Origin of the sequence: Synechocystis sp. FACHB-908, assembly GCF_014698595.1 — a bacterium.
Taxonomy (GTDB): Bacteria; Cyanobacteriota; Cyanobacteriia; order Cyanobacteriales; family Microcystaceae; genus Synechocystis.
Map to the genome: position 1 here is coordinate 112,898 of NZ_JACJTH010000023.1, position 57,671 is coordinate 170,568.

Here is a 57,671-nt window from a genome sequence, read left to right on the forward strand (position 1 = left end):
AACTGAAAACCGGGGAGCTAGACATTGTTTGTGATACTGCTTTTACCTGGGAGCGGGACCGTTACGTGGACTTCACAGTTAGCTATGCGGTGGCTGGCATTCAATTATTGGTGCCCAATGATACTCCCATCAATTCCCGCGAAACGTTAATGGGACGCCGGGTAGCCATGGTACCCAACACTATTGTGGAAGATGCGGTGAAAATTGTTCAAAATGAGATCGAAGTGGTGCCTGTTACCAGTGTGCGGGCGGGGATGGAAGCTTTGAAAAAAGGAACTGTAGACGCAGTGGCCGGAGATGGTATTCAATTGGCAGGTCTACGACAAGTATTGGATATGCCTGACACAAAAGTTATTCCCCAACCAGCAGAAACTAGGTATGGGGTCGGTTGTATGGTGCGGGAGGACAATCCCGGCTTTTTGCGTTTGGCAAATCGGGCCCTGGTACGGCTAGCGGAGGGTTATGTCCAAGGGGATCCGGAAGATGTGGCCATCGTTGACAAATGGATCGGCACCGAAGGTATTGTGCCCGTGGACAATGACAATCTCCGTCAATTTTTTAATTACCTAGTAATTACCCATGAGCAGGTGATGGAACCCAAAAATGGCCAGTAAACGAAGTTGACTTTAATTGGTAGTAATTTGGTTGGCACGTTTTGGGGACTGTTCCAACCTTGGCTAATCCCTACCCCCATTGTTGTTGTCCATTTTTAGGTATTTGTCATGAACTCTAACCAACTTAGCTGGACCGCTTTCCTGGTGGCGATCGCCGGGGTAACGTCCGCTTCAGCTCAGGCTGCCACTGTTGACCATCATGGCCCAGATCAAGGCACCACCATTGAATCCCGCATTGCTCGCATTAATTCCAGCCTTAAAAACACTGCTGATAAAGCTAATTCCCCAGAAAATGCTTCCCAATCTCCAGAAACCCCTATGCAGGTGGCGATCGGTTGGGGTAATGGGCGAGGTGGCGGTACATTTGTTAACCTAGGTAGAGGTGGCTGGGGCAATGGCCGAGGGGGCGGTGGCTTCGGCAATATCAATCCTTGGCGTAACGGCTGGGGCGATCGGGGCGGTTTCTATAACCGTCGTTGGCCTGATGGGGGCGGCTTCATCAACCGTTGGTAAGGCTTATCATTGAGATCCATCCATCTGTTCTTTCCCCATCACCTCATTAATCTGGGAGCAATATCCATGGCTATCAATAACCGCTCTAGCTGGACAGCATTTGTAATTGCCCTAACGGCGATCGGAACAGTGGCAGAACCGGGCAATGCCCTGGCAACTAATTCTCAGAATGCCCTTTCCACTCGGTTAAACAATATCAGCTCAGCTCTACAGCAAAGGGCTAATCAAATGTCCCCAGAGGAAACTCCCATCAATCGAGCTAATCTACAAGCTGGTTTTGCCAATGGTGGCGGTGGTGGTGGTTTTGGTAATGCCCGGCGGGGAGGATGGGGTGATGGTGCCGGGGGCGGTGGCTTTGCTAATGTCGGGCGCGGCGGCTGGGCCGATGGCAGTGGGGGCGGCGGCTTTGCCAATGTTAATAATCCCTGGGGCAATGGTTGGGGAGACGGGGGAGGCTTTGTTAACCGGGGCGGCGGCGGTGGTTTTGTTAATCGTTGGTAGTTTACTAACATTTCACAGCCAACACTGAAACCTAGGGAACAAAATTGCTGTTTTCTTTCTCATCTGTTTCTGCTTATCGGGTAGTGATAGTCTCCCTGGCAATTGTTGGTTACCAACTATTACCATCCCAACCCCTTCTTGCCGAGCCGGCGAAAGTCATTACCGATAACTTTGCCAGTGATTTTGAGGACATGATGCGGAGCTTTCCTGAATGTAAATTTGAAGGAGTTTATCTTGCTCCCTGGGAAGGGATTGATCGGCCAAAACATCGATTTTTTCAGCGTCTTGTGCCAGATAAAATCGAGGATGACTTTGCTTACTATCAAATTAAGGAAAGTTATTACGGTCTTCCTGTTTCAGCAGTTATGATTCCGGCGGGCACCTGGGGAGTTTATGCTGTCACCTTTGAGGTTCCTGTGGAGATTGCCCGTGAACCACTTCAAGCAGTATTTGGTTCTAACTTTGAAGAAACAAGGGAATCTAATTTAGGGTTAGCGCCACAACTGATTATGGATCCAGTTAATGAACAAAAGTCAATCTGGGTATGTACTTCTCCCCTTTAATTGTAATAACAAATCATTTGCCTCAATTGGTGATCACTTATGCAAGCTTTAGTCAACCAAACCCAACCCATTAATGAAAGTATAAGGGATGTGGACATAACTAATTTTGGCCCCACCAATTTAATTATTATTCAACCCACTTCCTATTGCAATTTAGATTGTGATTATTGTTACTTACCCGATCGCCATTTAAAAAATCATCTGCCCCTGGATTTGTTGGAACCAATTATGCAGGCGATTTTTGCTAGCCCTTTTACCACTAGCAACTTTAGTCTGTGTTGGCATGCGGGGGAACCATTGGCCGCTGGGCTAGAATTTTACCGTCAGGCTTTTGCCAAGATCGAAACCTACGGGGAAAAATACAATCACCGCCAACTGTGGTTTGACCATTCCTTTCAAAGTAATGGCATTTTAATTAACCAAGCTTGGTGTGACCTCTTTAAACAATATCCTGTCCATGTGGGTATTAGTTTAGACGGCCCCGCTTTTCTCCACGATAAACACCGTAAAACCAGAACTGGCCGGGGTAGCCATGCCGCCACCATGCGAGGCATTGAATGGTTACAAAAAAATGATATTTGTCACAGTGTTATTGCAGTTTTAACTGAAGAATCTTTAGATTATCCCGACGAAATTTTTCACTTTTTCCGGGATCATAACCTACTGGATGTGGGTTTTAATATGGAAGAAACAGAGGGAATTAACACAGAATCTTCCCTGAATAAACAGGGCACTTTACAAAAATATCGACAATTTTTGGAACGATTTTGGCAATTAACCAGCACCAGTGAACCAGAATTTCGAGTGCGGGAATTTGAATGTTTATGCAATTTGATTTACACCGAAGACCGTCTCGATCACACGGATATGAATCGTCCCTTTGCCATTGTTAGCATCGACCACCAGGGTAACTTTTCCACCTTTGACCCAGAATTATTAGCCATTAAAACGCCCCAGTATGGTGATTTTATTTTTGGTAATGTGTTAACGGATTCTTTTGCATCTATTTGTCAAACGGAAAAATTCCAGCGCATTTACCACGATATGACCCAGGGGGTGGAAAAATGTCGCCAAACCTGTGATTATTTCGGTTTGTGTGGTGGTGGCGCTGGCAGTAATAAATTTTGGGAAAATGGCAGTTTTAATTCCACTGAAACCCTGGCCTGTCGTTTTCGCATTCAACAGGTGGCGGAAGTCGTAATTGGTGCGTTGGAAGAATCCCTGGGGCTAGCTTGAAATCTCCGTAAATCTGTAAATTTCCAATTATTTCAGAGTAAACTATCCATTAATTCCAATATTTGTCGGCTAGCTGGACTGAGCGCCTTCGATTCAGAACTTGCTTGCCTTTGGCGATGGGTGGCCCACAAATCTCGCAGGGCGATCAACTTGAGGCTATTTTCTGCAAAGGCTTTGGCGATCGCCTGGGCGCCGGGCAAGTAGCCAGTGGCTCCCAAATCCATCATGGCGGAACGGCGTAATTGTAAGTCTGTCCCCCCCAGAGCAGTAATGAGAAGGTCGCCGTAACGGTTATCCCCAGTTAACTGAAATAGGGCCCTGGCGGCGGCGTATTGGACTTTCGGGGAAAAATGCTCTAGAAACGGTTCAATTAAACCAATGGACTCCACAGCTTGGAGAGTACCCAGGGCTTCAATAATCGCTTCGTAGGGTTGGGCTAAATGGGGTTTACCCTCCACAAGCTGGGCCGCTGCTAATCCCCCCGTTAACTTGGCCATTAGAGGTGCCATCGCTCTAGCATCCCCCAAACCTTCCAGCGCCTGGGCCGCTGACTCTCGCACATAGTAATCTTCACATTCCAAGGCTTTGATTAGGGCCGGCACCACTTGGCGATCGCCTAATTTTCCCAACGCTTTAGCCGCATTACGCCGCAGGGGATAACCACCGTCCGGGGAGCGATCAGTTTCATCTTCCAAGGCGACCAACAAAGCAGCAATGGTTTCCGGTTGAGCAGCGCGAAAACGACCAATCCACCAGGCCGCATAGTAACGGGCACTGGCATCTTCTGTTTGTTGCAAATTGGCGATCGCCTGGTCGAGGGTATAGGCGGGGTTGAGGTTAGGTTCACTCATGGGCAAGGGAAAAATCTCGGTCAATAAGGCACAGCAGAGGCGGAAATTAAGATCAATTATCTGCTTCGACTTCCAACTCCACCGTTTCCGCTAACTCCGGGGCCGTTAGGGGAGGCGCGATGATTGTATTAGTTAAATTACCAATGCCTTCAATTTCCACCTCCACTTTGTCTCCCACTTGGAGGGCACTAATGCCTTCCGGAGTACCAGTCAAAATTACATCGCCAGGGTAGAGGGTCATCACTCGGGAAATGTAGCTCACTAATACCGGGGGAGTAAAAACCATATCGCTGATGGCCGTGGCTTGCCGGGGAGTTTCCTCATCATTAACGGTGGTTTCCAAATGGGCCTCTGGGTCGATGTGACGTACTACCCAGGGCCCCAGGGGACAAAAACCGTCAAAGCCCTTGGCCCGCGTCCATTGGGAATCCTGCCGCTGCAAATCCCTAGCCGTAATATCGTTGGCAATGGTGTAGCCCCAAATGGCGCTGGCCGCTTCTTCTTCAGTAATATCTTTTACTTGTTTGCCAATAATGACTGCCAATTCCCCTTCGTAGTCCACCCGTTGGGACTGGGACGGATAAACAATTTCTTCCTGGTCAGCGGCGATCGCCGAAGGAGGTTTAAAAAATAAGAGGGGTTCCGCCGGCACATCGTTACCCAATTCCGCCGCATGGGCCCGGTAATTGCGTCCCACCGCCACGATTTTAGAAGGTTCACAGGGAGCTAGTAACCGATAATCCCCTTCACTAACGGCAACATCTAGGGCTTGGCCCCCCAACCAAGGCGCCGCACTTAGCAAAATCACACTGTGATCCAATTGGAACAAACCATAATGGACGGTGCCAGAGTCAGCCTGGATACGAACGTAACGTTGGACCATGGTGGTGTTAAAGAAAGTGATCAAGGGGACGGTAACCCATCCAACATTGCCCAAAGTTTAGAGTCAGAGGGGTATTGCAGTCCATGGACAGGCTTTTGGTAAAGGTTCGACTATGGGATTAACCCCTAGCTCCCCGGCCACCCTAACGAGTATGATAAAAGATCCTTGCTTTTACTCAAACTTTGGTGTCAGCTAGTCATGGTTTTAGCGAATAACAGTGTCTTCCATGGCAACTGAACTAGCCCAGACGATGATGGTTGCTGCGCCTGCCTGAGTTTAAGCCCTAAAGTCCATAAGGAGTCATGTGCTTGTGAATAGTTACGAACTGATGGTAATTCTCCGTCCCGACCTGAATGAAGAACGGGTTAGCCAAGAAGTTACCAAATACCAAGAATTTTTGACCAACAATGCCGCCGAAGAAGTATCGGTGAAGGTTTGGGGTAAACGCCGTCTAGCTTACCAAATCCGTCGCTTTAACGATGGCATTTATGTTTTGTTCAACTTCAACGGTGAAGGCCAGCAGATTGCTTTAATTGAACGGGATATGCGTCTTAACGATAATGTGATGCGCTTTTTGAGCATTAAGCTCACCCCCGAAAAGCCTGAAAAAGAGAAAAAAGCTAAAGCTGTGGCCGTAGAAGCCTAACTTTTCAATTTTGAGTTTCCCTTGGCTTTATCTCTCCCCCAATACCAAGGGGCGGATCTGGGCTAAGGCTTCGGCTTGGGCCCGGGCGGTCAGGGGAGACAATTTCTCTCCATAATCAAAGGTGAAGGCCGGAATCAACACCCACCAAGCCTTTACCTCAACGCCGTAGAGAATTTTAGCCAGGGTCAAGAGTTCCCTGGGATTACCCCGGTGCCCCAAATCCCCTGACAGTTCGTTGGGTTCCAGGGTTTTTAAGGCCACAACTTCCACCGATGGTTCGTTTGCTGATTCCTGCAGTTGGGCATCAATGAAAATTACCCGGTCCACAGCGGCGATCGCCTCGGCCAATTCTGGGGTGAGTTGATGGGTGGAAATAACTCCACAATGGGGCCAGTTTTGCTGAGCAATTTCTTCCGCTAGGTAACGCCCCACGCCGTCGTCCCCCCGCAGGGTATTGCCGTAACCGATGATTAAAGTGGACTTGGTGGATTGGCCTGGCATTCAATTTTCGTTAACCAGCTGGGGTAATTTAGGGGAAACCTACTAAAACTCGATTAGGGTATCGGGATAAAATTTGGCTATAGTCTTCAAGCAACCGGATTACTGTCGTGATTAGCAACGCCGCCACCAGCACCCCCGATCGCCTAACTAGCACAGTCCGCAAAACCTATCCCAACTTTAAAGTAATTGTCCTCAACGACGATTTCAACACGTTTCAGCATGTGTCCGATTGCTTGCTTAAATACATCCCCGGCATGACCGGCGATCGGGCTTGGGAATTAACTAATCAAGTCCACTTCGACGGCTTAGCCATTGTTTGGGTGGGGCCCCAGGAGCAGGCGGAATTGTACCATCAACAACTACGGCGGGAAGGTTTGACCATGGCTCCCCTAGAAAAGGCTTAAAACGTATCTGGAAAATAGGCTTAGCCAGTAAAACCCGCAAGAGTTTACCCGGTTTACTAAAGGTTTGGACAACAACTCTTTTGAAGCAAGACTAGACAAAAAACTCTCAGATTAAGGATTTAAGCCCCGCCAAACTGGACTTTGAGCCAATCTTTAAGAATGTCAATGATGGTAATACCGCCGTTGAAGAAAACGTAAATCACAGAAACCATCAGGACGCCAATTAAAACGGAAAAAATCATCCCTGCTCCGGTAATTAAGCCATCATCCTCCTGGAGACCAAAACCAGTGATGAAAATACTCATGGCCGGCAGGGTGTTGGTGCCAGGAATGGGAATCATCATGGAAATGGCCATGGAGCCAACGGTAATACCCATGAGAATTTTGCCCAGGCGACTTTGACAAACGAGGGGGAAGCGGGGGTGGGCGATCGCCTCTAGTCTTTTCAACCAGGGTAAACCAGCTTTGACAATGCCTTGGGCCTTGCTGGTTTTAATGGTTTTGCTTTGCCAGGAGAGGGGTAACCAGAGCTCCTGACGACCAGCCATCAATTGAATTGCCACCAGAAAAATTAGTACGCCAAAGGGGGTGGAATAACCGGGGGCCGGGATCGGTAAAGCCGAAGGGAGGGAAAGAATTACTAGAACAATGCCAAAAATTTTCTCCTTGGCGATCGCCAAAACCTGGGCCAGGTTCACCGTCGGGCCACGGTCTTCCTTAAAGAAATAATCCTGCAATTCCTGGGACAAACGGGCCATATGGATAGGGAATAAAGCCTTGGGAGTGAAAAATTTAGCGTTTCAGCGGAGATTATCGGTGATTCCGATGGATCACCAGCAAGCACTTATTGGTGACCGGGACGGCCATGGTAGTCCAATGCCAACTGTAATAATCGATCCACTAAGCTAGGAAATTCTACCCCAGAAGCTCGCCACAGTTCGGGATACATACTAAAGGCGGTGAAACCAGGCAGGGTGTTAATTTCGTTGATGACAATCTGCCCCGTAGTCGGTTGATAGAAAAAGTCCAATCGTCCTAAGCCCGCCGCATCCACAGCTTTAAAAGCTTGAATGGCCATGGTCTGGATCTGGTTCACCACAGCTTTAGGTAAGTTGGCGGGGATATGCATTTGGGAGCGGCCATCGGTGTATTTGGTTTCGTAATCGTAAAAGTCGCTGTCGTAGGTGATTTCCCCCACCACGGAAGCTTGGGGATTTTCGTTGCCCAGCACCGCACATTCCACTTCCCTAATATCCGTTAAACCCGCTTCGACAATGATGCGGCGATCGTAACTGGCGGCGTTGTCTAGGGCTGCTTCCAATTCACTACGGTTCCGCACTTTGGCAATGCCCACGGAGGAGCCTAAGTTGGCCGGTTTAACGAAACAGGGATAGCCCACCTGGGCTTCAATTTTTTCGCACAAAGCCGGAAAAACACAGGGATTAGACCAAATTTCCCCCCGTTCTACCCCCATGTAATTGACCTGGGGCAACCCTGCCCGTTCAAAGACCATTTTCATCGCCAATTTATCCATGCCCACACAGGAACCCAGCACGCCACTGCCCACATAGGGCACTTGCATCAAACTAAATAACCCCTGCACTGTGCCATCTTCACCGTTGGGGCCGTGCAAAATGGGAAACCACACCTCCATTCGGGCCGCTTCGGGGGGAAACTGCCACCGTTGTCCGGCCGTAACGGGCTGATCCCCCCAGGGAACTCCCTGGTCCAAAACCTGTTGAGAAACGTCTGGCCCCAGCCAAACGCCATTTTTTTGAATATAAAAAGGGCTTACTTGATATTTGGTTTGGTTATCGTCGCTGGCCAATGCTTTGGCGATCGCCTGGGCGGATTTGATCGAGACTTCATGCTCCCCAGAACACCCACCAAATAACAGCCCCACACGCATGGCAATCCCCTGAAAAATTAAGCTTAGATCGGTTTATCTCGCATAGCCTATCACAAAAGTTTAAGCTGTCAGTTACAGAAAAAATTCCCCTTTTTGTGCTTAATTGCCTTGGTGCGTCCCACTGTTATCTATGCCCATGTCCCCCTTGCCCCCTGCCGTTGGCCTGATCTGTAAACGTTTGGCGATCGCCGTCATCACCTTGTTGGGCATTAGTTTAGTGATTTTTAGTTTGTTAGCCCTCGCCCCGGGCAATCCTTTGGGGGAATTGGCCACTAACCCCTCCATTTCCCAGGAAGTGCGGGACAATTTGCGCCGCAGTTTGGGGCTGGACCAAGCGTTACCCATCCGTTACCTAAAATGGTTATGGAGTCTTTTGCAGGGGGATTTGGGTTATTCCTTCACCAGCCGTAGTCCCGTAATTGATTTGATTGGTCAAAGGCTACCGACAACGTTGTGGTTAATGGGCACGGCCTACCTGATCAGTTTGGCGATCGCCATTCCTTTGGGAGTGACAGCGGCATTGTACCGGGGACGGTGGTGGGAACCGTTAATCAGTGGCATCAGTTTAATGGGCTTTTCCCTGCCCACTTTTTTGACCGGGTTACTGTTCATCCTAATTTTTAGTGTGCAGTTGAGGTGGTTACCCTTCATTTACGACAGCACTCTGACGGTGGATAGCATGGCTAGTTTGGGAACCCAAATCCGTCAACTATTGATGCCAGTGGGGGTGTTAGTGTTCTATCAATCGGCGGTAATTCTACGCTTTGTCCGTTCCGCCGCGTTGGAAGAGTTGCCCCAAAATTACATTCGCACCGCCTATGCCAAAGGTTTAGGCACCTGGGGAATGTTGAAAAACCATCTTTTAAAAAATGCTTCTTTGCCCCTAATCACCCTTATTGCCCTGGATGTACCCACCATTTTCACCGGAGCTTTAGTAACTGAGCAGGTTTTCCGAGTACCAGGCATTGGAGCTTTGTTAATTGAATCCATTTATCGCAGTGACACCCCCGTGGTGATGGCGGTCACTTTTCTTTATGCCGTTTTAATTGTCTTTTTCAGTAGTTTGGCGGATTTGATTTACCAACTGGTGGACCCCCGCATTCGTTGGTAATGGAGAAGCGTTGCCATGATTAGAAATTCCCATTATGTCTACCGAAGAGGCCCTTGGTGATGGTCAGACATTCGATGGACTGAGTCTTCGAGTCCATTAATTTGCCTTCTTGATGGCCAAACTCCCGGTTAAGCAAACCCTTAAAATTTTGCTGGCGTTGTAGATTGTGCCATTGTTAGCCCGGCTGAAAAGGGCTATAACTCAAAAGTGAACTCCTAATTTTCCTTAATCACCATGCTGGATAAAACCACGTTGCAAGAACGCATCCTGACCATCAAACAAAAGCGTAAATTCCTCGAAGACCTGGCGGAGCAACCTAACCTGGGCATCCTTTCCCTGGACGTTTCCCAAGCTCTGGCGGAATTAGACGACTTGATCGAAGATTTTGAAAATACCTTCCCCGATGCCTAGGCTGGCCTTTTATTCTACAGTTAGCAAACAGTTAACTTCATACGTATGCGCATTTTAGCTCCCCATCCCCTGGGACAAACTCTTGTGTTCACAGCGGGCATTATGTTGGCGGCGGGCATGGGCTTTGGCATGGCTCTACGGTCGGCTCCCCCCAGGGTAGTGGCAGACCCGTCGGTGCCCACGGAGCCCCAGGACAGTGGTGGTCTGTTCCGTTCTGAGCAAAGTTTCCCTCCCCAAGCCGGCTGGAATTTAGATTCCCAGGGGGAGGATGAGAATCATGGTGGGGCACGTTATAATTCTTTACAAATGCAACCATAAAAAAAGTCCATGCAAAACCAAGTCCTCCAGGCCTTTTTTCTCGGCCGCGCCTTTGCCGAAGTCCTCAGCGAAAAGGTAGAAGACGGCGTAACCAATGCCCTGAGTGAGTTGGGCAAGTTTGATGCGGAACAACGGGAAAACCTACGTCAATTCATTGCCGAGGTGCAATCCCGCGCGGCCAATGATGTCACCCAGGAGGGGGCGGCGATCGCCACGGTGGATGGCCCGGTTAGTGCGGATGAGTTGCAGGAAACATTGGATAAACTGCGGGCAGAAATTGCTAGCCTCAAATCCGAGTTGAAAAACTACCGGGATAACCAGGGTTAACCGAACTTTCATGGCTGAAACTGTTTACCTAAAAACCAGTATTTTTGAATATCTAACTGCTAGACCTAGTCAGAGTTTGATTTTGGATTCAAATTACCGATACTGTTTACGCCCTATGAACTTTTAGGAGACTAGCCATGTTTAAGGATGAAATCGTTGAAAAAATTCATAAACTTCGTCGTGCTTACTCTAAGTCTTTTAACCACGATTTACAGGCAATGTACGAAGACACAAAAAGAAGAGAGGCTATCAGCGGTCGCACCTATGTAATCCCTAATGTCCATCCTGAAAAAAAACACGAAGAAACCCCTACTTCATAAATTTAATTCCCTATCTTCCCATTCCGTATTATTTCCTTTAGTCCTTTCTTTGTATCAGTGTGTCTGCCCTATCCACTAAGCTTGAGCCCACAAATTCCTATTCTGAATCTCTGCCCCCCCAACGGCGATCGCCCCTAGAAGCGGAGGGTCGGTATCGCTGGAATCGGGGTAACTATTCCATCACCCGGCGGCGCATCGATATTTGGGGCTTTGTGTTGACATTGCTGTACCAATTCTGGTTAAACGGCAAAAAGTGGAGCTATGCCGGAGGTTACACGGAAGAAAAACTCCAGCAACGGCGGCGGCGTCAAGCCAAATGGATTCGAGAAAATTTGCTTAGCCTTGGTCCTACCTTCATTAAAGTGGGACAGTTATTTTCCACCCGTTCCGATTTGTTTCCAGCGGAATATGTGGAGGAACTGTCCAAGCTTCAAGATGAGGTGCCCGCCTTTAGCTACGAACAGGCCGCCGGCATCATTGAAGAGGAATTAGGTAAACCGATCGCCAAACTGTATCGTAGTTTTGACCCCGTCCCTTTAGCAGCAGCTAGCTTGGGCCAAGTGCACAAAGCTCAGTTGCACACCGGCGAAGATGTGGTGGTGAAAGTGCAACGGCCAGGGTTAAAAAAACTGTTTACCATTGACCTGGCCATCCTGAAAAAAATTGCCCAATATTTCCAAAACCATCCCAAATGGGGCCGGGGCCGGGACTGGAACGGCATTTACGAGGAATGTTGCAAAATCCTCTGGCAGGAAACGGATTATCTCCGGGAAGGACGCAGTGCCGATACCTTTCGGCGTAACTTCCGGGGGGAAGATTGGGTTAAGGTGCCCCGGGTTTATTGGCGCTACACCTCCACCCAAATTTTGACGTTGGAATATTTGCCCGGCATTAAAATCAGCCACTACGATGCCCTAGAAGCGGCGGGGTTAGAACGAAAAGAGTTGGCCCAACTGGGGGCCCGAGCATACTTGTTCCAACTGCTGAACCATGGCTTTTTCCATGCCGATCCCCACCCTGGTAATTTGGCCGTCAGCCCGGAAGCAGGGGAATTAATTTTCTATGACTTTGGCATGATGGGGGAAATTACCCCGGACACGAAAAATAAACTCATGGATACCCTATTCGGGGTAGCGGAAAAAAATGCCGAGCGCATTGTCAATTCCCTGGTGGCCCTGGGAGCCCTGAAGGAAACGGAAGATATGGGCCCTATCCGGCGATCGGTGCAATTTTTGTTGGATAACTTCATGGATAAACCCTTTGAAGAACAGTCCATTACCAAAATTAGTGACGACCTTTACGAGATTGCCTACGATCAACCTTTCCGTTTTCCGGCAACTTTTACCTTTGTGATGCGGGCTTTTTCGACCCTGGAGGGGGTGGGAAAAGGGTTAGATCCGGATTTCAATTTCATGGCTGTGGCCCAACCCTTCGCTTTACAAATTATGAACAATTCCAATGGTTTTAACCCCGCCGGTAACATTATGGATGAACTAGGTCGCCAGGCGGTGCAGGTGGGTAATAGTGCCTTGGGGCTACCCCGGCGCATTGAAGACAGCCTTGACCGTTTAGACCGGGGAGATATCCGAGTTCGGGTTAGATCAACGGAAACTGATCGACTTTTGCGACGGATGGGTACTATGCAAATGGGCACCAACTATGTTTTATTTACCTGTGCTTTGGTCCTATCAGCCACGCTATTGTTTGTAAATAATTATTTTATGGCGGCGGCGGTTGTATTATTAATGTCATTGGTGCCAGCCTTTGCCCTCTGGCGATTATTAAAACGTTTGGAAAGACAGGACCGGATGTTTTAAAAGACAAGCACTCTCTCTCTGCCCACTAAAAACTAACCCAATTTTCTAAGGCCTGTGACAGAAGTGAATTTATCAGTTGTTAGTTGTAGTTCCACGGGAAAGACGGATCCCGGTCTAGTTCGTCAGTACAATCAGGATAGTTTTTACCTTGATCCAGAGGGACGATTTTACATTGTCGCCGATGGTATGGGGGGGCACGCCGGAGGAGAAGAGGCCAGTCGGATTGCAGTGGAAAGGGTACGGGATTACCTGGACACCTACTGGCAATCGGAGATTACCTCGGAACAATTGCTGAGGGATGCACTAATGGATGCCAATGAAGGTATTCTTGAGGATCAAAAAATTAACCTGGAACGGCGGGATATGGGTACCACCGCAGTGTTAATCGCCTTTCGGGAAGATGGTGCTTGGCGGGCCCATGTGGGGGATTCTCGCCTATATCGTTTACGAAATCAGCAATTGGAGCGGGTGACGGAGGACCATACCTGGGTGGCCAGGGCCTTGAAAATGGGGGACATTGACCCGGCCCAGGCTAAGGTCCACCCCTGGCGCCATGTGCTGTTTCAATGTTTGGGGCGGCAGGATTTGAATTTTATCGAGGTGGAAGCTCTAGATGCCCAACCGGGAGACACCTTTATGATGTGTAGCGATGGCTTAACGGAGGAAGTGCCCGATAATTTAATTGAAAAAATCCTCACTGGTCAGGGGAATTGTGATGATCAGGCTGTCCAATTAATTGAAGAAGCCAAAAATGCCGGCGGCTCGGACAACATCACCATAGTGCTTGTGGATTTTTCTGAGGATAACCAGGACAGTTAATAGATTTAGTATGCGCGAAGACATAAAGAGTGAGTGATTCCACCAATTTAACCATTGCGGAAGAGACCTTGGCCCTGTTGGAGTGGCCCAGGCTTTGTCAGCATTTGTCCACTTTTACCCAAACTCCCTTAGGGGCGATCGCCGCCCGCTACTTATTGCCCCCTTCCCAGTGGGAAGAAAGTCGGGAATTGCTAGCCCAAACCCAGGCGGTGGAATCGATTGAAAATTCTCCGGAAAGTAATTGGCATTTTAAAGGTATTGCCGACATTACTGAACCTTTGGCCCGGGTAGAACGGGGCGGTTTGGTTACGGGGCTGGAACTGTTGGCGATCGCCGGCACGTTAGCAGGGGTAAGGAGATTGCGGCGGGTCATCGAAGAACGGGATGACCTGGAAATTTTGCAAACCTTGGTGGCGGAAGTAAGAACCCTACCGGAATTGGAACAGGCCATCCACCATTGCCTAGGGGAAGATGGCAAAGTGGCCGAGCGGGCTAGCCCCAAATTGGGGGAAATTCGCCAAAAATTAAAGGCTGTACGGGAGCAAATCCAGCAAAAGCTACAAAAAATCATTCAACGCCAAAGCAATGCCCTCCAGGAAGCAGTAATTACCCAACGGGGGGACAGATTTGTTTTACCCATCAAAGCGGGTTACAAAGAACAGATGCCCGGCATTGTCCATGATAGTTCCGCCAGTGGTAACACCCTGTATGTGGAGCCCCAAGCCATTGTGGAATTGGGCAATAAACTGCGGCAAGCCCGTCGTCAGGAGCAAACGGAAGAAGAACGGATTCTGCGACAACTGAGTGATCAAGTTTTAGAAGTTCTGCTGGATTTGGAACATCTGTTGGCGATCGCCACCCGCTTGGATTTGGCCACGGCCAGAGTACGCTATAGCTTTTGGTTGGGGGCCCATCCTCCCCAATGGTTGACCCCAGGAGATGAAAAGCCGATTACGTTACGACAATTGCGCCATCCCCTGCTCCATTGGCAGGCAGAAAAAGAAGGGGGGCCCGCTGTGGTTCCCATCACGTTAACCATTGATTCTCAAATTCGAGTCATTGCCATTACTGGACCCAATACGGGCGGCAAAACCGTTACCCTCAAAACTCTGGGTTTGGTGGCCTTGATGGCCAAAGTGGGGTTATACATTCCTGCTAAGGAAACAGTGGAAATGCCCTGGTTTGCCCAGATATTAGCGGATATTGGCGATGAACAGTCTTTACAACAAAATCTTTCCACCTTTTCGGGGCATATTTGCCGCATTATCCGCATTTTGCAGGCTTTGCCCTCTGGAGTTCAGGATGTATTGGACCCGGAAATTGATTCTCCCAACCATCCAATTTTTCCATCTTTAGTCTTGCTGGACGAAGTAGGGGCCGGCACCGATCCTACCGAGGGTAGTGCCCTGGCGATCGCCCTATTGCGTCATTTAGCAGACCAGCCCTGTTTAACGGTGGCCACCACCCATTATGGGGAATTGAAGGCGCTGAAATACCAGGATGCCCGGTTTGAAAATGCCTCAGTGGAATTTGATGACCAAAGTCTCAGCCCCACCTACCGTTTGCTTTGGGGGATTCCTGGCCGTTCCAACGCCCTGGCGATCGCCCAACGTTTAGGTTTGCCCCTAGCCATAGTTGAACAGGCTAAGGATAAATTAGGCGGTTTTTCCGAAGACATTAACCAAGTCATTGCGGGGTTGGAGAGTCAGCGACGGGAACAGGAACAAAAGGCAGCCAATGCACAAAAGCTACTCCAGGAAACGGAAATTTTTTACCAACAGGTTTCCCAAAAAGCGGCCAGTCTGCAGGCGAGGGAAAGGGAATTAAAGTCTTATCAAGACCAGGAAGTGCAACAGGCGATCGCCGCCGCCAAGGAAGAAATTGCCAAAGTTATCCGCCAACTGCAACGGGGTAAACCTAGCGCTCAAAAGGCTCAGCAGGCGACGGAGATTCTCGGACAGATTCAGGCTGAACAAAAAGCAAAAGTTGCCCCTAAACCAATTGGTTACCAGCCCACAGTGGGGGAACGTATTCGTATTCCTAGTTTTGGCCAAACCGCCGAAGTGACCCAGGTCAATGCCACTGCCCAAACTGTTAACGTCACCCTAGGTTTGATGAAAATGACGGTGCCCATGGCGGACATTGAATCCCTAAACGGCAAAAAGGTGGAGCCGCCTCCTAAGTCGGAACCTGTGCCGAAAAAAGTTAAAGCCGAGCCTCCAGCAACTGAAGCTAAATCCCCGCCGGTGCTAGTGCGGACAGAAAAAAATACGTTGGACTGCCGCGGCGATCGCCTAGAGCGGGCCGAATCCCGCTTGGAAAAAGCCCTTAATCAAGCTTTAGATGCCGGGGTGTTATGGATTATCCATGGCAAAGGTACGGGAAAATTACGCCAAGGAGTGCAGGAATATTTGTCCCACCATCCCTTGGTAAAAAGTTATGCCCTAGCGCCCCAAAATGACGGGGGAGCTGGGGTAACCATTGCTTATTTGCGGTAATGGTCTTGGAGAAACTCCGTAAAGAGTTTAACTTTAGTGGCCAGGTGGCGGTTAACCGGATAAATCAGGGAAACAGTTAATTCCCGTAGGCAATAGTCCGGCAAGATGATTTGCATTTTTCCTGCCTCTAAATAGGGTTGGACAATAAATTGGGGCAATAACGCAATCCCCAAACCCTGGGCCACGGCGATCGCCAAAGCTTCCCCATTATTGGAGCAAAAATTGCCACTAACAGATATAACTTTTTCCCCTGCTTGACCGAGAAATTGCCACTGACTCCCCCCACTGGAATAACCATAAAGTAAGCAATTGTGGCGCTGTAAATCCTCGAGAGCTTGGGGCATTCCCCGTACAGCTAAATATTCCGGTGACGCACAGAGTAGTAACTTAGTCTGAAATAAAGGTTGACAGATCAAACTAGCCGATTCCAGCGGTTGGGCAATGCGAATCAATAAATCGTAACCCTCGGCGATCGCGTCCACAAATCGATCCTCCAGAGTTAACTGCACTTCCACTTGGGAATGTAAAGCCATAAACTTCGCCACCAGCGGCGCAATGTACATGGTGCCAAAGGTCATGGGTGCATTAACTCGCAACAGACCCTTCGGTTCCCCATGGAGTTGGGACACTGACAATTCTGCTTCCTCTAAATCTGCCAAAATTTGCACCGATTTTTCATAAAAGGCTATCCCTGTGGGGGTGGGGGTCACTTTACGGGTACTGCGGTGGAGAAGCTGTACTTTAAGCTCATTTTCTAGGGCAATCACCATCTTATTCACCGTTGATCGCCCCAGATTCATTTTCCGCGCCGCCGCCGCAAAACTGCCCTCCCGCACAACTTGGGTAAAGGCGTAAATACTTTCAAGTTTGTCCATTGATATTCCTATTGTCCCTATTTTGGATGCAATCTGTGCTTAAAATACTATATTGTCTTTATTGGGGATGCAAACTAGAATGGGAACCAAGGTCACAAACCTCAACCGACAAAAATAACGGAGGTCATCATGATCACACTCCGCCCCTCCGAAGCCCGGGGTCATGGCAAACTCGACTGGCTAGATAGTTATTTCAGCTTTTCCTTTTCCCATTACTATGACCCCGCCCACATGAATTTCTCCAATCTGCGGGTCATTAATGAAGACTACATTGCCCCTGGTCAGGGTTTTGCCACCCATGGTCACAAAGATATGGAAATTGTCACCTACGTCCTGGAGGGAGAACTGGAACACAAAGATAGTATCGGCAATGGTTCAATTATTCGTCCTGGGGATGTGCAACGCATGAGTGCGGGCACCGGCATCCTCCACAGCGAATTTAATCCCTCCCCCGATCAACCCGTTCATCTGTTGCAAATTTGGATCACTCCCAATCAATTTGGGGTAGAACCCAGTTATGAGCAAAAGTTTTTCTCCCCGGAAGACAAACAGGGACAATTAAGGCTAGTGGCATCCCCCGATGGTCGGAATGGTTCCGTTACTATCCACCAAGATGCTTGCATTTATGCTTCCGTTCTGGGGCAAGGGGAAACAGTCAGCTACAGCCTATCTAACCGTAGAGCCTGGCTACAGATTATCCGAGGCAATCTGACATTGAATGGAAAAACCCTGAAAACCGGAGACGGAGCAGGCATTAACGAAGAGCAAGCCATCACCTGTACCGGCCAGGGGGAAGCAACGGAATTTCTACTATTTGACCTACCTTAGTGTTGTCGATTTTACCCAATTTTTACCAATATCCTGAGAGGAGAAAATAATGACTGAACCAACCATTGCCGATACAAAACCCATGGTTATGGAGCTTGAAGCCGGAGACTATTATTGGTGTGCCTGCGGCAATTCCACCAACCAACCTTTCTGTGATGGCAAACATAAAGGTACGGGGTTTACCCCACAAAAGTTCACCCTAGAGAAATCACAAAAGGTAGCCCTGTGTCTTTGTAAGCACACCGATAATCCCCCCTTCTGTGATGGTGCCCACGCCAAACTTTAGCAATTTATCAATGACAGATAAACAGATAAAAAGCCATAGCCACTAAATTCGTTGGTGCATCTTCTGCTATTGTAATTAACTTTGCCAGTAGAAGATGTACCCTATTAAGTAATTGTGGCTATCCGAATACCGGCTATACTGGCCAATTTTTATAGGCCTAGATTGAGAACTGCAGCTAGTTTCGTTCTAGTAGAGTATTGAAATCTTTCAGCTATAGTGCAGCCCAGAACTAGGACTTAGATGTGGCGGACTTTTTTTGTCTATTCCTAACGTAAATTGCCCTGTTTTTACGCTCAATTTCAAACAAATCAATCGCCTCAAATAAACTACTTAGCTTGGCATAGCCGTAGTTGCGGGAATCAAAGGATGCTTGGTTTTTGATGTGGCCGCCAATTTCAGCTAAGCTTGACCAGCCATCGTCGTCAATGGTGCTGGAAATGGCACTCCTAAGTAAACTAATTAATTTTGCGTCTTGTTTCAATTCCTTCCCAGTTTTCTTAACACTAGTGGAACTTTGGGTCGCCCCTTCAGAGTTTTCAATTTGATCAATACTTTCCAAGTATAAAAATGTCGAACAAGCATAGACAAAAGGCAAGGGAGTTTTTTTCTCCCCAAAGCCATAAACTTTTAGTCCATTGGTCAAAATCCGCATTACTAAAGGGGTAAAGTCACAATCACTTGACACAATGGCAAAGGCGTCCAACCGTTGGGTGTAGAGCAAATCCATGGCATCAATAATCATGGCGGCATCGGTGGCATTTTTACCCTTGGTGTAATCAAACTGTTGCACGGGACGAATGGCATACTCATGTAAACATTCTTCCCAGGCTTTTAGGTTAGGGCTTTTCCAATTGCCATAGGCTTTACGAATATTGGCTACTCCATATTTGGCAATTTCCGATACGATCGCCTCAATTTTGGACGCTGGGGCATTATCCGCATCAATTAGCAGGGCAATGTTTGATTCCGATTGCGGCATACTTCTCCAAAAAGGGACGATTAACTAAGAATTCTAACTCTAATAATAGTCAAGCAATTAATGGAATTATCTTGAAATTGCTCTAATCTCTTCTAGAATCTCTTGCTTTTCGCTGAAGCTTGCATTATCGCCGGATGTTGGGGTTGGCAAAGTAATTTTCTTTACTAATCTTTATATTCGCTTTTGGTGGGCGAACCTATGATGGTCTTCAGGAGGGCATAGTTTTACATAGTACCTTTGCCTGTTTACACTGAAAGCCTATGTTTTTGTCGTCCTGGAGAAGTTTAGAGCAAAAGTGCCTAGGCGGGCGGTATGTCCTGCAGTCTTTACTGGGTACTGGTGGTTTTGGGGCAGTATTTCTGGCGGAATGCGTCGATGATTCGGCGATCGCCTACAACATCCCCAATGCACGGTGGTAATCCACGGTGCCATCAAATATAGACTTCACAGAAAGACGGGCTTTAACTTTGCCTCCCACCAGTAACTGGCAAAAACTTTTGGCGATCGCCATGACAGATAAACTCCAAGCGGCACACAAGGGGCAACCATCATTAAATTCCCCAAATTCCCCGCAAGCAAGGTTGAGGGTTTTTCCTTTGGTGTTGAAGTAGTGAGTTTTCTCTGACGCTCTGCTAGCTAACCCCGTGGGATGTTGGCAACGCCATCTCATCCTTCAAAGGCTTGCCTAAAACTCTTCAAGCACTTTCTATGGAATGACCTCATCTAGTGGAAGGACGTCCAACGAGTTCTATGGCCAAGGTATTTCCTGAGCGCTATCAAAACTTGATGCTCGGCAAAAATTTACTGCTGGGGACTGGTTTATCCACCTTTAGTAATACTGGTATTCATCTCTGCCGGTACTATAGTTGTAATGCCATTCACCATCAGAGCGTATATTGTTCAAAATTCCCATGCTAGTTTCATGACCCATGCGGTAGATGTCAGACATCCGCTGATAATACTCTGGAGACATGTTAGAAGAAGCTGAAGCTTGGGATGCTTGGATTTGTTGCCCCTGCTGAAATACGGACTGGAGCTGTCCCCCAAACTCAGCTAATTTGTTAATGGCTGGTGGTACTTTGGCGATCGCCGCTTGTAGGATGGCGGTATTTTCTGCCTGATAGGCCTGTTGAATCTGGCCAAGAATTTCTTGCCAAGGGGAAAAAGCCAGAGACCCTAAACCGTTAATGGCAACCACTGTGCTCAAATATTGAGTCTCCATGGAACCGGCTGGCAACATTGGTAACAGCACTTCCCCCGCTTGATAAGCTTGGCTAAAGTTATTAGTAATACGATTAGCCATGGGATATAGCTGTTGGGCCAACGCCAGTAATTGCTCATCAGTTTGGACGTTTTCCATCTCACTAAGCAGTGTCAAAAAGGGCACAATTTCCCCCATGGCATTGGTCATGGATTGATCCATTTGTGCATAGGCCATTTCTGCTTGATTACCTTGGGCTACCAGGGTTTGTGCTGGGGGATAATAACTGGGTGAACTAGCTAATAGATGGTTGGTGCTCGCCAGGGGCGGGGCGATGATAAATACCATAGCCAACGCTTGTTCCAGTTTAAAATTCATAGTTATCATCTCAAGTCATTTTTGTACTATAATTATTGGTGGTTAAACATTAAATTTAGTAACAATTATCCAAATTGGACTTAAATAACTAACTCCTCTATCTGACTTGGTCAAGATGGGGAAAATAAGAACTTTGTTTACTTGCTAGTTTAATTCGTTCCAACCATTGGCGATCGTAAAATTCGGGTATGTTTGACAATCTGTGCAAATTTCTGGCCGAATCCTTTTCCGAAGACTATGCCGCCTGGTTACTGGGACGACCCATTAAATTGACTAAGCTGAGTCCGACGGAACTTTCCCTGGAGCCAATTCGGGCTGACTCCCTGATTTTGGAGCAATCGGAAGACTTGGTGTTGCATCTGGAATTCCAAACGGAGCCTGACCCCACCATGGGCTTTCGGATGTTGGACTATCGGGTAAGGGTTTATCGTCGTTTCCCCCAGAAGACTATGCACCAATTTGTCATCTACCTGAAACGTAGTAACAATGATTTAGTTTATCAGGATAGTTTTCAGGTGGGGGAGACTTTACACCGTTATCAAGCGATTCGGCTTTGGGAGCAACCATCGGAGACATTTCTCCAAAGTCCAGGGTTATTACCCCTAGCGGTATTGACGCAGACCTCTGACCCTACATTAAAATTGAGGGAAGTGGCGACTGCATTGGAACAGATTGAGGATAATCGGGTTAAGGCAAATCTCATGGCAGCAACCTCTGTTTTTGGAGGGATTCTGTTGGCCCCTGAGCTGATCAAGACAATTTTAAGGAGTGAAATTATGAAAGAATCCGCTGTCTATCAAGAAATTTTAGAGGAGGGTAAAATTGCCGGCAAACTAGAAGGTAGGCTGGAGGCGAAACTAGAAACCATACCCCTGTTGAAGAAATTAGGTCTTACAATTGCCGAAATTGCCAAGGAGTTAGATATTGATGTTGAACTGGTTAATAAATTCGTTGCTAACCAAAATAATTAAGGGCTGAAATGGTCATTCGCCGGAATATGACTTGACTGATCTTTTGGCGATCGCCTTTTCAATGGGGAACCTAGAAAGTTGATGGTGGAATGGAACTCTATGCATCTCCGCAAAGCGACTGGCTTCGGCCAGGGTCAATTTTTCTCTCTGAAAAAGCATAATGGCAATTTCCTGGCGCATTTCAGCTTCAGTCATGGGGGTTGCCGTCAAAATATCTTCAGGGACAATAACGCTCACAGCTTAATTTCTCGATAACAAGCCCATTTTAGGGTTTAGGTCTGTGGTTTATTTGACTCGGGCTAACAAAAACAGGGATTGAACGACTATCCATGGCAAGAACTGAGTCTATCCTAATCGCTGTCCCTTCCCCCATATTCCCGGTTCGATTACCATGATGCAGACAGTTAACTAACCAATCCACAGCCCCTGCCGCCAATGTCCCTGTTAGTCCAGAAACCTGAAATTCCTGCCTGCGCTTGGCAACGATCCATTGGTAAGGATTGGGAAAAGCCCTACACTGTACGCTACGCCAGTAACCTTGACGATGGCCCGGACCATGGTATGCCCCTAGGGGGGTTTGGAGCCGGTTGCATTGGGCGATCGCCAACGGGGAAATTTAACCTGTGGCATTTGGACGGGGGCAACCACATTTTTAAAAATTTGCCTGCTTGTCAATTTAGTGTTTACGAACAGGTGGCAGGGGAAGAAGCCAAAGCCTATGCCATGGCAACGGAAGCCCCTGAAGATGGCAGTTTGGACCGTTGGCAATGGTACCCCAAAGAAAAGGGAGAATACAGCGCCCTCTATCCCCGCAGTTGGTACGAATATAAAGACGTTTTTAAAAGTGAATTAATTTGTGAACAGTTTTCCCCAGTGTGGGGCGGCAACTACCAGGAAAGTAGCTATCCCCTGGCGGTTTTTGATTGGACTGTCCATAATCCCACCGATAAACCCATCACCCTGAGCATTATGCTCACCTGGCAGAACAGCGTTGGCTGGTTCACCAATGCCATCAAATCCCCCACTGTCAAATTGCGGGACGATGGTAGCCCAGAGTATGAATACCAACCCCGCTGGGGCGACAGTACAGGGAATTTTAACCAATGGATCCAGGATGGTTTCCGGGTTGGTTGTTTATTTAATCGGGTACAACCCCACGAAGCCCTCCGGGAAGGGGAAGGGCAAATGTGCATCGCCAGCGTTAGTAATCCCAGCGTAGAAGTGTTTTACCATAACCGTTGGAATCCCAGTGGGGATGGGGCAGATGTGTGGGATTGGTTTGCGGGCAATGGCTCCCTACCGGATATCCAGGATGAAACGGCGGCGGAACCGGGGGAACAAATTGCGGGAGCTATCTGTTTACGCTTCACTGTGCGACCAGGAAAAACGAAGAAAATTCCCTTCCTACTGGCGTGGGATTTGCCCATTACGGAATTTGCCCAGGGGGTGACCTATTACCGCCGCTATACGGATTTCTACGGCCGCAATGGCAAAAATGTTTGGTCCATGATCCGCACGGCGTTGAAACATAGCGATACCTGGCGGAAAAAAATTGAAGCTTGGCAGGCTCCCATTCTGGAAAATCCCCGTTTACCGGATTGGCTCAAAATGTCCCTCTTTAATGAGTTATACCTGTTAACCCAGGGGGGAACCCTGTGGACAGCGGCGACGGAAAACGACCCAGTCGGGCAGTTTGGGGTCTGTGAATGCATGGACTACCGCTGGTATGAAAGCTTAGATGTGCGGCTTTACGGCTCCTTTGGGCTATTGATGCATTGGCCTAAGTTGGAGCAGGCGGTGATGTTGGCGTTTGCCCGAGCCATTCCCACGGAAGATCCCAAGGAACGGGTAATTGGCTATAACCTTTCCCTCGCTCCCCGCAAAGTGAAAAATGCCACTCCCCACGATCTGGGGGCTCCCAACGAGCATCCTTGGGAAAGGAGTAATTACACTGCTTACCAGGACTGTAACCTCTGGAAGGATTTGGGCAGTGACTTTGTTTTATTGGTCTATCGAGACTTTTTACTTTTACCCGATGCGGATGGGGAATTTTTGGGGGAATGTTGGCCCAGCATTGTGGCGGCGTTGGATTATCTGAAAGGATTTGATCTTGATAACGATGGTATTCCCGAAAATTCCGGCGCACCGGATCAAACCTTTGACGATTGGCGCTTGCAGGGTATTAGTGCCTACTGTGGTGGGCTATGGATTGCGGCCCTAGAGGCGGCTTTGGTGATGGGGCAATATCTGCTGGAAAACCCCCCCCAACAAACGGATCTAGATGCTATGGAAATCCAAACGGCGATCGCCAGGTATGAAACTTGGTTAGCCCAAGCCCGTAGTTTGTACCAAGACACCCTTTGGAATGGGGAATACTACAACCTAGATAGTCAAAGCGGTTCCAAGGTGGTGATGGCGGATCAACTGTGTGGGCAATTTTATGCCCGGTTATTGAATCTGCCGGATGTGGTGGAGCACCATTACGCTGAAAAGGCTTTAGCCAAGGTGTACGACACCTGTTTCCTCAAATTTGCCCATGGTGAACTGGGAGCCGCCAATGGTCTTTTACCCGACGGTTCCCCCCAAAATCCCAACGATACCCATCCCTTGGAAGTTTGGACGGGGATTAACTTCGGTTTAGCGGCCTTTTTGATCCAAATGGGCATGAAAGAAGAAGCTTTAAAAATGACAGAGACGGTGGTTAATCAGGTGTATAACAATGGTTTACAGTTCCGCACTCCAGAGGCAATCACTGCGGTGGGTACTTTCCGGGCGAGTCATTATCTGCGGGCCATGGCAATCTGGGCTGTGTACGGCTTGCTAGAGGGTTTTAGCAATTTACCCATTGCTCCCGCCGATGACGAGGTACCCACTAGCGATTTTTATTGAAATCCCCAGGAAAAAGTCGAGTAATTGCCCCTGTCCTTGCCATTTCATCCCATGGAAAAATCCCGTCAGTTTGACCTTGCTCCCTACATTGACCACGCTGCCCTAGACCCCGCCACCACCCGTGAGGCGATCGCCACTTGCTGCGCCCAAGCCCTACACCATAAATTTGTTGCGGTGTGTGTTTATCCCAGCGCTTTATCCCAAGCCGTGGAATTGTTGAGGGGGAAAAAAGTGGAAATTTGTGCGGTAATTGGTTTTCCCTCCGGAGCTAGCACCAGCGGCAGTAAACTTTATGAGGCCCAGGAAGCAGCGGAATTGGGGGCCACCGAATTGGATGTGGTAATTAATCTGGGATTATTAAAAGACGGTAATACGGAAGCCGTTTATAACGACATTGCCCCCATTGTGGAAGCCACAGGGCTAACAGTGAAAGCCATTTTGGAAATGGGCCGGCTCACGGAATCGGAAAAAAGATTAGCAGCGGAAATTTGTTTGGATGCAGGGGTGCAATACCTTAAAACCAGCACCGGCTGGGGCAAGGGGGCCACCGTTGCCGATGTGCGGTTGTTACATCAAATCAGTCAAGGACGGGTGGGGATTAAAGCATCCGGAGGGATTCGCACAGTGGAGCAAGCCATAGCATTAATCGAGGCCGGCGCCACCCGCTTGGGCACTTCCCGGGGAGTGGAATTGATTCAGCAGCAACAACAATTGTGGGAACAAGGTTAGCCAAACCAAACTAAAACTAACTAAACCTAGCTTCCCAGAAATGCTACCAATTGTTGTAGTTTGTCCCAACCCGCCCCCTGACTCAAAATGTCTTTGGCCAAATGAATGCCTTGGCCATGGTCACCCCAGGGCACCGCATCGCCCACCTGGAGGGCTAAGGAGGCATTGAGTGCTACTGCATCAATCTGGGCCTGGGTTCCCTTTCCCTGCAAAACTTGGCTGAGGATGGTCACATTTTCGGCTAAATCCCCTCCCTTTAAGGCCGTCAAAGGCGCCGGAGCTAAACCGAAATTCTGGGGATCCAATACCTGGGGGGTCACTTCTCCCTGGTTAAAACTAGCTATGTCCGTGGGAGCCCCCAAACCAGCTTCGTCTAATTGCTCCCGACCGTGGAGCACCATGGCCCTGGCAGTGCCCAAATTTTTTAAGGCGATCGCCATGACGGAGAGAAAATCTGGTGAATAAACCCCAATCACTTGCCCTGTGGGACGGAGAGGATTAACCAATGGGCCCAACAAATTGAATACAGTGCGGACTTTAAGGGTTTTGCGAATGGGAGCCACACTTTTGAGGGCCGGATGCCAACCCGGCGCAAACAAGAATGTGATGCCCACTGCCGACACCGCTGCCGCCACCTGGTCTGCCCCAGCTTGGAGGTTAAGCCCTAACGCCTCTAGGACATCAGCAGAGCCAACTTTGCTAGAAGCAGAACGGTTACCATGTTTAGCTACTTTCACCCCAGCCGCGGCCACCACAAAAGCCACCGCCGTGGAAATATTAAAAGTTGAAGAGCCATCCCCCCCAGTGCCACAGGTGTCTACCAACGGGGCCACCATCTCCCGCCCTTGGTTCCCCTGGGACTGTTCCTGGAGTACCTGGGCCATGCCCGTCAACTCTTCGGGATCTAACCCCTTAGCTTGGATTGCCGCCAGTATCGCTCCGGAAAGGGCCGGTGGAATATCGTCGTCCAGCCAACCCTCCATTAACTGCACTGCCTGCTGACGGGTGAGGGATTGCCGGTCCAACAACTGCTGGAGAAAGGGGGGCCAAGGGGAAGAAGCCGTGGTATTCACAACAATGGAAAAAATACGAGAAAACTAATTGCCCCTTATTTTACGGGGTTAGGGCGGCCTTTCCCGTGGGAATGACAGAATTTCCAATTTCCAGGTAAATAACAGTCATTGTCCATACTTAGCCTAAAAAATTTTACCTATGCTGAAATCATTACCCGGTCAAAGGGACGGGGATAGACCCAAAATTATCTGCTCGTCTTAGAAAGTGTTTGAAAAGTGCGAGGCTAGGTATTTATCCCCCCAAATCTCCTCACTAAAGCTCCGGCTTAAAAAGGGGGACTTTCGACGTTGATTCTACGGAGAAAAAAGCTTATTTCTTGCGTCTAGGATTTGTTTAAAACTCTTAAGGTGGCGATCAATTTTCCTGGATATCTATCTTGTGGAGGAGGAAATTTGCAATCAAATTTTAATCAACAATAAACCAAAGGATGCCGCCAGAGTGAATACCAAACCACCAACAAATAATTGCCCGGCACGAAACCGAGCAAAGCTAAACACTTTGGCCTGCCGAACTTCCACCAGTAAGGCAAACCGATAGGCAGGCAACCAACGATAAACTCCCAAAACAGGTATTTGTTCATAGTTTAAATACATGCCTTGACCACTTTCCATCTCCAAAGCCCTATTAATGCCATTACTTTTTAGGGTGGGGATTGAAATGACATCTTCGGTGGTATTGATTTTATTTTCTCCTCGATGAATATTCTGGCTCACAAAAGTGTTGGTGGTTAAAGATAATCCTCCTACTAGGTAACTTTCCACCTCCCCCATTAATTGCTCTGTATTTTCCTCCTGGGCCACGGGTTGACGAATCCATTGGTCAAGATCAGACAAGTTTAAATCTATGGTCAGCACCCCAATTCTTTTTTCTGATTGATCAAACAAAGGAGTTGCTAGGGTTATCATCGGTAGTTGATTGGTGGCAGACTGATAAAAATTTGGTGTAAAATTATTGATATTTTCCAGCTTAAAATAGGTTGTAGTATTTTGTAGAGGACGATATTGACCCTCCTGATTGGGGTCAGTGGAAAAGATCACCATGCCACTATTGGTGATTAATGAAGTGGCTAGGCGTTGTTGATATTTTTGATTAAAATGTTTGTGTAAATAGTGGTAGGCTTGCTGATACTCAGGGTTAGTATTAAGTCTTTGAGTCAACAAAATACTGGCATTTTTTTTGACTTGGGTGTCTGTTAAGTCTGCCTTAAAATCAGTTTTTAATTGACTAAACCAATGATTTGATTGCTCAATTTTTACCTCTGTCATCTCTGTCAAAAATTCAAACGTGGGTTGAATTACAGCTTGGCGTAGATTAACGTAGATAATAAAGGCAGTAAAACTAGTGCAGGATAAACAGGCTAAAAGCACATAACTCAGGAACCTGTGTCGCCAGCTTTGCATAAATAAATTATTTCCATTGACTAAAAATATCAGTTATTTTTTTTATGGCTTGATCGGCTCCTTTTTCAGGCGTGATTTGATTGGTGGCAATGGCGTGAATAACTTCTCCCCAGACATTTTGGGCCAGAACTTCACTATAGGCCGGGTTAAGTAAGACATAGGAACTACGGGTATTGTCAAATTGGGTAATGGCTACCGCAATGTGGGGATCCTTTCCATTAGACCAAAATTCATTGGCGGCGATCGCCGGCATAACCGGCAAAAATCGTCCCTGGGCTCCTTCTAAATATGCTTCCAAATTTTCTGTCTTGACCAAGAATGCCACTAAATTTTTTGCTTCCTCTAGGCGATCAGTCTCGGCCAGGATGGCAATTTGCTTAATAGAAGTTATATAGCGCATGGGAGTGTTATCTGGCTTATTAGGCCAAGGGATGGTCCTCATTCTTTGAAAATAATTAATTTCGTCTCCCTTTTGAGAGCCCGGAATTGAGAGGGAACCATTGGCAGTCATCAAGGTACCATTACTCAAAAAATTAATATTATTGTCCGGATCTCCCCATTCGATGGCATTGGGAGGAACAAAATTTTCCAAATAGGGATTGGTATAGGCTTCCAATGCATTAATAATGCCTTGGCGGACTTGGGGATTATCAAAACGGAGTTTGCCCTCATCATCTAAAAGCTGCACATTATAAGCTTCTAAAAACTGTTCAAACACGATAAAAGTATCAGTTGCAATTGCAGACATAGGTAAACCAATGGCGTAAATATTATCAATATTCTGCTTAATTAAATTCGTTTGAGCTACTTCCCAGAAGCGCCAAAAACTATCCCATTCTGTAGGAAGCTGAGCGTCGCTAATTTCCGCTTGGGCTAGTAAATCTTGCCAATAATGAATATAGGTTGTTTGTTGGGCAATGGGGACAGCATAGTAGGAACGCTGGCGAGTTTGATTATTAAAATAATTAACGCTTTGAAGAGCTTCTGGATCATAAAATTGTTTGATCGGCTCAATGATACTAGAAACATCAGCTAATTTTCCTTCCCATGCTAGTCGGGGCAGAAGCACTAAATCAAGATTATAACTATAAATAATATCCGGTGGATTACCGGCCTTGATGGCATTTTCCAGCTGTTGCACTAAATCTTTTTCACTAAAAAAAATTATCTGAACATTAGCTTGACTTTCAGCCTGCCAGGCATCAATGGAAGATTGAATCGCTTCCGTTTCTTCTGGGTAATAACCTTCACTCCACCATATGTTTAACACATTGTCATCAGCAGGTGTTAAAATTTGGTTAACCTGACCTGAATTACAGCTAAATAAGAAGAAAGAACCAAAGGTTACCAGACAAATAGTAATGGGAAAAGATAAAAATCTTGGTAAAGTTTTATGCAAAATGTTGATTCCATTCAGTGATTAATGGCGAGTTTCGTGTAACCAAATTTACCAAGTGGTAAAGCCCCATAGCCAGAAAGGCAGGGTGAAAAATAACATCAAAGAGCTTAGCCCCAAGCACGTCACCACCAAATCTCGGTCTAGATCGTAGGCCTCTGCTAATATCAGGCTAGCAAAAGCAGAAGGCATGGATGATTGTAGTACCAAGACTAGGCGAGGCGGGCCACTCAATCCAGCAGTGGTTAGGGCCATGGCGATAACTAGGGGAACTAAAAGCATTTTAATCGAGACAGCGCTGAAAGCAATCTTAATGTTGCCCCATGAGTCGAGTTGTTGTAGCCGCATGCCCATCAATATTAGGGAAAGCATGATTATCGACCAAGCAAACCACCCTAAAGAAATATCTAACCAGGGAGGAAAGACTATAGGACGCAAAATCAAACCAATGATAAAAGCAATTAAAGTAGGATTTTTAACTAAGATAACTAAGTTGTTTTTTAGCCATTGAAAAATTTTTAATATAGACGACTTAATATGGTCAGTAATAGTCTTTTGATTAATAGGAAATACTGGTGAATCGAGACCAAAGCTGATTATTTTGTTGGGATTAGTAAGTAAACTACGACTGGCTAAAATTGAGCCTAAGCCATAGGCGGCTAAAAAAGTTCCTAAAAGATCATACAAAATTGCCCAACCAAAATAGTCTGGCCCCAGTTGGGGAAGCAATAGAATAATTGGAAAGCCGATGTAACTAGTATTGCCCACTGTACTAACTAAAGTAAAACTAGTTTGGAAAGCAAGGGATGGTTTGGGAAAAAGGGTTTGGACCCAGAGCCAGCTTAGAAAAATCCCCAGTACAACCGCGCCCCAAGCTACGATGGGGGAGAGCCAAATTCCTCCGGATAAATTCGCTTTATGAACAAAGTTAATTACCCCTAGGGGAACTCCAAACCAAAAGAGAAACTTACCCAAGTAATTGGGAACTACTAGGGACAGATGCTTGTTTTTTGAAAAGTTTCCCTGCAGTTTTTCAAGGGAAAAACTCAATAAAACACCAGTTAAAATTGCCACACTAATAGGCAAATACAGTCGAAAAATAATAATCAAGAATGAATTCATTGGTCAATCATGATTAATGGTAAACAATTAACGGCTCTTGTAGAAAAGCAATACGTAGGTCTTGAGATTCGTGATTGTAATATTGCCCGTAATTTATCGCTAATTCTAAACATTGTTGGGGTGAATAAACAGTCAAATTAATGCCCCGAATTCCTAGTAAATTTAGATGAATTTTTTGTTTATCTAATATTTTCCTTAATGCTGGAGGAAGATAGTTGTTCAAATCGGGATCTAGTTTAGCCAAATAATCTAGTACGGTTTGATTGTCCGTGGCTAGCAAAAAAGTTTCAAATTTATGCAGTAATTTTAAACAACGTAAAACTCTTTGCCCACCTTCTCCCAAACCTTCAGATAATTGATAATATTGCTGGAGTTGATCTATTTTAGTAATCACTGCTCCTAAATTTTCGTGGGTGAGATAAATATCAAGTAATTCTTGAATAGATTTTGCCTCTTCACTGTATTCATTGGCATAATTGGCTAAGGTTGCTTGCAGAAATTCCCTAGTATTAATTTGGTGTTTAGATGAGTTAGGCAACTCTTGGATAATCAACACTACATTTCTGATCATTACAAGAAAATCATCAAATTCACTAATGAGTTGTAAATGGTGATACCAAGCAGTTAAAACTTGTCGACGGTAAGTTTTGATAATACCAATTACATCATCGAAATTTTCACACATTTGTAACTGACTACTAAATAATTTTATTTTGCTGTGCACTATTTTTTGCAAGACATCTAATTGCTTTTTAGTCCCTTGGTTACCAATACCACCATGGTTTTGTTGTTCCAGACAAGGGTTAAATAGGAGGGCAACTCTTTGACGAGGAGTATCGGCTAGCAGACAATTTTCTTGACTATCCCACTCGCATACGTATTGTAAAGCTCTAGCGCCAGCTAAAATATCAGTGCCTTTTTTGATATCTGTATCCACCACTAGAATATGAATTTTTTCTGGTAAATGAACAGTGCGACTTTCTTTGGCGATCGCCGTCAGAGCTTGTCGGTCTTGATCCTTTTGGCCGAACCAAAAACCATTAACATGCTGATTTTCCAAGGAAACAACGGAAAAGCCGAGGGGATAGGTGCGAGCAAGGCAAGGAGTACGAGTTAATAGAGATTGATTAAAGCACTCTACTAAATAATCCAAGGTATGAACAAAGGCATTTTGTGTTAGGTCTAGACTGATTGGCGAACTTAGTAAAACTTTGGTGCTATGACTACGACGAATGGCCTGAATATTGGCCAAACCTACCACTAACATTTTATTCAAGCCGCCACTTCCGCCCCTTCTTTCGTAGGGATGTATCTCTGTGTCTCCTGCTACAATAGTAAGGTGATGTTGCCACAATTCCCCAGGCAAAGAAAGAAAATATTCTTGAGACGGATTGAAATTATCGGATAGTTTTGTTGTTTTTATTTGAGGTTTTTGATTTAACTCATTGGTTTGATTAGGAAAATCAAATTGGTTTTTTATCAATAAATTTTCATCTAAATCAGATAAATTAACCGTATTTAAATCGGCGATCACTTCTTGTAACTGGGCAGTGTTTCTATTCAAATTTGCAAAACTGTAATTGGAAACTTCATCAATTTTTAATCGATCTTGCACCTTAATTTTTACTTGGGGTTCCAGGGGGGCAATTGTGGTCTGTTGACGAATAGTAATTCCCAGATTAATCAATTTTTGATAACGCTCCCCCCCCAAATATTCACTCACACTTTTATGTGTCATAGGGGGATGGGTACCTAAACCAAAAAGGATGCTGAATTGTAAATGCTTATAGGTTTCCTGGAAGTAAAAAATAGCGTCTAACAGTAGGCGAACCGCAATGGCGGTGCGGGTGTGATCCGGAAAAACTAGTAATAACCTAGCTGGAATATCGCTATCTAGTATTCCCAATTTTTCTAGGGCTTTTTCTAGGTAATCAATGCAAGCTTTAAACACCTGATCATGACCAAAATGTTCATATAAATTCATTCTTGCAGTCAAATAATGACTGCCTTCAGGTAAACTTAAACAGAGCTCAGGAAAACTTTGCAACCTAATAGACTGCTGGCCGTGAAATTTAGATAATGGTTCTGGTTGGCGCGGGGCAATACGGCAATAGTTTGGCAGAGGTAACATCGCCATGAAAAAAGAAACAATAACAAAGAAAAGGTTGCAGTGGGCAAATCAAATATTTAAATGTTGGTAATTGTAGCAATTATTCAATTAATTTACTTTCTCTCGTAACATTAATCATTGCCCGGAGGATCAAAATTCATGACTAAACAACTAATATTTTTATTTCCCCTCACTTCATAGGTAAATTCATCTACACTTTGCAGAGCCAAAAAAATCCCTAGTCCACCGATGGGTCGATCTTCTGCTTCCAGACTAAGAATTGATTGATCAAATTGGCGATCGCGGGGATCGTAGGGCAAGCCAGTGTCCACCATAGTAACCTTTAATTGACAATCATCCGCTTCTACTTGGATGCTAATTTGATTATGACCCGGTGCATTGGCATAGCCATAATTAATAATATTAGTTGCTAGTTCATCCACCGCCAATCTTAGTTTATAAGCTCTTTTTTTGGGTAATCCAACCGCTTGAGCTTGCTCTAGAATATGTTTGCCAATGCTGTTTAAGGCATTTAGATCAGCGGAAAAATTTAAAATAGTCATGGCACCTAATTACGGTAAACAGCAATCATAGTAATGTCGTCGAACTGAATAGAACCATCAATATGTCCGATTAATTCTTGTTTAATTATGTCTAGAATTTCTGTTTTTGCTGAAAAATTGGCTGTTAATGTTTCCATCAATCGTTGACGACCAAAAAATTCTTTAGTTGGCGATCGAGCATCGGTAACGCCATCAGTATAACCAATCAACATTTCTCCAGGATCAATTTTTAAACTATCAATTGTAAAAGTAGAATTGGGCATCATTCCTACCGCAGGACCAGTGGATTTTAATCTATGCTTAATACCCTCAGAATTTAAGATAAAAACTGGTTCATGGCCAGCATTGATATAGCTCAGATTACCATTACTAATATCAATTACACCAAAAAATAGAGTGGCAAACATGGCCATGTCTCCGTGTTCTGTGGCAATGTAATCATTAGTGAGTCGCACTGCATTTAAAAATTGCACGATAACCTTTTTTTTGCCATTGCCATCATTGGCGCTGCATTTATAGTTAACGTCGCGGATACAGGTGTCCCCAGGCATTGTTTCCCCAGAAAATACCCTCAATAAACTGCGGAATAACCCCATAAACATAGCGGCACCTACCCCTTTATCGCATACGTCACCAATCACGATCGCCAAATAATCATCACCTAACAAAAAGGCGTCATAAAAGTCTCCAGAAACAGAGCGAGCCGGTTCAAAAACAGCATTTATCTGCCACTGTTGTAAATCAGGCAAGCTAATGGGTAAAAAGTTTTGCTGAATTTGTCGACCTTTTTCTAATTCCAAACGGTTAACCCCATCCTTAACTTCCTGAGCTATCAGGGTTTTAATTTGGTTTTTCATGTAGATAAAACTATTACCCAAAATACCAATTTCATCCTGACGATTGCCCTGGTTAATATTGATTTCATAATCTAAATCTCCCGCGGCGATCGCTTGGGAAGCCTTAGTTAGATCCAAAATAGGAACCGTGCTGTGGTGGATTACCATCCAGGAAGCATAGGCCACAATTCCCCCAATTACTAAAACTAGCAGATAACCAATTCTATTAACATTCAAAATAGCTGCTTGAATGTCAGATTCTGAATTTTCTACAATTAATCCCCAGGTTTTGGCTCCCCGCAGATGGACGGGAGAAAGATAGGAAAACTTACCTTGACTATAAACAAACCCACTTTGGTCATTGAGCAGCCGATTGACAAGGGGAGATTTTTTTTTGTTTTCTAGTACGCCGTAATTTTTGAAATCGGTGTCGGCATAAATATACCCCTCATAATTGACTAATAAAATACGCTCAAGCTCAGCATCTTTTAAAATTTTTTGAACAAAATCAGCAATAACTGGTAAGGGAATACATTCCACAACAATGCCAATTTGAGTTTGATCATTTTTGCTGTGGATAGGCACAATTAAACAATCTTTGCTCTCTGCATAGGTCTTTCCAGGAAATAACCGGTTTAAATGTCGATTTTTATCTTTTACTTCTTCAAACCAGTGCTTAAGAGGTAATCCTTTTTCTTGGTTGGCACCATCACTGCCCGCAACTAGTTCCCCCTCTTGGTTGGCAACAACGAAGAACCCATTCCATTGGTGAAATTTAATGAACTCGTTTAAAAAATACTGAGATGCTTCAACGTTGAATTCGACTATTGCCGGTTGGGAAGCAACAAAAGCTGTACTTTGTTGACGCTCTCGATCTGAACGGGAAATCAATTGGATAATCAATCTTGCCCGGCTTTGAAGATCTTGCTCTGCAATTTTTTTTAATTGTCTTCCGGTATAGGAGTCGATAAGAAAAATCCCTCCTAAGGTAGGAGGAATCAGACAAAGCAGGAGAAGTCCAACAATGCGAAACCGAATTGATTGTATGAAAGGTTGAATCAGTTTCATTTTCATTGGTTTAATTTACCAAAAGTAATTTAGCTCCTTACTAATATTCTATCTCCTCCATTTATGCGGTTGATTTTCAACTATGCACTGGCAAAACTTTGTTGTCTAGGAATGAAAATCATAGCTTTCCACTAAATGAAAACTGTGGTGTAATCCAGTTTGCTCAATAGTATCATTGACCATTTCCTGGGTACCCACTAAAAATATTTCCACGCCACTGCCCATTTTTTGTTTGGCAAAAACTAAGATACGTAAACCGGCACTGGACATATATTCCAATTGATCCATCATTAACACTAGTTTTGAAATTTCTGCTTGGGCAACTTCTTCGATTTTTTCCTTAAACAAAGGAGCAGTACCGCCGTCTAGTTCACCAATTAGGGTTAATTTAGCAGCGTTATTAATAATTTCCGATTCGATGTTGAAAGCCATGGTTTTTTACAAAAATCTAAATAATGGTGAATTGAAGGGAAAGGGAAATTTAAGACAATTTATTTAGCCAGTAAAATAACAACACTCCGATCGCCAATGAGTAGGGATGATTGGGAAGAGAGGGGGGGCTCCTGCCCAGGGGGATGGATATCTTCTGGAGGCTGGGCCCCTGTGTTGGCGAAAACGTGCCAAGTGGTGCCCACCGGGGGAGCTGGCAGTTCAAACCAAAGACTTTCGTAATGCATATTCATGGCCACATAAATTTGATTATCCTTAACTCGGCCACCTTTGGCATGGCGACCACAAAGCATAAAAGCTAAAACTCGGCTATCGGCGGACCAGTCAGCGTGCCAGGGCTTGACTCCGTGCCAACTAATATCGGGAAATCCCACACCAAGGTAATCGCAGTTTTGGAAATGTTCACTGTTGCGTAATACAGGGTGGGCTAGACGGAAAGCAATGCAGTGTTTGACAAACCGAAACCAAGCCTGGTTTTGTTCAAGTAAATGCCAATTGAGCCAATTGAAAGGGGAATCGTGGCAATAGGTATTATTGTTGCCGTCTTGGGTTTTGCCCATTTCGTCTCCCATCAACAGCATGGGCACCCCCTGACTCACCAACAAAATGGCGATCGCATTCCGCATTTGCCGGGCCCGGAGTCTGAGGATATCAGGGTTATCGGTGGGACCTTCTACCCCGCAGTTCCAACTGTAATTGTCGTTGGCTCCATCATTGCCATTTTCCCCGTTAGCGTAATTATGTTTGCCGTTATAGGCCACCAAATCCGCCAGGGTAAAGCCGTCGTGGGCCGTCACAAAATTGATCGAAGTGGAGGGAGGTCGTCCGGCTCCTTGATAAAGGTCGGGGGAACCCTGTAGCCTTTGGGCCATTTCCCCAATTACCCCCGCATCTCCTTTAATAAATTTTCGCACCGTATCTCGGTATTTCCCATTCCATTCGGCCCAGCGGCCATAACTGGGAAAAGATCCTACTTGGTATAGCCCACCGGCATCCCAGGCTTCAGCAATAAGTTTGGAACGGGCCAAAATGGGATCAAAGGCCAGGGTTTCCAAAAGAGGGGGATTGGCCAAGGGGTAGCCCCAGGGATCCCTTCCCAAAATAGAGGCTAAATCAAAGCGAAAACCATCAATATGAAATTCCGCTGTCCAGTATCGCAGACAGTCCAGCACCATGCCCCGCACAATGGGATTATTGCAGTTTAAGGTATTGCCAGTGCCACTAAAGTTGAAATAGTAACCCTCCGGGGTGAGCATGTAATAGGTTTTGTTATCCAATCCTCGAAAGGAAATGGTGGGGCCCCGTTCATTGCCCTCCGCCGTATGGTTAAAAACCACATCCAAAATGACGGAAATACCTACTTTATGCAGTTCCTTGACTAAGTTTTTCAACTCGTCAATCTGCATGCCGAATTTACCGGTGGCAGCGTAACCCGCTTTAGGTGCAAAAAAGTTAACGGTGCTATAACCCCAGTAGTTAACTAAAAATTCCCCCGTTTCTGGGTGGTAACGACTATGTTCAAACTCATCAAACTCGAATATCGGCATTAATTCGATGGTATTAACACCCAATTCCTGTAGATAGGGAATTTTGCTGAGAATGCCGGCGAAGGTGCCCCGGTGATTTTCCTTTACTCCGGAGGAAGGATCTTTGGTGAAACCCCGCACATGCATTTCATAAATGACCATGTCTTCGAGGGGAACATCCAGGGGGGAATCGTTTTCCCAATCAAAATCGTCAAAGCTGAGGCGGCCCCGGTGTTGATAAATATCGTCCCAATTGGGTTGGGTGCCCCAAACATCCCGGCCACTGACCACTTTGGCGTAGGGATCAAGAAGGACTTTACTGGGGTCAAACCAATGGCCCTGCTGGAAGTTATTGGGGCCTTCCATGCGATAGCCGTATTCCAGATTCTCAAAATCCAGGTCAAACACCACCATGCAATAGACATTACCAATGCGAAAAGATTCTGGAAAGGGAATCTCCACAAAGGGCTGGGGAGCCCGCTTCTCGAACAGTACTAGGGTGCAAGCGGTGCTATGGCTAGAGTAAATGGAAAAATTAACTCCCCCCGGCACAATGGTGGCCCCAAAGGGAAAGGGCTGGCCACAGCGGAGTTTGTAACCGTTAGCGGTGTGGGTGGGATGAATATCTATGCGTTCCATGGTGTCCTGCTAAAATGCCTCTTTGCCTTCGGCTAGGGTGGGACGGGTGGTGAAAAAGTCAAGAAATCCGGTCACGGCCATGGTGTCGATCAACTCCTCCGAAAGCCCTACTAATACTAATTGGGCTGAGTTGGCGGTGGTTTGGCGGTAGAGATAGAGCAAAAGCCGTAACCCCGCGCTGGACATATAGGGCACAGCGGTCATGTCCAGAAGAATTTTTGACCCCGGTTCCGCTAGGGGCAGAATCACTTCATGGATTTTCGGGGCCGTGTTGGCGTCCACTTCCCCGCTAAGGGTGACAACGGTAATGTCTTCCTGTTGATTAATTTGAATATCCATGGGGCTTAGGCAGTGGGGACTAAACGAACTTTGATTTTGACCCGTTCTTGGCTGTCGGGTAAGGTCACAGTTAAGCCCTGGGCATCGAAATTTTCATAGGGTTTGCCGTCAATTTCCACACTGGCGATCGCCACACTGCCAGGGGGAAGAATATCCGGGGATACCCGCAGAATACCGTCGGGGAAACCGTTAGGCAAGGGTTTGAAATAGAAATCCATGGGGTGCTTGGTGATCAGAAAATTGGTGTACACCGCCGCTAGATAACAAAGTTCAAAGGAATGGTAACCACTCATGGAGTGACTACCCTTAGCCCGTTCATTACCCCCCGCTAGGTAGGGAATGCCGTTGGCAAGGACGTTAAAGTAAATGCCCCCATCTTCTAAATCTAGGAACCAAGCGTTATAGAAAGCGGACGCCTCCTGGCCATGGCGGTGGTATTCTTCATCGTCCAAAATACCAGCCAAAATTAGATAGGCCAAAATCGCCTGTTCCTGTTGCCACCAGGCTTTGCGGTCATGCCAAACAAATTGATGGCAACGGCTATGGTTATCCAACAACCTTTCTACCACGTCGTACCAGCCGCCCCGCTGTTGGTCACTACCTACCGCCGGCATCAGGTCAGCAATTTTCTTGGCTAACTCCACATATTTTTCTTTGGACTTGAGGCTATTCATCCGCATCAAATTCCAGGCAATTTTGAGGTTGTGCCCCACCACAGCCCGATTTTGTTGCCAGCCCCAAGTGGTGTCGTGGCTCCAGTCTTCGTAAAAACGTTCTTGCACAAAGGGGCTATGGTCGTAGTCCGGGAAATATTTCTCAATGGTGTCGAAGGTATATTCCAACATATCGGCATATTTTTGCTCCCCGGTGGCCAACCATAGGTTAATTAGATAAGCCGGAGCGTGATCCCCCACGGAGTTCCAGTTCTTCCGGGCTTTGTTGGGACCGAGGGATTCACTGCGGGGATCCAACATCAAAGGGTCGAGATGGGAAAAGTACCCCCCATATTCGCTCTTGTCTAGGAAAAATTTGTCGAACAGTTTAATGGTCTGTTCTGCGTCATGGAGAATACGACGATCGCCAGTGCAACGGTAGGTCTGGATGGGGCCGGCTAAAGCGTAGATTTGTTCGTAGGCAGGAATAGCATCGTAATCATCGCCAAATTCGGACGCAAAGATTTTTTGTTCTTTTTCCCCCTGCACATCAATGGCGTGGTACCAGTAAATAATGTCTTCGTCCTTATCGACAAAGCGCATATGCTCCCGTAAATACTCCGTACCTTTTTCCGCCGCCTCCAAAAATTGGTCATCCCCGGTCATCATAAAGGCGGTAGCAAAGCCGTACACCAGGCGGGAAATGGTATCCGTTTCTTGGCGAAAATTCACCGTTGACCGCTCCCCACTCATGGACAAATCGGTGCGGTAATGGCGGTAATCAATCTCCCCGTCGCCAAATTGGGCTTTGATAAAAAACTTACCGAGGGAGTTTACCTGTTTAATCCACCAATCCTGTTTCTCAAACACGTATTCCGCTGGCTTTTTGCCTGCAAAGACCACCTGTTTCCCGTCAAAAATAGCCGTATCAGGGTAAAAAACGCCGTAAACGTAGAGAAATCGCCCTGGGGTTAACCAAGTCCGCATAGTGCCGGTGGCATCGGGATAACCTTCATCAAAGTTTTGGATCACTTTGGCGTAGGCCATGGGACTAAGTTTGACCTGAAACTCTTGGCCGTCGGAGGTTTTCAGACCAAAAATATCCGCTTCTTGGTCGTAACTTGTCACATAACCTGCAATCAGATCGGAAAAAGGAAAGTTAATTTTGGGACTCATATGTTGATGCCACGGGAAGGACGGAAAGGTTTTTAAGCTTCGATTTGCTCAACAAAAGTTTTGACAAATTCTTCAATCATGCCTGGATGTTTGCCGGTAATTAGATCGCCGTCAATTACCAACTCGGCGGTCTGATCCTCTTCATACACCACATCCGCTCCAGCATTTTCCACGTCACAAATAATGTTGTGGGCGCAGGTGACTTTTTTATCTTTAAGCAGATCGGGATCGGCGCAAAATAGCCATAAACTATGGCAAATGGTTCCCAGCTTTAACCCTTCAGTGGCCGCTGCTTTACGGAGAAAAATAACTGCGGGGGCTTGATTTTTTTCACCTTTTTTGACGGTGGCTTGGTACCGCAAGCGATCCATGGCGTAGGCCCCAATGGCAATAATGCCCTTGTAATCTTTGGGGTCAATATCATTCACTTCCGTGGTTACGGTGACGTGGTATTCCACTTGGTCATTTTCTGGGTTAGAACCAAACTTCAGTTCCGGTTGTCCCCACAAATGGCTGATATATTCCACTTCATAGCCCTGGGCGGGAAAATACTCATTAAACCAGCGATATTCAGTGCCATCAAAATGTTCTTCGATTAAGACACCAATCTTACCTTTTGTTGTGGTCATAAAGCTCCTAATTTGATGAGGAATAAATTTCTCCGAGGTTGGGAACCAGGGGGGATTTTTAAAAGTTATCTAAGAATTTTGCTCGAAAATTTCTTTTAGGGCGGCAAAAGCTCCAGCGGCTTTATTAAAGCCACCATAAACACACATGAAGGAGAGCACTTCTTCAATTTCTTCCTTAGTAGCACCCTGTTTTAGGGCCATATCCACATGGGCTTGAAAAGGGCCACTGAGGGTCTGATTAGCCACATCCACCGCAATGACAATTAGGGCTTTAGTTTTTTGATCAATTAATGGTAAACCCCAGGCTTCCCCCGCTACCCTGGTGCAAAAATCACCAAATTTAGGATTAATCCCACCCAGACCTGCCTGGAGGTCTTTATCATCCAGCACAGCGTTTTTAAACTCACTCATGGGGCTAACTCCTAGGTAGTGATTAGTTTTAGTAAACTATCAGGAGCAAACACGTCCCGATAAAAAGTGAGTTGTTCTGTTTTTAAATAACAGCCACCCCGGTGACCCCGGCGCACCCAGGTGACATTGCCCTTGGCGATCGTTTCGTGGGTTTCATCGTCCACACATTTCCATTCAAAGAAAGTATGTTCACCGTAAAACATGACAATGGGCCAGACCATGGTAACCCCAGGCTGAGCAATTAAAGCCCACCAATGTTTTTCCCGTTCCTGTTGTTGTTCCAGGCCAGAGTAGGGACCATCTTGGCAAAAGTAAACCAAATCTTCCCGGTATTCCCCGGTTAAAATATCTCCCCGACCCTGTCGCAAAGCTTCACAGTGGGTTGGCCACCAATCTTTGTTTTCCTGTTCAATAACTTCCAGGGTGTAAGAATCATCGATCGCCGGTAGGGTGGCTTCCTTTTGGGCTACGTAGGCAATGCCTTCAGCGATTAATTTCTCCTTGAGGGTATCGGGCACAAGGCCGGGCTGCGAATAGTCCGCTTTCAAACCTAAGTAGTAATTTTTTCTTGATGACATAGATGATTTGCCAAGATAACTAAAAGTAATCAGTTTAATTTAAGCAAAGCGGGGGTCAGTTCCGACGGGTGACGGGCTTGAAAAAATTCACCTGTTCAGAACCAGAATACTCCGCACTCCGAAAGAAAAATTCAAAGAGAACTAATTTGGTGCAAAGCATAGCATAATCTCCCGACTAAATTGCCACTGTAACGAAATGTTACTGAGGAAATCCAGCTCGACCCATTTCGACGTTTTGCAGCTATCATTCCTTGACAATTAGTCAATAATTCTTGACATTTTAATTGTCCCTAGACTGTCCATTGGCGATCGCCAAAATTTAACCATGTAAATATTTGTAAACGTACTAAGCCTAAGCTAGGGAAGATTCCTATAATGCCTGATAATTGGCAAGATTGCGGCGATCAGCTGGCTTGATTTCCCCTGGGTACTTAATCAAGGTATAGCTGATATGACCTGGACAACTTATTAATATATCTGAACATGAGAGCTGATTTTTTTCTGTCTGATAACAGAGCAGCATTGCTAAAAAGGGGGCTGACCATTATCCTTTCCTTTTTGGTGTTTACTAGCATTTTCTTGCTGCCATCTCCCAGTTTGGCAGAGGATGTTAAGGGGGCGGACGATCCCATTGTCGTAGCGGGCAACATTAAGGTAAAACCCGATAAAAAAGAAGAATTTATTGCCCTATCCCAGACATTTATTGAGCCTTCTCGGTCGGAACCTGGCTGTATTTCCTACAGTTTTTATGAGGATGAAACGGAAGATAATTCTTTTCTTTTTTTTGAAGTTTGGCGGAATCGAGCGGCCCTCGACTATCATTTTCAAACCCCTTACTTCCATGAATTTGTGGAAAAATCTCCTGATTTATTAGCTAAGCCAGCCGAAATTAAGATTTATAAAATAGCCGAAACGCAGACATTGTAAGTTTTCCTCAAATCCTAGTCAACGTCATGAAAACTTTACGTTTATCCCCATTACTTTCCAAGTTGTGCCTCATTTTACTGATAGTTTTAGGCACTTTGACCATAGCAATTCCTAAAGCCTTGGCAATTTCTACGTTGGATAATTTTCCCCATCCCAACATAGAAAAAACAGAAAAAATTCTGGGACCAGCAGGGGAAATTTTTGAATTTTCCACTTGCAATGCCGATGGTATTGGTTTCACCATTGCGGAAGCCCAGATTCCCCCAGGGGCGGGACCACTACCTCACATCCATCATTACACCAATGAGTGGTTTTGGACTCCGAAAGGGGGACTGCAACTATTTCAAAGTGTGAAAGAGTACCCCGATTTGGAGAATCCCGCCACCGATGAACAGGCCGGCAATACCACTGTGTACACTGTTAATACTGAACCCAATCAGATCGTTTACGGGCCCAAATATCGAGTCCATGGCTTTGCCAATACCACCACAGAAACCCGTCCTTTGACCTTTATTTGGTTGGAAGACGGCATTTCTCCTGAATACGAATTGCATGACGGTGGCATCCGGGAATATTTCCAGGACGTGGGCATTCCCATCAAAGATTTAAAGCATTTGCCAGCTATCACAGAGGAATCCAAAATAGAATTTGTCAGCCATGCTCCCCTTTATGGTATTAACCAAAGCTACTACTTTTTTGAGTATGTAGATGGGGTTAGCGGCAAGCTACCAACGTCATTAACTAAGTTAGAAAATGATCAGAGCTTAAACCGGATTATCGATACTATCAATGCCTACAATCAAGGCGATGCAACTGTTAAATGCTTTTAATACTTTCAACAATTTCTGGGAAAATTTATGAGTAAAGAACTAGGCTTTGCCATTCTTGGCGGCTGGATCTTAGGAGTGATTTTTGGCTTTTTCAAACTCCCCTTGCCCGTTCCCCCTTTTGAAGGCTTAGTCGCTGCCGGAGCCTGTCTTTTAGGCCAAGTCACTTACACGTTTATCAAGCAAAAATTTGGTTTTTAAATCTAAATTAGCCTGGAGAAGCAATTATGCTATTGAAAGTCAAACTTTGGGGTATTGGTCTAGTTTTAACTCTGACGTTGGGGACTATTCTGTTTTTGCAAAATTTTAGCGTTGCCGCAGAAACAGAAATTCATACCTTTGACGATATTCCCATGCCCAAATTAGCGGATCCCCTGCTAATTTATACTCCTGCCAACGAAATTTTTGATATTGCTTCCTGTAGTGCCAAGGACATTGGTTTTGCCATCGCCCACGCCCAAATTCCCCCCGGAGGCGGCCCCATGCCCCATATTCATTACTTCATCAATGAATGGTTTTGGACTCCGGAAGGCGGTATTGAACTGTTCCACAGCACTAAACAATATCCCAATATGGACGAGTTACCTGTGGTCGGGGGAGCCGGTCGGGGAGATTTGTATAGCATTCAAAGCGAACCCAAACAATTGATTTATTCTCCCAACCATTACATGCATGGTTTTGTTAATCCTACGGATAAAACATTACCCATTGTTTTTGTTTGGATGCGTAATGAAGTTGCACCGGATTTTCCCTACCATGACGGTGGGATGCGGGAATATTTTCAAGCTGTGGGGCCCCGCATTACTGATTTGAACAATTTACCGGAATTGACCAATGCCCAAAGGGCGGCCTTTGCTTCGGAAGCTCCCAAATATGGGATTAATCAAAGTTCCTACTTTATGGAATATGTCAACACCATTAGTGACAAATTACCTGCCCAAATTGCCAAACTAAAAAATGATAAAGACTTAGAGCGTATGGTGGAGGTAATTGAAGCTTTTAACCGTGGTGATAAATCGGTAACCTGCTCATGATTTCTTCCCCCAAAATCAAGTTTGGAGTTCATACTTTTATCTGGAAAAAAGAATTTCTTGGTAATGAAGAATATGTTTTCCAAGATGCTAAAAGGTGGGGATTTGATGGGATAGAAATTGCCACCCATTATTTCGACCAAATTGATCCCCTCCAACTTAAAAGTTATGGCGAAAAGTATGGTGTAGAGCTAACCTTTTGCACCAGTTTACCCCGGGGTTTATCCTTGACTACCAAGGATGAAGACTGCTGGCGGGAATCCATTGCTTATCTGGAAAGGGCAATTAAATTCTGTCAACAATGCGGCATCATTCAACTCTCTGGGCCGTTCCCCCATCCTGTGGGTTATCTCAGTGGAGAACCTCTGCAAAAACGGGAAAATGTTCGCATGCAGGAGGCCTTTAAGCTGGTAGCGGAAACTCTGATCAAAACTGATCTGAAGTTTGCTGTGGAACCCCTGAATCGTTTTCAAGGTTATGCTTTAAATACTGTAGCTCAAGGCTTAGAATTGCTCGATGCAGTGGATTGTCCTCAACTGGGGCTATTACTGGATTTATTCCACATGAATATTGAAGAAAAGGATGTAATCAAAGCTTTTTTACAAGCGAGCAATCATTGTTTTCATATCCATGCCTGTGCCAAAGACCGGGGCACTCCCGGCAGTGATTCCTTTGCTTGGGGCCATTGGTTTAAAGCCTTACAAACCATGGATTACCAAGGTTGGGTCACCATTGAAAGTTTTAATTTTGAGGATAAGGAATTGGCTAATGGAGCCCGCTTGTGGCGCACGGTGGCTCCCAGTAATGAAGCCCTTGCCCAAGATGGACTGAAATTTTTGCGACAAACTTATCAAACTAACTAAATTTACTCAGTCAATAATCTATGAATAGCCCCTTTATTCCTATCGCCTTGCCATCAAGCTTTGAGCATACCTATACCGACGTTGAAGGAGTGAATCTTCATGCCATTGAAGGGGGAAGCGGGCAACCATTACTTCTACTGGGGGGCTGGCCCCAAACCTGCTACGTCTGGCGGCTATTGCTAGAACAATTGGGAGAGCATTTCCGGGTAATTGCCCTGGATATGAGGGGTCAGGGGGATTCCGATATTCCCGATGGCCCCTATGATTGCGGCACAGCGGCGAGGGAAATTAAAGCCTTTTTAGCCAAAAAAGAAATTAATTCTTTTTACTTAGTGGGTCATGATGTGGGGGCTTGGGTTGCCTTTACAGTGCTGAAATTTTTTCCAGAAGCTGTGCTGGGGGCAGGATTAATTGATGCAGCTATTCCCGGTTTGGTTAGTAACGATTTCTTCTCTGTGGTTAATGCACCAAAAGTTTGGCAGTTTTATTTTCATATGGTGCCGGATTTAGCTAGTAGTTTGGTTACAGGAAAAGAAAATGAATATCTCAGTTGGTATTTCACTAATAAATCTAAACGGAAGCAGAATCTTACCCCCGAAGTCATGGATTACTATGCTCGTTACTATAGTCGTCCTGGGGCAATGAAAGCTGGTTTTCTTTGGTACTCTGCCCTAGAGGAAACAACAAAGGCTAATACTCCCACGGCGGAGACGCATTTTAGTCAGCCAATTTTTACTATGGGGGGAGAATTTGCCACTAAATCTTTAATTTATAACGGTTTATCTCCCTATTGTGATGACATTACTGGTTACGTGATTGAACAGTGTGGCCATTACATTCCTGAGGAAGCACCGGAGGAAATTTTCCAGGCAATTTTAACCACTTTTGCAACCACCAAGGAGTCCTGAATTATGCAAAGAAGAGATCTGTTTAAATATGGCCTGGCCACCGGAGCCGGGGCGATCGCCAGTTACGCTTTGATGGGCAATAAGCCACTGTTGGCGCAACAATCTAGCAATAGGGGCGGTAAATTTTGGCCCGACAATATCCGTTTGCCTATTTCCCTGTCTTTAATGTTTGAAACAGGCAGTCAGCCGGCCAAAGGTGCTCCTACTCCCTTTGGAAACTTTACCCCGCCGCCGGATTACTACGATATGCCCACCATTACTTGGTACCGCTATGGCTATACGGAAGGGGTTCCCCGTATTCTCGATTTACTAGATAAGTACAAAATTAAAATCACTTCCCACATGTCTGGGCGCACGGTGGAAATGTATCCAGACCGGGCCAAGGAAATTGTCCAACGGGGCCATGAAGCGGCGGCCCATGGTTGGGATTGGGACAATGAATTTAATATGACCGCGCCCCAGGAAAGGGACTTTATTCAACGTAATGTGGACATAATCCTAAAAGTTACAGGACAGCGGGCAGTGGGCTACAATGCCCCGGGTTTACGGGGTTCTGTCAATATTCTTACTGTACTGAATGAATTGGGTTTTGTTTATCACATTGATGATGTCAGCCGGGATGAACCTTTCATTGTTAACCTCAACAACGGCAAATCTATCATGGTGGTGCCCTACGCCGTTTATCTGAATGATATTCGTGCTTATGAGGCCCGCTTCTTTTCCTCTGGCCAGTACTTAACCGAGTTGAAAAACTCTTTCGATCGCCTTTATGAGGAAGCTGCCTATCGACGACGGATGATGGCGGTAACAATGCACGATCGCCTGCAACGGCCGGAGCATGTTTATGTATTTGAAGATTTTCTTAAGTATGTGATGGCAAAACCAGGGGTGGCGTTTATGAAAAAAATTGACATTGCCAACTTTGCATTAAATGACCCCAATACCATTCGGGAAGATATTCAAAATGTTTATCCCAATGTGCCTAATTTTGTCCCTAGTGCCACCAGTTAATTAACAGAATAATTAGCCTAAAATATCCCAGCAATTTTGTTGTCAAACAAGGAATTTCACCATGCTCAAATTTACTTTTACTCCGCTATTAACTACCATTGCTTTAACGGGTTTAGCTCTACCAGCTTTGGCCCTAGAAGAAACCCCCGTTTTACCTGCGGAAATTGCCATTAAAGCGGCCCAGTCGGCGATCGCCGCTTGTCGTCAGGAAGGTTATGGGGTTACGGCCACCGTCGTCAATCCCGAAGGTAATGTGTTGGTGGTCATTCGTAGCGATGGGGCCCTTGTGCATACGGTGCAAACTTCATTCAATAAAGCCTATTCCGCCGTTACCCTAGCTACCAATCATAATTTGGACAGGACTTCTGGTATTTTGGCGTCAATGCAAGCAAAGGGAGCCCAGGGAGTGGGCACATGGCCCATGCCTGCCGATCCCCTCACGGGCATCACCCTTTTTCCCGGCGGAGTGACCTTGATTTCCCAGGGCAAAGTGGTGGGAGGCTTGGGGGTTTCCGGCACTCCCATTGGGATGGTGGACGAAGGTTGTGCCATTAAAGGTCGGGATGCTGTTCTGCCAGATTTACGTTAAGTGAAAATAGTTAAGAATCGGGCAAAAATATCAGTCTTCTTCCTATTTATTGCAACTCCAGCAAAATAATGGTGCCGTGGTAAGCGGCGATCGCCAAATTTTTGCCGTTGGGATGGAAAGATACACTGCCCAATCTTTCTAAATTGGGGTTATATTGCCCCAATAATTGTCCCTGTAAATTCCACACTCTTAAAATGCCATCGTCGGAAACGGTGGCAATTAAATTGTCTTGGTTGATGGCAACCCCAGTAACCCACCCATCATCAAGCACATCAATTTTTAATATTTCTTGGCCATCAAGATTAAACACCCGAGCTGTGCCATCAAAACCAGCTGTAACTAACAACTTACCATCTTGACTAAAATCGACATCATTGAGGCGACCTTGATCGGTTTCGATAATTCTTACAACTTTTCCAGCGGGATTTAGTAACGTAATTTCGCCAATATCTTGGGTGACAGCAATCAAGTTTGTCTGGGCATTAAAGTCCATATTACGACTCACCCCAGGACGAGTTACAGTAAACAGTGGTTCTTTAATGTTTGACCAACCTTCAATAGTGCCGTCATCGGAACTGGTGACTACCCCCATATCATCACTCAAGAAAACTACATCGGTAACAGCAGAAGTGTGGCCTAGAATTTCCCCCAATACATTGCCCTGCACATCCCAAATACGGGCAACACCGTTGTAGCCAGCGGTAATAATGGCTTTCCCGTCCCTGCTAAAGGCACCGTTAAAAATCATAGCTACAGGCTTACCAGCAAATTCCCGCACCAATTCTCCATCCGCTGTCCAAAGTTTAGCCAAACCATCGGTGGCAGTAGAGAGCAAATAATTGCCATCTTGACTGTAATGAATTTGAATAATTGCTTCCCCTTTGAGCGTATGACCCTGGTAACTTTTAATAACTTCTAGCTGAATGGGGGATTGGTTTACACTCCGCGCTACAGGGGCGTTATTAACCGAGGGCGTTTTAGCAATAACCTGGGCGCCCGCGAAACTAATGGTTAATCCCAGTAAAAAACTAACTAGAAATTTATGTTTCATCTTGCTATTAATCCTTAATAAGATAAATTAAAAACCCAAACCTGTCCCTGACTGCTGGTGGCCGCTAACTGCTTGCCATCGGGAGAAAAACTCAAGCTAGTTAAGCGGGCATTAACCAACGGTAATTCATAAATTAATTGACCATCTTTTTGCCAAAATCTAATCGTACCGTCGTCACTGGCGGTGGCTAGCCATTCACCTTTAGGATAGAACTGGGCACTGTTAACCCAACCGGTGGGCACAACTTTATATTCATGGATTAATTCCCCTGCTAAATTCCATAACTTGGCAGAACCATTAATGCCTGAAGTTAATAATTGTTCACCATTCGGACTAAAGTTAACATTATTAATTCGCCCTTGGCCTGTGGAAATTTCCCGTTCAATTTTGCCGTTGGGATTAATTAAATGGAGGGAACCGCTATCGGAAACACTAGCAATTAAAAGTCCCTGGGGATGGTACGCCAAATTTCGAGCTGTACCTGATTTTAAAACACTAGCTATTTCTTGACCTTGGCGGGTAAAAATTTTAGTTTGGCCATCATCAGAACAGGTGACAATAATTTGACTGTCGGGACTAAATATGGCATCGGCCACCGCTGCTCGATGGGGCTGTTGTTCCTCCAGTAGCTCCCCCTGCAAATTCCACAAGCGAATGGTACCGTCATAGCCAGTGGTGATTAAAATTTGGCGATCGGGGGAAAGACGAGCATTGAACATGGGGGGCTTTTGACCCTGTAGTTGCCCCAGCATTTCCCCTTCTTTAGTCCATAAAGTGCCCACGCCATCTGCGGCCGCCGTTAGTAAAAATTGTCCGTCGGGACTAAAATGGATACGGTTAATAGCCACATCAGACCCCGTAAATTGTCGCTCAAGATTTAGCTTAATGCCAGATTGATTAACCACCGGCGCAGAAACTTTAACTTCTGCTGTAACTATTTCTTCCTTGATTAAAAAAAGGCTGAAAGTTAGTAAAAATACAGGAAAAATACGCATTTAAAAAATCCTGAATTGAGAATAAAAACTGAAATATTTTTTTGAAAAAAAGTCTAATTATGTAGAGATTAAATTCAATTTATCCTTCATTGGGATAGCAAGCTTCCCCCTGGTCGAACAGGGCTTGGAGTTCCTCGATGTTATCGGGATGAATAAAAACAGAACCCCGCTCATTGTAATAATCCTTAGTTCCCACAAAGCCGCCGGTGATATCGTGGGGAATTCCCCAAAGGGCTGTTTGTAAAAACTCTTTCTGTGCCAAGGGGATGGACTGGTTGCTGTTGGATCCATCAAGGTTATCAATTCCTTCAAATCGTTCGGAAATGCCATAGCCAGGAGCCCAAACATTATAAAAACCCCGGACTTCCGCTTTCCCCGGAGTTTCATTACGAAAATAATGCACCATCCCCCTAGGAGAAAAAATTATTTCCCCTTGATCTTCGAGAACGGAACCAACTTTAATGGGGTCAACATTAATCCCAGGAATTTGACCGACTTGTAACGGGGCCTGAAATTCCTGAGAACTATAAAGCCGAACTTGGGATGGTTCCGTAGAAAAAAACCACTCATCGGAAGCGTAATGAAAATGGGGCGGCGGACCAGCATTAGGGGTTAAGATAGCCTCCGCCATTTGATACAAGCCACAGGTATCAGCCGGTGTTCTCAACATAATTAATACGTCTTTGCCTGGAGTTTCGAAAGCCACAGGATCTTTAAGAAATCTGGGCATGGTTAATTTCAAACCCGTATCGGGAAAATCATAAACAATTCGTTCCTGAATGCCTCGAATATTGCTCGCCGATGGTGTATAGATATTTTGATTATCTAAAGTTGCAACGGCTTTAGCTGTTTGTAAGGTGGTAACGGTGGCAACAGTGACAACAAAGATAATAACTAAAGTAATAAGGGAATTAGACAAAAATCCAGCTAAAAAATTAACCTGTTTCATGGAAAATATTTCGATGGCTTTAGTGAGATACTTTTCTTTATATTTCGCTTGATCGTCTTCCGTAAAAAAAGCTTAAGGGTTACCAACCATGGACAAGGGTAAAAGTTTAAGGCACTAAACGGGATTTAATTTTTTCAATACCTTTCAGACCACAGGTTTGGTCTAAATTACCATTGGGTGAACCAGAAACGCCGATCGCCGCCACTAATTGGTCTCCCACTTTAATGGCTGAGCCGCCGGTGCTAAAACTAAGACCAGTAATAGGATTGGGAGCCAAGGGCACAGAACCCACAGGCAAAGGAGCTGGGGTCATCTTTTGGGCGATCGCCCCAGTGGAATCTTGCCCAGTGATGGGGCCCAGGGTAATCAAAGTAAAGGCTTTATAAAAACTATTTTCGATGGTGTGGGGGGTGGCGTCATCTCCCCGAATTACAGCTTGTACTAAACCTTCTCGATTGACCACCGTGGCGGTGACGTTATAACCATCCTGTTGACAGGTATTGACCGCTTCCATGGCCGCTTCTACTGCTAGGCTTATGGGCAATTGATAATAGGTTTTTAGGGCTAGGGCGTCAGGAACAAGGGCTAAAGATAAACCAAGGGAAATCCCCAACACTAAACAAGGCTGGAAAAAACGTTTGCTCACTTTCACAGAAATTTGCCTCTAGTTAGTGAAATAATCCTAATTTTACTCATAGTTAAGACTTTTAAAAAATTGATTTTGTGCCGCCGCAACAGGGTAAACTACGACGGGAATCTAATCATTAAGATTAATCATACTTATTTTTTGGCAATTCAACGATCTGTATCACTAATTGAGTTGCTTAAATGAAAAATTTCTTGCTTTGGCTAGAACCTATTAGAACCCATTGCCCAATGGCGATCGCCAGCTTGAACTTATGTTTTGGCAGATACTCCAGGCAATTTTAAACCAAAATCTAACTCCACTTACATAATTTGTACTTAGTTTACGAAACGTATCTAAATTTTGGGGACTTAATTAGGCTAATCGTTGTAATGTTTTAACTGATATTCCCGGAGACATGCCCATGGCCATCGATATTAGCAACAAAACAGTTCTGGTTACTGGTGCCAATCGGGGGATAGGCAAAGTACTGGTGGAGTCTTTTTTGGAGCATGGGGCCGCAAAAGTGTACGCCGCCGTCAGAAAGTTGGAAAGCGCCGCTTTCTTAGTGGACAAATATGGCAATAAAATAGTCCCTATTTTGATCGATCTAGCAGACCCAGAATCCATTGCCGCCGCTGCCCAAACCGCCACAGATGTGGAAATTGTGGTCAATAATGCCGGGGTGCAAAAAGTTGCAAATCCCCTGGCCGAAGAGGCGATCGCCTGCTTGAAATTTGAAATGGAGACCAATGTGTATGGGTTGATCTCCATGGCCCAAGCCTTTGCTCCAGTGCTCAAAGCCAATGGAGGGGGAGCTTTTGTGCAACTCAACTCAGTAGTTTCCCTCAAGTCATTCTGCAATGTTGCTACTTATTCTGCTTCCAAAGCCGCAGCCTATTCCATTACCCAGGCATTGCGGGAAGTTCTGGCTGGACAAGGCACTCTGGTTCAGAGCGTCCATCCTGGCCCCATCGCCACCGAAATGACCCATGCTTCTGGCCGGGCTGATATTGCCGAATCCCCCACCCTAGTGGCGGAAGCTATTATTGCTGCACTACAATCTGGCGAGTTTCACGTTTTTCCCAACGACACCATGGCGAAAGGAATGGGCGATGCCTATCAAAGCTTTGGCAAAAATGTGATTGAGGTCAGCTTTGATTGAAAATTAGACTTTATAATTCAGAGCTAAATGATGGGGAATATCAGTTATGAAACATTCACGGAGAAATTTTTTCGCTTTGGCAGGGGCCAGTTCCCTTCTGGCGATAAACGACTTTTTGAAGGGGCTTGCCCAGGGCGCTCAAGGCGGGGGACTCGCACCATATTAAGGTCTTGCCGTGGTAAATGTGAATAATGCCGAAGGTCGTCCATGATTACCTAAAAAGGACTCGGGGTCGCAGAGCTCCTCGGCTTCAGAAAGTGATGAGTTTGTCAGTTGATCACCTCTTCCCGGAAGCTTTAATAACTCAGTTAACATCTACGGCAAAAATTAACTGTTGCTCTAGGGCTTGGAGAGAGCCAGCGGCGAAAACGTCTGATGACAGCCAATTCCAGTTGCTATCGGTGCTCCAAACACCAATTTCACTAGTTTCAAGGTTTTGCCAAAGTACCTGGTTAATACCATTAACTGTCTCCGCTGCTAGGCCCTGCCAGTCACCAAAATTGTTTTCAAATACTTCACCCAGATATTTGATTGGTGCCGTTAAATCATCCCCAGTTTGAACATAATAATTACCAAAGATACCTTCGAGAAAACTAGTGTTACCTTTGCTTTCAATATTTGTAAGGCGATCGCCAAGGAGTTCATCGCCGTTTAAATCAATCTGGAAATTAATTTCTGCTTCCAAAGTGTTGAAAGAATTGGTAGGCCAAGTTTCGGACGAAATCCAGTTCCAGTTACTATCGGCGTTCCAAACCCCAATTTCATCAATATCAGGATTCTGCCAAAGCACGTTATTAACACCATTAATTGTTTCTGCTTCGAGGATTTGCCAATTTCCAAAACTGCCACTTACAAAGGGCTGATCCTCGTAAAGAAGACTGACTTCACTGCCGTCAGGCAATTGCACAAAGAAAAGATTGTCTTTAGCAACGACGCTTATCTCGTTTTGCACCTCGGGAGTAAGGGGAGGAACCAGGAATAGGTTCGTTGAAGCATTGGAAAGGGAATCAATGGTGCCATAGACATCATTATTGTTTTGGAACTGGCCATAGGCATTGCTAAAACTACCGCCGGGACTACTGGGAGCAGAATTATTGCTGAATGTCAGACCCGCACCAGTCACGAAGGAATTGTCGGTAATAAAAATGGCTCCGCCCAATGCTTGACCGGAATTTCCCCCAGTTCCTCCTTGGGTTGTGTTGCCACTGAACTGGGAATTAGTGATGGTAACCGTGGCCTGGTTAATAAAGAGCGCACCGCCTAAACCAGCACCGCCGCCGCCACTACCCCCATTTCCGGGACTACCTCCTTCAACTGTATTACCAGCGCCCCCTTGAGACCCTACACTACCATTCCCACCGATGGGATTGCCACCTCCGGACCCTCCAGAACCACCAAAGCCACCTCTCTTATCATCACCAGGATTTTGTCCTGAAGAACCACCGCCACCGCCACCAGCACCACCACCGGCACCAAAGCCACCAGCACCACCAGGGCCGCCACTTCCTCCATTTCTGGGAGTAAAATCAAATGGACTACCACTTGAACTACCGCCACCGCCACCACCGCCACCGCCACCGATCCCGAAACCTCCAGTTCCCCCAGTTCCCCCAGTTCCCCCAGCTTTATCATCACCAACAGACCCTGCGGCACCGCCATTGTTGGCATTACCAGAGGCGTTAAAATTTCCGCCCCCTCCCCCGGCAGAAGGACGATCATCCGGGGTTCCAAAAATCTCACCACCACCACCACGGGCCCCGGCTGTTCCATTGCCGCCCACGGCTCGATTGCTGTCAAAGCTCACATTATCAATAATGACAGTACTACCTTGGAGGATAGTTAGGGCGCCACCAGCCCCGGCACCACCGCCGCCGCCACTTACCCCATCGCCGCCTTTGGCATAGCCATTCTGCAAGTTCATGTAGGAAAGATTAACTGCGACCCCTTCAAGGGTGAAAATATTGTTGAAAGCCGAGGGGTTATTAAACTTTATCGTTGGAGTACCAAAGGCTCCTAGAGTTACAAAGGTAATATCATTACGGTTATTGAGAGTGGGTAAAGGACTATTCAAAATAATGGTGCCAGCGGCGATACCAGTCATATCAATCGTATCGGGGCTGGCATTAGCGCCTGCATCAATAATGGCTTGCCGAAGGGAACCGGCTCCCGAGTCATTTGTATTGCTAACGACAATGGGAGATACATCTTGGGCACCTTGAACAAATAGGTCTATGCCATCACTAACAACTTCTAGGAAGGGACGCAGGACACCTGTTACCCGAGCCAGATATTCATCCCCTAGGGCAATTAAAACATCAGTGCCATACTGAATGAGCTTGAGATCGTCTTGACGGGAAGCTAAACCCTTAAGCCCAATGGTATCAATACCTAGCTCAAAGTCCAGAATCGCATTAAAAGAATTGGTAAAGTCAATATCCGCAATCCAAAAATGATCCGCTCCGGCTCCACCGCTGATCAAGTTTCGACCACTGCCCCGCATGAAGAAGCGATCATTACCATCGTTACCGAAGGCCTTGTCTCCCTGTCCCAGGAAGAAAGTATCATCTCCATCTCCACCATTTAGGTTATTAGTTCCCCGATCGCCCGAGGTATCAAGGATGTCGTTTCCTAAACCCCCGAACAGAGAATCATTTTGTCCTGCAATAAGGCGATCGTTACCTGGACCACCATAAACTTGATTGTTGCCCTGGGCCAGACTCAGATCGACTAAGTCATCTCCCCCTAGGGCAAAAATGATATTATCTTTGCCGACAAATCCGGGAAAAATACCTGGCACGAGGGTTTCACCGTTTTCTGTACCATAGACCGCCACAGAGGAAACAGCGGTGGACTCAAATAGATTATTGCTTTGTTGAATTAAGAGCTTAGTTCCCTTATTTATGTACTGGTCATAAGTTACACCTTGTTCTGTCACAGTCCCTGATTTTGTCCAATTCTGGAAGTCACTGGCGACGATAAAGGAGTTATGACCCAAAACCGTAAAAGTGTTGGTGGTATCAGATAAGGCTGTGAGGGTTTCTACGTTCAACGTGACCCGATTGTTAATTCCTAGGTCAATGACTTCAATACCTCGGATCCGACTGCCGATTGTGGTATCGGTGAGGTCAAGGTTGTTGGAAGACAGAATGTAACTATTGAGTTGCAAAATATCTTTACCACTACCCCCGTCCAAGCGTTCAAAATTGAGACTCCCGATGGATAGCAAGTCATTGCCTTGGCCTCCATTCATCACGACTCGTCCCCCGGCGGAAACATTTACACCTGCGCTCTGCAAAATATCGTTACCCTGACCCCCATTCATAATATGGGGAGCGGATGAGGTTGCGAGGGAAGTTGCCGAAAAAATGTCGTTGTCAATAGTGCCAACGTAGGTGACATTCTGGGTAAAGTCCCCACCAAAGACGTTGTAGGCCAACCCTGAAACTCCTTGGGAGTTGTCACCCTGGGCCCCAATGCCAAGATCGGCGTAGCCGTCCCCATTGACATCACTTAATCCCCCCACAAAGGAACCCGCAAAGGAATAGGCTTGGGCACCAACGGTCTCAAATCCATTACTGCCATTTAAATTGGACAGATCCACCGTGCCACCAACACCGAGAATAGAACTACCAAATAGAGTATAAATAGTTCCTTCTGTATCACCATTATTTGTCCCATCTGGGTTCCCAACTCCTGCGCTAGGGGCACTAACCAGCAAGTCATCATAACCATCCCCATTGATATCTCCGCCGCCAGCGATACTATAACCTACGAGGTCTTCTGAGCCAGGAGCCTGCTGGATGGTGAAGCCGTTGCCACCATTTAAGTTGCTGAGGTTGAAAGAGCCGCTGGAGCCAAGGTTACGGCCTCCAAAGACAACATAGGCTGCGCCATTCTTACCAAAGTTAAGATCATTCGTCAGGCCGACAATGAAGTCTCCAAAGCCATCACCGTTGAGATCTCCTGCCAAGCTAATACTGCCCACTCCTCCCTGCTCAGATATGCTAGAAATGCTTGGAGAGGTTAACTTAAAGCCATTACTGCCATTGAGGGTTGCTAAATTGAGGGAGGAATTGGAGGCTAAATTGTTTTTGCCAAAAATGACGTAACCATAAAGGTTTTCATTAACCTCATCAATGCCAATCAAGCCAAAATCCTCGTAGCCATCACCATTAACATCCCCCAGGGAATTGACTGCTGTAATTGGTTTACCCGCTTCAATTTGGATGGGTAAAGACTCATTTAAAACATTGACATTGCTAGTTACTCCACTGCTCCAGGTTTCTTTGCCAAAAACAATGACTGGGTTGAGGTTTGCGCTGCTAAGTAAAACATCATCTATACCATCCCCGTTAAAGTCACCGGAGGCTAGATTCACCAGTGCGCCTTGGTTAGGAACGTTAGGAACGGTGATATTAACACCACCATTACTTGCAAGTAAATTATTGATGTCAATGCCGGTATCGGGGTTAATGCTTGACCAGATGGAGGAATCTTCGCTACCCAAAATAATGGTTGCGTAGCTTTGCCCTAAGGCGCCACTGCGGGAAACGACAAAATCAGTAATGCCATCGTTGTTGAAGTCGCCGTAGTCGAGGGTTTGCTGACCTAAAATCAGACCATCATTGCTGGCGATCGTAATCGCTACACTATCGACAAAAGTGCTGGGTTGAGCCGGGTCACTGCCAAAGAAAAGGTAAACAATTTTCCCCCCAGCACCATTAAAGCCCGCATCCGCAATTAGGGTATCAACATAGCCGTCGTTGTTAATATCCGCCCCTAACTGCACCGTTCCAATTTCATTCTTAGTGACGGGCTGGAAGACAAAACCGTTATCACTCCGCAATTTGGTGACATCAATACTGCCGCCCGCTCCGACCCAAGGGTGTCCGTAGGCAACGTAAATTTGGCTAGTCTCGACTCCTGGATAGATCTGAGGCGTGGCGATCGCCATATCGGGGGAACCATCTCCATTCACATCCCCAATAGACCCCAGGCCTAAGCCCAATTGAGTACCGGAGTTAGGATTGTTAAACAAAAAGACCCGACTATTAAGAGTATTGACGTCGGATAATTCCAGTACCCCTTGATTGAGGAAATTAGCCCATTGACTTGTACCTAAAATAAGATAACTTTGGCCGGTGGCACTGTTAGGCCCATTGGTTCCTAAGGTTGGCGCGCTGATAATAAAGTCATCAAAAAAGTCGTTATTGATATCCCCGACAGCGGAAATCCAGTACCCTGCATTACCCCCCAAATTTTGGGTTGTATCGTAAATACCGTTGATGATAAATCCATTGGTGCCATCGAGATTTTGCAAATTAATCGCACTATTCCATCCCGAAGCCTTGCCAAAAACCACATAGGCTCGCCCTAAGCCAT

At 46.0% G+C, this 57,671-nt stretch carries 59 protein-coding genes (2 of these 59 running past the window's edge); 30 read left to right on the top strand and 29 right to left on the bottom strand.

Translation table 11 applies throughout. From position 1 onward, the window contains the following. The 5 genes from H6G46_RS08250 to grrM all read left to right on the top strand — a co-directional run. Positions 1-614 carry the 3' portion of an amino acid ABC transporter substrate-binding protein gene (locus tag H6G46_RS08250; RefSeq protein WP_102014006.1) on the top strand. Its footprint begins 400 nt before the window's first position, so only the last 614 of its 1,014 coding nucleotides appear in the window; its start codon lies off the left edge, out of view; the stop codon is at positions 612-614. A gap of 108 nt (positions 615-722) precedes the next feature. Beyond that, on the top strand, positions 723-1,127 hold the full coding sequence (grrA, locus tag H6G46_RS08255; RefSeq protein WP_010872317.1) for a GrrA/OscA1 family cyclophane-containing rSAM-modified RiPP: 405 nt from the start codon (positions 723-725) through the stop codon (positions 1,125-1,127). Positions 1,128-1,193: 66 nt separating this feature from the next. Continuing rightward, on the top strand, positions 1,194-1,628 hold the full coding sequence (grrA, locus tag H6G46_RS08260; protein ID WP_010872316.1) for a GrrA/OscA1 family cyclophane-containing rSAM-modified RiPP: 435 nt from the start codon (positions 1,194-1,196) through the stop codon (positions 1,626-1,628). A 44-nt stretch (positions 1,629-1,672) separates the two neighbouring features. Continuing rightward, positions 1,673-2,191: a hypothetical protein gene (locus H6G46_RS08265; RefSeq protein ID WP_020861653.1), complete on the top strand. Its 519-nt coding sequence runs from the start codon at positions 1,673-1,675 to the stop codon at positions 2,189-2,191. 39 nt (positions 2,192-2,230) lie between these two features. Then, positions 2,231-3,427, top strand: a complete 1,197-nt coding sequence (gene grrM, locus H6G46_RS08270) for a cyclophane-forming radical SAM/SPASM peptide maturase GrrM/OscB (RefSeq protein WP_010872314.1) — start codon at positions 2,231-2,233, stop codon at positions 3,425-3,427. 32 nt (positions 3,428-3,459) lie between these two features. Here grrM and H6G46_RS08275 read toward each other — a convergent pair whose 3' ends face one another. Together H6G46_RS08275 and H6G46_RS08280 are read right to left on the bottom strand one after the other, a co-directional pair. After that, complete coding sequence (locus tag H6G46_RS08275) at positions 3,460-4,278, bottom strand: HEAT repeat domain-containing protein (RefSeq protein ID WP_010872313.1); 819 nt, start codon at positions 4,276-4,278, stop codon at positions 3,460-3,462. Positions 4,279-4,330: 52 nt separating this feature from the next. Next, positions 4,331-5,161 (bottom strand): fumarylacetoacetate hydrolase family protein, encoded by an 831-nt coding sequence (locus H6G46_RS08280; RefSeq protein WP_010872312.1) that lies wholly within the window; start codon positions 5,159-5,161, stop codon positions 4,331-4,333. A 304-nt stretch (positions 5,162-5,465) separates the two neighbouring features. Between H6G46_RS08280 and rpsF the strand changes: the two genes are divergently transcribed. Beyond that, entirely contained in the window at positions 5,466-5,807 is a 342-nt protein-coding gene (rpsF, locus tag H6G46_RS08285) for a 30S ribosomal protein S6 (RefSeq protein WP_010872311.1), read from the top strand. A 27-nt stretch (positions 5,808-5,834) separates the two neighbouring features. Here the strand turns inward: rpsF and H6G46_RS08290 are convergent, their stop codons facing one another. Then, positions 5,835-6,308, bottom strand: coding sequence for a hydrogenase maturation protease (locus tag H6G46_RS08290; RefSeq protein ID WP_010872310.1), 474 nt, complete (start codon positions 6,306-6,308; stop codon positions 5,835-5,837). Positions 6,309-6,415: 107 nt separating this feature from the next. Here H6G46_RS08290 and clpS point away from each other — a divergent pair, with 107 nt between their 5' ends. After that, on the top strand, positions 6,416-6,712 hold the full coding sequence (clpS, locus tag H6G46_RS08295) for an ATP-dependent Clp protease adapter ClpS (RefSeq protein WP_010872309.1): 297 nt from the start codon (positions 6,416-6,418) through the stop codon (positions 6,710-6,712). 119 nt (positions 6,713-6,831) lie between these two features. On the opposite strand, the gene H6G46_RS08300 is transcribed toward clpS, so the two are convergent. Together H6G46_RS08300 and H6G46_RS08305 are read right to left on the bottom strand one after the other, a co-directional pair. Further along, positions 6,832-7,470: an exopolysaccharide biosynthesis protein gene (locus H6G46_RS08300; RefSeq protein WP_010872308.1), complete on the bottom strand. Its 639-nt coding sequence runs from the start codon at positions 7,468-7,470 to the stop codon at positions 6,832-6,834. 86 nt (positions 7,471-7,556) lie between these two features. After that, positions 7,557-8,621 (bottom strand): D-alanine--D-alanine ligase family protein, encoded by a 1,065-nt coding sequence (locus tag H6G46_RS08305; RefSeq protein ID WP_010872307.1) that lies wholly within the window; start codon positions 8,619-8,621, stop codon positions 7,557-7,559. Between the two features lie 136 nt (positions 8,622-8,757). On the opposite strand from H6G46_RS08305, the gene H6G46_RS08310 reads away from it, so the two are divergent. The 8 genes from H6G46_RS08310 to H6G46_RS08345 all read left to right on the top strand — a co-directional run bounded on the left by H6G46_RS08310 (position 8,758) and on the right by H6G46_RS08345 (position 16,242). Continuing rightward, positions 8,758-9,732, top strand: coding sequence for an ABC transporter permease (locus tag H6G46_RS08310; RefSeq protein ID WP_041425951.1), 975 nt, complete (start codon positions 8,758-8,760; stop codon positions 9,730-9,732). A 234-nt stretch (positions 9,733-9,966) separates the two neighbouring features. After that, a complete protein-coding gene (locus H6G46_RS08315) occupies positions 9,967-10,143 on the top strand; it encodes a hypothetical protein (RefSeq protein WP_010872305.1) in 177 nt (58 codons plus the stop codon). Between the two features lie 45 nt (positions 10,144-10,188). Beyond that, positions 10,189-10,461 (top strand): hypothetical protein, encoded by a 273-nt coding sequence (locus H6G46_RS08320; RefSeq protein WP_010872304.1) that lies wholly within the window; start codon positions 10,189-10,191, stop codon positions 10,459-10,461. Between the two features lie 9 nt (positions 10,462-10,470). After that, the gene (locus tag H6G46_RS08325; RefSeq protein ID WP_010872303.1) at positions 10,471-10,788 is read left to right on the top strand and encodes a DUF6825 family protein; all 318 of its coding nucleotides are present in this window, start codon (positions 10,471-10,473) and stop codon (positions 10,786-10,788) included. A 137-nt stretch (positions 10,789-10,925) separates the two neighbouring features. After that, on the top strand, positions 10,926-11,108 hold the full coding sequence (locus H6G46_RS08330; protein ID WP_020861650.1) for a hypothetical protein: 183 nt from the start codon (positions 10,926-10,928) through the stop codon (positions 11,106-11,108). A gap of 59 nt (positions 11,109-11,167) precedes the next feature. Next, entirely contained in the window at positions 11,168-12,925 is a 1,758-nt protein-coding gene (locus H6G46_RS08335; RefSeq protein WP_010872302.1) for an AarF/ABC1/UbiB kinase family protein, read from the top strand. 54 nt (positions 12,926-12,979) lie between these two features. Next, on the top strand, positions 12,980-13,744 hold the full coding sequence (locus H6G46_RS08340; RefSeq protein WP_010872301.1) for a PP2C family serine/threonine-protein phosphatase: 765 nt from the start codon (positions 12,980-12,982) through the stop codon (positions 13,742-13,744). A gap of 29 nt (positions 13,745-13,773) precedes the next feature. Further along, positions 13,774-16,242: an endonuclease MutS2 gene (locus tag H6G46_RS08345; RefSeq protein ID WP_010872300.1), complete on the top strand. Its 2,469-nt coding sequence runs from the start codon at positions 13,774-13,776 to the stop codon at positions 16,240-16,242. Here H6G46_RS08345 and H6G46_RS08350 read toward each other — a convergent pair. Then, positions 16,230-17,117, bottom strand: coding sequence for a LysR family transcriptional regulator (locus H6G46_RS08350; RefSeq protein WP_010872299.1), 888 nt, complete (start codon positions 17,115-17,117; stop codon positions 16,230-16,232). The genes H6G46_RS08345 and H6G46_RS08350 overlap by 13 nt on opposite strands. Positions 17,118-17,246: 129 nt before the next feature. Between H6G46_RS08350 and H6G46_RS08355 the strand changes: the two genes are divergently transcribed. Further along, positions 17,247-17,945, top strand: coding sequence for a pirin family protein (locus H6G46_RS08355; protein ID WP_010872298.1), 699 nt, complete (start codon positions 17,247-17,249; stop codon positions 17,943-17,945). A gap of 49 nt (positions 17,946-17,994) precedes the next feature. Continuing rightward, positions 17,995-18,231, top strand: a complete 237-nt coding sequence (locus H6G46_RS08360; RefSeq protein ID WP_020861649.1) for a CDGSH iron-sulfur domain-containing protein — start codon at positions 17,995-17,997, stop codon at positions 18,229-18,231. A 229-nt stretch (positions 18,232-18,460) separates the two neighbouring features. On the opposite strand, the gene H6G46_RS08365 is transcribed toward H6G46_RS08360, so the two are convergent. Continuing rightward, positions 18,461-19,210, bottom strand: a complete 750-nt coding sequence (locus H6G46_RS08365; RefSeq protein WP_010872297.1) for an NYN domain-containing protein — start codon at positions 19,208-19,210, stop codon at positions 18,461-18,463. Between the two features lie 260 nt (positions 19,211-19,470). Between H6G46_RS08365 and H6G46_RS08370 the strand changes: the two genes are divergently transcribed. Next, complete coding sequence (locus tag H6G46_RS08370) at positions 19,471-19,629, top strand: hypothetical protein (protein WP_158299073.1); 159 nt, start codon at positions 19,471-19,473, stop codon at positions 19,627-19,629. Here H6G46_RS08370 and H6G46_RS08375 read toward each other — a convergent pair. Together H6G46_RS08375 and H6G46_RS08380 are read right to left on the bottom strand one after the other, a co-directional pair. Further along, the gene (locus tag H6G46_RS08375; protein ID WP_020861648.1) at positions 19,602-19,880 is read right to left on the bottom strand and encodes a hypothetical protein; all 279 of its coding nucleotides are present in this window, start codon (positions 19,878-19,880) and stop codon (positions 19,602-19,604) included. The genes H6G46_RS08370 and H6G46_RS08375 overlap by 28 nt on opposite strands. A 159-nt stretch (positions 19,881-20,039) precedes the next feature. Continuing rightward, positions 20,040-20,789, bottom strand: a complete 750-nt coding sequence (locus tag H6G46_RS08380; RefSeq protein ID WP_020861647.1) for a hypothetical protein — start codon at positions 20,787-20,789, stop codon at positions 20,040-20,042. Between the two features lie 188 nt (positions 20,790-20,977). Between H6G46_RS08380 and H6G46_RS08385 the strand changes: the two genes are divergently transcribed. Continuing rightward, a complete protein-coding gene (locus H6G46_RS08385) occupies positions 20,978-21,760 on the top strand; it encodes an Rpn family recombination-promoting nuclease/putative transposase (RefSeq protein WP_010872295.1) in 783 nt (260 codons plus the stop codon). Positions 21,761-21,772: 12 nt separating this feature from the next. Here H6G46_RS08385 and H6G46_RS08390 read toward each other — a convergent pair whose 3' ends face one another. Next, positions 21,773-21,997, bottom strand: coding sequence for a UPF0175 family protein (locus H6G46_RS08390; protein ID WP_020861646.1), 225 nt, complete (start codon positions 21,995-21,997; stop codon positions 21,773-21,775). A 198-nt stretch (positions 21,998-22,195) separates the two neighbouring features. On the opposite strand from H6G46_RS08390, the gene H6G46_RS08395 reads away from it, so the two are divergent. Next, positions 22,196-24,649 (top strand): GH116 family glycosyl hydrolase, encoded by a 2,454-nt coding sequence (locus H6G46_RS08395; RefSeq protein ID WP_010872294.1) that lies wholly within the window; start codon positions 22,196-22,198, stop codon positions 24,647-24,649. Positions 24,650-24,700: 51 nt separating this feature from the next. Then, positions 24,701-25,378 (top strand): deoxyribose-phosphate aldolase, encoded by a 678-nt coding sequence (gene deoC / locus H6G46_RS08400; protein ID WP_010872293.1) that lies wholly within the window; start codon positions 24,701-24,703, stop codon positions 25,376-25,378. A gap of 26 nt (positions 25,379-25,404) precedes the next feature. On the opposite strand, the gene trpD is transcribed toward deoC, so the two are convergent. From trpD to H6G46_RS08470, 14 genes are all read right to left on the bottom strand, one after another. Then, the gene (gene trpD / locus H6G46_RS08405) at positions 25,405-26,451 is read right to left on the bottom strand and encodes an anthranilate phosphoribosyltransferase (RefSeq protein ID WP_010872292.1); all 1,047 of its coding nucleotides are present in this window, start codon (positions 26,449-26,451) and stop codon (positions 25,405-25,407) included. Between the two features lie 399 nt (positions 26,452-26,850). Further along, a complete protein-coding gene (locus H6G46_RS08410; RefSeq protein ID WP_010872291.1) occupies positions 26,851-27,852 on the bottom strand; it encodes a cache domain-containing protein in 1,002 nt (333 codons plus the stop codon). Positions 27,853-27,859: 7 nt separating this feature from the next. Continuing rightward, on the bottom strand, positions 27,860-29,122 hold the full coding sequence (locus H6G46_RS08415; protein WP_014407172.1) for an ABC transporter substrate-binding protein: 1,263 nt from the start codon (positions 29,120-29,122) through the stop codon (positions 27,860-27,862). 177 nt (positions 29,123-29,299) lie between these two features. Continuing rightward, positions 29,300-30,370: an AEC family transporter gene (locus tag H6G46_RS08420; RefSeq protein ID WP_010872289.1), complete on the bottom strand. Its 1,071-nt coding sequence runs from the start codon at positions 30,368-30,370 to the stop codon at positions 29,300-29,302. Positions 30,371-30,383: 13 nt separating this feature from the next. Beyond that, positions 30,384-32,354 (bottom strand): hypothetical protein, encoded by a 1,971-nt coding sequence (locus H6G46_RS08425; RefSeq protein ID WP_231848052.1) that lies wholly within the window; start codon positions 32,352-32,354, stop codon positions 30,384-30,386. Between the two features lie 257 nt (positions 32,355-32,611). Further along, positions 32,612-33,043: an anti-sigma regulatory factor gene (locus H6G46_RS08430; protein WP_010872285.1), complete on the bottom strand. Its 432-nt coding sequence runs from the start codon at positions 33,041-33,043 to the stop codon at positions 32,612-32,614. A gap of 5 nt (positions 33,044-33,048) precedes the next feature. Then, a complete protein-coding gene (locus H6G46_RS08435) occupies positions 33,049-34,953 on the bottom strand; it encodes a SpoIIE family protein phosphatase (RefSeq protein WP_010872284.1) in 1,905 nt (634 codons plus the stop codon). 99 nt (positions 34,954-35,052) lie between these two features. Next, the gene (locus H6G46_RS08440) at positions 35,053-35,379 is read right to left on the bottom strand and encodes an anti-sigma factor antagonist (protein WP_010872283.1); all 327 of its coding nucleotides are present in this window, start codon (positions 35,377-35,379) and stop codon (positions 35,053-35,055) included. A gap of 59 nt (positions 35,380-35,438) precedes the next feature. Continuing rightward, a complete protein-coding gene (gene glgX, locus H6G46_RS08445) occupies positions 35,439-37,562 on the bottom strand; it encodes a glycogen debranching protein GlgX (protein ID WP_010872282.1) in 2,124 nt (707 codons plus the stop codon). Positions 37,563-37,571: 9 nt separating this feature from the next. Beyond that, positions 37,572-37,901, bottom strand: coding sequence for an anti-sigma factor antagonist (locus tag H6G46_RS08450; RefSeq protein ID WP_010872281.1), 330 nt, complete (start codon positions 37,899-37,901; stop codon positions 37,572-37,574). Between the two features lie 5 nt (positions 37,902-37,906). Then, positions 37,907-39,730: an AGE family epimerase/isomerase gene (locus tag H6G46_RS08455; RefSeq protein ID WP_010872280.1), complete on the bottom strand. Its 1,824-nt coding sequence runs from the start codon at positions 39,728-39,730 to the stop codon at positions 37,907-37,909. Positions 39,731-39,762: 32 nt separating this feature from the next. Then, positions 39,763-40,359: a DJ-1/PfpI family protein gene (locus H6G46_RS08460; protein WP_010872279.1), complete on the bottom strand. Its 597-nt coding sequence runs from the start codon at positions 40,357-40,359 to the stop codon at positions 39,763-39,765. Between the two features lie 69 nt (positions 40,360-40,428). Then, complete coding sequence (locus tag H6G46_RS08465) at positions 40,429-40,770, bottom strand: carboxymuconolactone decarboxylase family protein (protein ID WP_010872278.1); 342 nt, start codon at positions 40,768-40,770, stop codon at positions 40,429-40,431. An 11-nt stretch (positions 40,771-40,781) separates the two neighbouring features. Next, a complete protein-coding gene (locus tag H6G46_RS08470) occupies positions 40,782-41,348 on the bottom strand; it encodes a hypothetical protein (RefSeq protein ID WP_010872277.1) in 567 nt (188 codons plus the stop codon). A 483-nt stretch (positions 41,349-41,831) separates the two neighbouring features. Here H6G46_RS08470 and H6G46_RS08475 point away from each other — a divergent pair, with 483 nt between their 5' ends. The 8 genes from H6G46_RS08475 (at position 41,832) to H6G46_RS08510 (ending at position 47,504) form a co-directional block, all read left to right on the top strand. After that, complete coding sequence (locus H6G46_RS08475; protein WP_010872276.1) at positions 41,832-42,275, top strand: antibiotic biosynthesis monooxygenase; 444 nt, start codon at positions 41,832-41,834, stop codon at positions 42,273-42,275. A gap of 26 nt (positions 42,276-42,301) precedes the next feature. Continuing rightward, complete coding sequence (locus H6G46_RS08480; RefSeq protein WP_010872275.1) at positions 42,302-43,105, top strand: cupin domain-containing protein; 804 nt, start codon at positions 42,302-42,304, stop codon at positions 43,103-43,105. Between the two features lie 27 nt (positions 43,106-43,132). Further along, complete coding sequence (locus tag H6G46_RS08485) at positions 43,133-43,303, top strand: hypothetical protein (RefSeq protein WP_020861642.1); 171 nt, start codon at positions 43,133-43,135, stop codon at positions 43,301-43,303. A 26-nt stretch (positions 43,304-43,329) separates the two neighbouring features. After that, positions 43,330-44,136, top strand: a complete 807-nt coding sequence (locus H6G46_RS08490; RefSeq protein WP_010872274.1) for a cupin domain-containing protein — start codon at positions 43,330-43,332, stop codon at positions 44,134-44,136. Continuing rightward, on the top strand, positions 44,133-44,996 hold the full coding sequence (locus H6G46_RS08495; protein ID WP_010872273.1) for a sugar phosphate isomerase/epimerase family protein: 864 nt from the start codon (positions 44,133-44,135) through the stop codon (positions 44,994-44,996). The genes H6G46_RS08490 and H6G46_RS08495 overlap by 4 nt, the downstream gene beginning before the upstream one ends. 20 nt (positions 44,997-45,016) lie before the next feature. After that, the gene (locus tag H6G46_RS08500; protein WP_010872272.1) at positions 45,017-45,904 is read left to right on the top strand and encodes an alpha/beta hydrolase; all 888 of its coding nucleotides are present in this window, start codon (positions 45,017-45,019) and stop codon (positions 45,902-45,904) included. A gap of 3 nt (positions 45,905-45,907) precedes the next feature. Next, the gene (locus H6G46_RS08505) at positions 45,908-46,915 is read left to right on the top strand and encodes a polysaccharide deacetylase family protein (protein ID WP_010872271.1); all 1,008 of its coding nucleotides are present in this window, start codon (positions 45,908-45,910) and stop codon (positions 46,913-46,915) included. A 61-nt stretch (positions 46,916-46,976) separates the two neighbouring features. Further along, positions 46,977-47,504: a heme-binding protein gene (locus H6G46_RS08510; protein WP_010872270.1), complete on the top strand. Its 528-nt coding sequence runs from the start codon at positions 46,977-46,979 to the stop codon at positions 47,502-47,504. 46 nt (positions 47,505-47,550) lie between these two features. Here the strand turns inward: H6G46_RS08510 and H6G46_RS08515 are convergent, their stop codons facing one another. The 4 genes from H6G46_RS08515 to H6G46_RS08530 all read right to left on the bottom strand — a co-directional run bounded on the left by H6G46_RS08515 (position 47,551) and on the right by H6G46_RS08530 (position 51,151). Further along, the gene (locus H6G46_RS08515; protein WP_010872269.1) at positions 47,551-48,555 is read right to left on the bottom strand and encodes a hypothetical protein; all 1,005 of its coding nucleotides are present in this window, start codon (positions 48,553-48,555) and stop codon (positions 47,551-47,553) included. A gap of 14 nt (positions 48,556-48,569) precedes the next feature. After that, entirely contained in the window at positions 48,570-49,550 is a 981-nt protein-coding gene (locus H6G46_RS08520) for a WD40 repeat domain-containing protein (protein WP_010872268.1), read from the bottom strand. A gap of 79 nt (positions 49,551-49,629) precedes the next feature. Continuing rightward, positions 49,630-50,499 (bottom strand): hypothetical protein, encoded by an 870-nt coding sequence (locus tag H6G46_RS08525; RefSeq protein ID WP_010872267.1) that lies wholly within the window; start codon positions 50,497-50,499, stop codon positions 49,630-49,632. A 106-nt stretch (positions 50,500-50,605) separates the two neighbouring features. Then, positions 50,606-51,151: a heme-binding protein gene (locus H6G46_RS08530; RefSeq protein WP_010872266.1), complete on the bottom strand. Its 546-nt coding sequence runs from the start codon at positions 51,149-51,151 to the stop codon at positions 50,606-50,608. Between the two features lie 397 nt (positions 51,152-51,548). Here H6G46_RS08530 and H6G46_RS08535 point away from each other — a divergent pair, with 397 nt between their 5' ends. Beyond that, positions 51,549-52,289, top strand: coding sequence for an SDR family oxidoreductase (locus tag H6G46_RS08535; protein WP_020861641.1), 741 nt, complete (start codon positions 51,549-51,551; stop codon positions 52,287-52,289). Positions 52,290-52,593: 304 nt separating this feature from the next. Here the strand turns inward: H6G46_RS08535 and H6G46_RS18645 are convergent, their stop codons facing one another. Further along, positions 52,594-57,671, bottom strand: the 3' portion of a protein-coding gene (locus H6G46_RS18645; protein ID WP_010872264.1) for a Calx-beta domain-containing protein. Its footprint extends 3,973 nt past the window's final position; the window shows 5,078 of its 9,051 coding nt (coding positions 3,974-9,051); the start codon falls outside the window, past its right edge; its stop codon occupies positions 52,594-52,596.

Coding starts and splice junctions, on each gene's coding strand:
- grrA (WP_010872317.1), top strand. CDS start 723: ATGAACTCTAACCAACTTAGCTGGACCGCTTTCCTGGTGGCGATCGCC.
- grrA (WP_010872316.1), top strand. CDS start 1,194: ATGGCTATCAATAACCGCTCTAGCTGGACAGCATTTGTAATTGCCCTA.
- grrM (WP_010872314.1), top strand. CDS start 2,231: ATGCAAGCTTTAGTCAACCAAACCCAACCCATTAATGAAAGTATAAGG.
- H6G46_RS08275 (WP_010872313.1), bottom strand. CDS start 4,278: ATGAGTGAACCTAACCTCAACCCCGCCTATACCCTCGACCAGGCGATC.
- H6G46_RS08280 (WP_010872312.1), bottom strand. CDS start 5,161: ATGGTCCAACGTTACGTTCGTATCCAGGCTGACTCTGGCACCGTCCAT.
- H6G46_RS08290 (WP_010872310.1), bottom strand. CDS start 6,308: ATGCCAGGCCAATCCACCAAGTCCACTTTAATCATCGGTTACGGCAAT.
- H6G46_RS08300 (WP_010872308.1), bottom strand. CDS start 7,470: ATGGCCCGTTTGTCCCAGGAATTGCAGGATTATTTCTTTAAGGAAGAC.
- H6G46_RS08305 (WP_010872307.1), bottom strand. CDS start 8,621: ATGCGTGTGGGGCTGTTATTTGGTGGGTGTTCTGGGGAGCATGAAGTC.
- H6G46_RS08310 (WP_041425951.1), top strand. CDS start 8,758: ATGTCCCCCTTGCCCCCTGCCGTTGGCCTGATCTGTAAACGTTTGGCG.
- H6G46_RS08315 (WP_010872305.1), top strand. CDS start 9,967: ATGCTGGATAAAACCACGTTGCAAGAACGCATCCTGACCATCAAACAA.
- H6G46_RS08320 (WP_010872304.1), top strand. CDS start 10,189: ATGCGCATTTTAGCTCCCCATCCCCTGGGACAAACTCTTGTGTTCACA.
- H6G46_RS08325 (WP_010872303.1), top strand. CDS start 10,471: ATGCAAAACCAAGTCCTCCAGGCCTTTTTTCTCGGCCGCGCCTTTGCC.
- H6G46_RS08330 (WP_020861650.1), top strand. CDS start 10,926: ATGTTTAAGGATGAAATCGTTGAAAAAATTCATAAACTTCGTCGTGCT.
- H6G46_RS08350 (WP_010872299.1), bottom strand. CDS start 17,117: ATGGACAAACTTGAAAGTATTTACGCCTTTACCCAAGTTGTGCGGGAG.
- H6G46_RS08355 (WP_010872298.1), top strand. CDS start 17,247: ATGATCACACTCCGCCCCTCCGAAGCCCGGGGTCATGGCAAACTCGAC.
- H6G46_RS08360 (WP_020861649.1), top strand. CDS start 17,995: ATGACTGAACCAACCATTGCCGATACAAAACCCATGGTTATGGAGCTT.
- H6G46_RS08365 (WP_010872297.1), bottom strand. CDS start 19,210: ATGCCGCAATCGGAATCAAACATTGCCCTGCTAATTGATGCGGATAAT.
- H6G46_RS08370 (WP_158299073.1), top strand. CDS start 19,471: ATGTTTTTGTCGTCCTGGAGAAGTTTAGAGCAAAAGTGCCTAGGCGGG.
- H6G46_RS08375 (WP_020861648.1), bottom strand. CDS start 19,880: ATGAGATGGCGTTGCCAACATCCCACGGGGTTAGCTAGCAGAGCGTCA.
- H6G46_RS08380 (WP_020861647.1), bottom strand. CDS start 20,789: ATGAATTTTAAACTGGAACAAGCGTTGGCTATGGTATTTATCATCGCC.
- H6G46_RS08385 (WP_010872295.1), top strand. CDS start 20,978: ATGTTTGACAATCTGTGCAAATTTCTGGCCGAATCCTTTTCCGAAGAC.
- H6G46_RS08395 (WP_010872294.1), top strand. CDS start 22,196: ATGTCCCTGTTAGTCCAGAAACCTGAAATTCCTGCCTGCGCTTGGCAA.
- deoC (WP_010872293.1), top strand. CDS start 24,701: ATGGAAAAATCCCGTCAGTTTGACCTTGCTCCCTACATTGACCACGCT.
- H6G46_RS08410 (WP_010872291.1), bottom strand. CDS start 27,852: ATGCAAAGCTGGCGACACAGGTTCCTGAGTTATGTGCTTTTAGCCTGT.
- H6G46_RS08420 (WP_010872289.1), bottom strand. CDS start 30,370: ATGAATTCATTCTTGATTATTATTTTTCGACTGTATTTGCCTATTAGT.
- H6G46_RS08425 (WP_231848052.1), bottom strand. CDS start 32,354: ATGAATTTATATGAACATTTTGGTCATGATCAGGTGTTTAAAGCTTGC.
- H6G46_RS08430 (WP_010872285.1), bottom strand. CDS start 33,043: ATGACTATTTTAAATTTTTCCGCTGATCTAAATGCCTTAAACAGCATT.
- H6G46_RS08435 (WP_010872284.1), bottom strand. CDS start 34,953: ATGAAAATGAAACTGATTCAACCTTTCATACAATCAATTCGGTTTCGC.
- H6G46_RS08440 (WP_010872283.1), bottom strand. CDS start 35,379: ATGGCTTTCAACATCGAATCGGAAATTATTAATAACGCTGCTAAATTA.
- glgX (WP_010872282.1), bottom strand. CDS start 37,562: ATGGAACGCATAGATATTCATCCCACCCACACCGCTAACGGTTACAAA.
- H6G46_RS08450 (WP_010872281.1), bottom strand. CDS start 37,901: ATGGATATTCAAATTAATCAACAGGAAGACATTACCGTTGTCACCCTT.
- H6G46_RS08455 (WP_010872280.1), bottom strand. CDS start 39,730: ATGAGTCCCAAAATTAACTTTCCTTTTTCCGATCTGATTGCAGGTTAT.
- H6G46_RS08460 (WP_010872279.1), bottom strand. CDS start 40,359: ATGACCACAACAAAAGGTAAGATTGGTGTCTTAATCGAAGAACATTTT.
- H6G46_RS08465 (WP_010872278.1), bottom strand. CDS start 40,770: ATGAGTGAGTTTAAAAACGCTGTGCTGGATGATAAAGACCTCCAGGCA.
- H6G46_RS08470 (WP_010872277.1), bottom strand. CDS start 41,348: ATGTCATCAAGAAAAAATTACTACTTAGGTTTGAAAGCGGACTATTCG.
- H6G46_RS08475 (WP_010872276.1), top strand. CDS start 41,832: ATGAGAGCTGATTTTTTTCTGTCTGATAACAGAGCAGCATTGCTAAAA.
- H6G46_RS08480 (WP_010872275.1), top strand. CDS start 42,302: ATGAAAACTTTACGTTTATCCCCATTACTTTCCAAGTTGTGCCTCATT.
- H6G46_RS08485 (WP_020861642.1), top strand. CDS start 43,133: ATGAGTAAAGAACTAGGCTTTGCCATTCTTGGCGGCTGGATCTTAGGA.
- H6G46_RS08490 (WP_010872274.1), top strand. CDS start 43,330: ATGCTATTGAAAGTCAAACTTTGGGGTATTGGTCTAGTTTTAACTCTG.
- H6G46_RS08495 (WP_010872273.1), top strand. CDS start 44,133: ATGATTTCTTCCCCCAAAATCAAGTTTGGAGTTCATACTTTTATCTGG.
- H6G46_RS08500 (WP_010872272.1), top strand. CDS start 45,017: ATGAATAGCCCCTTTATTCCTATCGCCTTGCCATCAAGCTTTGAGCAT.
- H6G46_RS08505 (WP_010872271.1), top strand. CDS start 45,908: ATGCAAAGAAGAGATCTGTTTAAATATGGCCTGGCCACCGGAGCCGGG.
- H6G46_RS08510 (WP_010872270.1), top strand. CDS start 46,977: ATGCTCAAATTTACTTTTACTCCGCTATTAACTACCATTGCTTTAACG.
- H6G46_RS08515 (WP_010872269.1), bottom strand. CDS start 48,555: ATGAAACATAAATTTCTAGTTAGTTTTTTACTGGGATTAACCATTAGT.
- H6G46_RS08520 (WP_010872268.1), bottom strand. CDS start 49,550: ATGCGTATTTTTCCTGTATTTTTACTAACTTTCAGCCTTTTTTTAATC.
- H6G46_RS08525 (WP_010872267.1), bottom strand. CDS start 50,499: ATGAAACAGGTTAATTTTTTAGCTGGATTTTTGTCTAATTCCCTTATT.
- H6G46_RS08535 (WP_020861641.1), top strand. CDS start 51,549: ATGGCCATCGATATTAGCAACAAAACAGTTCTGGTTACTGGTGCCAAT.